Annotated in this window: 51 protein-coding genes and 2 pseudogenes (1 of these 53 only partly in view); 20 read left to right on the top strand and 33 right to left on the bottom strand. The window is 72.4% G+C overall.

The genetic code is table 11. The features are described 5' to 3' along the window. From AB0G63_RS07235 to AB0G63_RS07245, 3 genes are all read left to right on the top strand, one after another. On the top strand, positions 1-380 hold the 3' portion of the coding sequence (locus tag AB0G63_RS07235; RefSeq protein WP_360745583.1) for a GntR family transcriptional regulator. Its footprint begins 322 nt before the window's first position; the window shows 380 of its 702 coding nt (coding positions 323-702); its start codon lies off the left edge, out of view; it ends in the stop codon at positions 378-380. Further along, positions 377-2818: a dolichyl-phosphate beta-glucosyltransferase gene (locus AB0G63_RS07240; RefSeq protein ID WP_360745586.1), complete on the top strand. Its 2442-nt coding sequence runs from the start codon at positions 377-379 to the stop codon at positions 2816-2818. Before AB0G63_RS07235 ends, AB0G63_RS07240 begins: the two co-directional genes overlap by 4 nt. A 90-nt stretch (positions 2819-2908) precedes the next feature. After that, a complete protein-coding gene (locus AB0G63_RS07245; RefSeq protein WP_360745589.1) occupies positions 2909-3559 on the top strand; it encodes a hypothetical protein in 651 nt (216 codons plus the stop codon). A 71-nt stretch (positions 3560-3630) separates the two neighbouring features. Here the strand turns inward: AB0G63_RS07245 and AB0G63_RS07250 are convergent, their stop codons facing one another. The 4 genes from AB0G63_RS07250 to AB0G63_RS07265 form a co-directional block, all read right to left on the bottom strand. Next, the gene (locus AB0G63_RS07250; RefSeq protein WP_360745592.1) at positions 3631-4086 is read right to left on the bottom strand and encodes a hypothetical protein; all 456 of its coding nucleotides are present in this window, start codon (positions 4084-4086) and stop codon (positions 3631-3633) included. Next, a complete protein-coding gene (locus tag AB0G63_RS07255) occupies positions 4083-4349 on the bottom strand; it encodes a hypothetical protein (protein WP_360745595.1) in 267 nt (88 codons plus the stop codon). The genes AB0G63_RS07250 and AB0G63_RS07255 overlap by 4 nt, the downstream gene beginning before the upstream one ends. 123 nt (positions 4350-4472) lie before the next feature. Continuing rightward, positions 4473-5321: a hypothetical protein gene (locus AB0G63_RS07260; protein WP_360745598.1), complete on the bottom strand. Its 849-nt coding sequence runs from the start codon at positions 5319-5321 to the stop codon at positions 4473-4475. A 140-nt stretch (positions 5322-5461) separates the two neighbouring features. Continuing rightward, the gene (locus AB0G63_RS07265) at positions 5462-5851 is read right to left on the bottom strand and encodes a hypothetical protein (RefSeq protein WP_360745601.1); all 390 of its coding nucleotides are present in this window, start codon (positions 5849-5851) and stop codon (positions 5462-5464) included. A 124-nt stretch (positions 5852-5975) separates the two neighbouring features. Here AB0G63_RS07265 and AB0G63_RS07270 point away from each other — a divergent pair, with 124 nt between their 5' ends. Together AB0G63_RS07270 and AB0G63_RS07275 are read left to right on the top strand one after the other, a co-directional pair. Then, entirely contained in the window at positions 5976-6812 is an 837-nt protein-coding gene (locus tag AB0G63_RS07270; RefSeq protein ID WP_360745757.1) for a Scr1 family TA system antitoxin-like transcriptional regulator, read from the top strand. Continuing rightward, positions 6809-7000 (top strand): DUF397 domain-containing protein, encoded by a 192-nt coding sequence (locus tag AB0G63_RS07275; protein ID WP_360745604.1) that lies wholly within the window; start codon positions 6809-6811, stop codon positions 6998-7000. Before AB0G63_RS07270 ends, AB0G63_RS07275 begins: the two co-directional genes overlap by 4 nt. Here AB0G63_RS07275 and AB0G63_RS07280 read toward each other — a convergent pair. After that, the gene (locus tag AB0G63_RS07280) at positions 6981-7826 is read right to left on the bottom strand and encodes a hypothetical protein (RefSeq protein WP_360745607.1); all 846 of its coding nucleotides are present in this window, start codon (positions 7824-7826) and stop codon (positions 6981-6983) included. The genes AB0G63_RS07275 and AB0G63_RS07280 overlap by 20 nt on opposite strands. 99 nt (positions 7827-7925) lie before the next feature. Further along, a complete protein-coding gene (locus AB0G63_RS07285) occupies positions 7926-8438 on the bottom strand; it encodes a hypothetical protein (protein ID WP_360745610.1) in 513 nt (170 codons plus the stop codon). Positions 8439-8507: 69 nt separating this feature from the next. Between AB0G63_RS07285 and AB0G63_RS07290 the strand changes: the two genes are divergently transcribed. Further along, entirely contained in the window at positions 8508-8993 is a 486-nt protein-coding gene (locus AB0G63_RS07290; protein WP_360745613.1) for a TetR/AcrR family transcriptional regulator, read from the top strand. Position 8994: 1 nt separating this feature from the next. Then, positions 8995-9360 (top strand): hypothetical protein, encoded by a 366-nt coding sequence (locus tag AB0G63_RS07295; protein ID WP_360745616.1) that lies wholly within the window; start codon positions 8995-8997, stop codon positions 9358-9360. A 53-nt stretch (positions 9361-9413) separates the two neighbouring features. On the opposite strand, the gene AB0G63_RS07300 is transcribed toward AB0G63_RS07295, so the two are convergent. Continuing rightward, positions 9414-10145, bottom strand: a complete 732-nt coding sequence (locus AB0G63_RS07300) for an alpha/beta hydrolase (RefSeq protein WP_360745760.1) — start codon at positions 10143-10145, stop codon at positions 9414-9416. Between the two features lie 361 nt (positions 10146-10506). Continuing rightward, complete coding sequence (locus tag AB0G63_RS07305; protein WP_360745619.1) at positions 10507-10866, bottom strand: hypothetical protein; 360 nt, start codon at positions 10864-10866, stop codon at positions 10507-10509. Between the two features lie 241 nt (positions 10867-11107). Here AB0G63_RS07305 and AB0G63_RS07310 point away from each other — a divergent pair, with 241 nt between their 5' ends. Further along, positions 11108-12142: a GNAT family N-acetyltransferase gene (locus AB0G63_RS07310; protein WP_360745763.1), complete on the top strand. Its 1035-nt coding sequence runs from the start codon at positions 11108-11110 to the stop codon at positions 12140-12142. A 20-nt stretch (positions 12143-12162) separates the two neighbouring features. Here AB0G63_RS07310 and AB0G63_RS07315 read toward each other — a convergent pair whose 3' ends face one another. From AB0G63_RS07315 to AB0G63_RS07325, 3 genes and pseudogenes are all read right to left on the bottom strand, one after another. After that, complete coding sequence (locus tag AB0G63_RS07315; RefSeq protein WP_360745622.1) at positions 12163-12915, bottom strand: RloB family protein; 753 nt, start codon at positions 12913-12915, stop codon at positions 12163-12165. Further along, positions 12915-14214, bottom strand: a pseudogene (locus AB0G63_RS07320) (AAA family ATPase). The gene AB0G63_RS07315 and the pseudogene AB0G63_RS07320 overlap by 1 nt, the downstream one beginning before the upstream one ends. Positions 14215-14342: 128 nt before the next feature. Continuing rightward, a complete protein-coding gene (locus AB0G63_RS07325; protein ID WP_360745625.1) occupies positions 14343-15626 on the bottom strand; it encodes an adenylosuccinate synthase in 1284 nt (427 codons plus the stop codon). Between the two features lie 196 nt (positions 15627-15822). Here AB0G63_RS07325 and AB0G63_RS07330 point away from each other — a divergent pair, with 196 nt between their 5' ends. Next, positions 15823-16665, top strand: a complete 843-nt coding sequence (locus tag AB0G63_RS07330) for a diacylglycerol kinase (RefSeq protein WP_360745628.1) — start codon at positions 15823-15825, stop codon at positions 16663-16665. On the opposite strand, the gene AB0G63_RS07335 is transcribed toward AB0G63_RS07330, so the two are convergent. After that, on the bottom strand, positions 16640-17254 hold the full coding sequence (locus AB0G63_RS07335) for a Uma2 family endonuclease (protein WP_360745631.1): 615 nt from the start codon (positions 17252-17254) through the stop codon (positions 16640-16642). The genes AB0G63_RS07330 and AB0G63_RS07335 overlap by 26 nt on opposite strands. 76 nt (positions 17255-17330) lie before the next feature. Next, a complete protein-coding gene (locus AB0G63_RS07340) occupies positions 17331-17864 on the bottom strand; it encodes a MarR family transcriptional regulator (RefSeq protein ID WP_360745634.1) in 534 nt (177 codons plus the stop codon). 73 nt (positions 17865-17937) lie between these two features. Here AB0G63_RS07340 and AB0G63_RS07345 point away from each other — a divergent pair, with 73 nt between their 5' ends. Both AB0G63_RS07345 and AB0G63_RS07350 read left to right on the top strand, forming a co-directional pair. Beyond that, positions 17938-18831 (top strand): ABC transporter ATP-binding protein, encoded by an 894-nt coding sequence (locus AB0G63_RS07345; protein ID WP_360745637.1) that lies wholly within the window; start codon positions 17938-17940, stop codon positions 18829-18831. Continuing rightward, complete coding sequence (locus AB0G63_RS07350; RefSeq protein WP_360745639.1) at positions 18828-20432, top strand: ABC transporter permease; 1605 nt, start codon at positions 18828-18830, stop codon at positions 20430-20432. The genes AB0G63_RS07345 and AB0G63_RS07350 overlap by 4 nt, the downstream gene beginning before the upstream one ends. 118 nt (positions 20433-20550) lie before the next feature. On the opposite strand, the gene AB0G63_RS07355 is transcribed toward AB0G63_RS07350, so the two are convergent. The 13 genes from AB0G63_RS07355 to AB0G63_RS07415 form a co-directional block, all read right to left on the bottom strand. Continuing rightward, positions 20551-21756, bottom strand: a complete 1206-nt coding sequence (locus AB0G63_RS07355) for a cytochrome P450 (RefSeq protein ID WP_360745642.1) — start codon at positions 21754-21756, stop codon at positions 20551-20553. Positions 21757-21822: 66 nt separating this feature from the next. Beyond that, on the bottom strand, positions 21823-22488 hold the full coding sequence (locus tag AB0G63_RS07360) for a response regulator transcription factor (RefSeq protein WP_360745645.1): 666 nt from the start codon (positions 22486-22488) through the stop codon (positions 21823-21825). Then, positions 22485-23822, bottom strand: coding sequence for a histidine kinase (locus AB0G63_RS07365; protein WP_360745766.1), 1338 nt, complete (start codon positions 23820-23822; stop codon positions 22485-22487). The genes AB0G63_RS07360 and AB0G63_RS07365 overlap by 4 nt, the downstream gene beginning before the upstream one ends. 169 nt (positions 23823-23991) lie before the next feature. Then, positions 23992-24861: an alpha/beta hydrolase gene (locus AB0G63_RS07370; RefSeq protein ID WP_360745648.1), complete on the bottom strand. Its 870-nt coding sequence runs from the start codon at positions 24859-24861 to the stop codon at positions 23992-23994. 281 nt (positions 24862-25142) lie between these two features. Next, a complete protein-coding gene (gene kynU, locus AB0G63_RS07375) occupies positions 25143-26372 on the bottom strand; it encodes a kynureninase (protein ID WP_360745651.1) in 1230 nt (409 codons plus the stop codon). Further along, the gene (locus AB0G63_RS07380) at positions 26365-27195 is read right to left on the bottom strand and encodes a tryptophan 2,3-dioxygenase family protein (RefSeq protein ID WP_360745654.1); all 831 of its coding nucleotides are present in this window, start codon (positions 27193-27195) and stop codon (positions 26365-26367) included. The genes kynU and AB0G63_RS07380 overlap by 8 nt, the downstream gene beginning before the upstream one ends. Before the next feature lie 151 nt (positions 27196-27346). Next, a complete protein-coding gene (locus AB0G63_RS07385) occupies positions 27347-27760 on the bottom strand; it encodes a DUF3151 domain-containing protein (protein WP_360745656.1) in 414 nt (137 codons plus the stop codon). 1224 nt (positions 27761-28984) lie between these two features. Then, positions 28985-30007 (bottom strand): class II fructose-bisphosphate aldolase, encoded by a 1023-nt coding sequence (gene fbaA / locus AB0G63_RS07390; protein ID WP_360745659.1) that lies wholly within the window; start codon positions 30005-30007, stop codon positions 28985-28987. Between the two features lie 167 nt (positions 30008-30174). After that, positions 30175-30723 carry an orotate phosphoribosyltransferase gene (gene pyrE, locus AB0G63_RS07395; protein WP_360745662.1) on the bottom strand — a complete coding sequence of 183 codons (549 nt, stop codon included), beginning with the start codon at positions 30721-30723 and terminating at the stop codon, positions 30175-30177. A 10-nt stretch (positions 30724-30733) separates the two neighbouring features. Beyond that, positions 30734-31522, bottom strand: a complete 789-nt coding sequence (locus tag AB0G63_RS07400; RefSeq protein ID WP_360745665.1) for an aldose 1-epimerase — start codon at positions 31520-31522, stop codon at positions 30734-30736. A 41-nt stretch (positions 31523-31563) separates the two neighbouring features. After that, positions 31564-32355, bottom strand: coding sequence for an SRPBCC domain-containing protein (locus AB0G63_RS07405; RefSeq protein ID WP_360745668.1), 792 nt, complete (start codon positions 32353-32355; stop codon positions 31564-31566). A gap of 73 nt (positions 32356-32428) precedes the next feature. Next, complete coding sequence (locus AB0G63_RS07410) at positions 32429-33133, bottom strand: response regulator transcription factor (RefSeq protein WP_360745671.1); 705 nt, start codon at positions 33131-33133, stop codon at positions 32429-32431. Then, a complete protein-coding gene (locus tag AB0G63_RS07415) occupies positions 33130-34284 on the bottom strand; it encodes a sensor histidine kinase (RefSeq protein WP_360745674.1) in 1155 nt (384 codons plus the stop codon). Before AB0G63_RS07415 ends, AB0G63_RS07410 begins: the two co-directional genes overlap by 4 nt. A gap of 214 nt (positions 34285-34498) precedes the next feature. Between AB0G63_RS07415 and AB0G63_RS07420 the strand changes: the two genes are divergently transcribed. After that, entirely contained in the window at positions 34499-35041 is a 543-nt protein-coding gene (locus tag AB0G63_RS07420) for a peptidoglycan-binding domain-containing protein (RefSeq protein WP_360745677.1), read from the top strand. A gap of 106 nt (positions 35042-35147) precedes the next feature. Here AB0G63_RS07420 and AB0G63_RS07425 read toward each other — a convergent pair whose 3' ends face one another. Next, positions 35148-36845 carry a polyamine aminopropyltransferase gene (locus AB0G63_RS07425; protein ID WP_360745680.1) on the bottom strand — a complete coding sequence of 566 codons (1698 nt, stop codon included), beginning with the start codon at positions 36843-36845 and terminating at the stop codon, positions 35148-35150. Positions 36846-36955: 110 nt separating this feature from the next. Further along, positions 36956-37513, bottom strand: coding sequence for a DUF2617 family protein (locus AB0G63_RS07430; protein ID WP_360745683.1), 558 nt, complete (start codon positions 37511-37513; stop codon positions 36956-36958). Between the two features lie 450 nt (positions 37514-37963). Between AB0G63_RS07430 and AB0G63_RS07435 the strand changes: the two genes are divergently transcribed. Further along, entirely contained in the window at positions 37964-38506 is a 543-nt protein-coding gene (locus tag AB0G63_RS07435) for a YbjN domain-containing protein (protein WP_360745686.1), read from the top strand. 18 nt (positions 38507-38524) lie between these two features. Here AB0G63_RS07435 and AB0G63_RS07440 read toward each other — a convergent pair whose 3' ends face one another. Continuing rightward, a complete protein-coding gene (locus AB0G63_RS07440; protein ID WP_360745769.1) occupies positions 38525-39646 on the bottom strand; it encodes a hypothetical protein in 1122 nt (373 codons plus the stop codon). 212 nt (positions 39647-39858) lie between these two features. On the opposite strand from AB0G63_RS07440, the gene AB0G63_RS07445 reads away from it, so the two are divergent. Next, on the top strand, positions 39859-40413 hold the full coding sequence (locus AB0G63_RS07445) for a Uma2 family endonuclease (protein WP_360745689.1): 555 nt from the start codon (positions 39859-39861) through the stop codon (positions 40411-40413). On the opposite strand, the gene AB0G63_RS07450 is transcribed toward AB0G63_RS07445, so the two are convergent. Continuing rightward, complete coding sequence (locus tag AB0G63_RS07450) at positions 40410-41600, bottom strand: pyridoxal phosphate-dependent aminotransferase (protein ID WP_360745692.1); 1191 nt, start codon at positions 41598-41600, stop codon at positions 40410-40412. The two genes, AB0G63_RS07445 and AB0G63_RS07450, sit on opposite strands and share 4 nt — an antisense overlap. A gap of 205 nt (positions 41601-41805) precedes the next feature. Between AB0G63_RS07450 and AB0G63_RS07455 the strand changes: the two genes are divergently transcribed. Next, positions 41806-42156, top strand: a complete 351-nt coding sequence (locus AB0G63_RS07455; protein ID WP_360745695.1) for a hypothetical protein — start codon at positions 41806-41808, stop codon at positions 42154-42156. Positions 42157-42194: 38 nt separating this feature from the next. On the opposite strand, the gene AB0G63_RS07460 is transcribed toward AB0G63_RS07455, so the two are convergent. Both AB0G63_RS07460 and AB0G63_RS07465 read right to left on the bottom strand, forming a co-directional pair. Beyond that, the gene (locus AB0G63_RS07460; RefSeq protein ID WP_360745698.1) at positions 42195-42833 is read right to left on the bottom strand and encodes a response regulator transcription factor; all 639 of its coding nucleotides are present in this window, start codon (positions 42831-42833) and stop codon (positions 42195-42197) included. Next, positions 42830-44044 carry a sensor histidine kinase gene (locus AB0G63_RS07465; protein ID WP_360745701.1) on the bottom strand — a complete coding sequence of 405 codons (1215 nt, stop codon included), beginning with the start codon at positions 44042-44044 and terminating at the stop codon, positions 42830-42832. Before AB0G63_RS07465 ends, AB0G63_RS07460 begins: the two co-directional genes overlap by 4 nt. A 172-nt stretch (positions 44045-44216) precedes the next feature. On the opposite strand from AB0G63_RS07465, the gene AB0G63_RS07470 reads away from it, so the two are divergent. The 4 genes and pseudogenes from AB0G63_RS07470 to AB0G63_RS07485 all read left to right on the top strand — a co-directional run. Further along, positions 44217-45305: an ABC transporter permease gene (locus AB0G63_RS07470; RefSeq protein ID WP_360745704.1), complete on the top strand. Its 1089-nt coding sequence runs from the start codon at positions 44217-44219 to the stop codon at positions 45303-45305. Further along, positions 45302-45985 (top strand): ABC transporter ATP-binding protein, encoded by a 684-nt coding sequence (locus AB0G63_RS07475; protein WP_360745707.1) that lies wholly within the window; start codon positions 45302-45304, stop codon positions 45983-45985. The genes AB0G63_RS07470 and AB0G63_RS07475 overlap by 4 nt, the downstream gene beginning before the upstream one ends. 261 nt (positions 45986-46246) lie before the next feature. Beyond that, on the top strand, positions 46247-46537 hold the full coding sequence (locus tag AB0G63_RS07480; protein WP_360745710.1) for a hypothetical protein: 291 nt from the start codon (positions 46247-46249) through the stop codon (positions 46535-46537). Positions 46538-47014: 477 nt separating this feature from the next. Continuing rightward, positions 47015-47221, top strand: a pseudogene (locus AB0G63_RS07485) (IS200/IS605 family accessory protein TnpB-related protein); the annotation flags it as partial. A 6-nt stretch (positions 47222-47227) separates the two neighbouring features. Here the strand turns inward: AB0G63_RS07485 and clpB are convergent. Next, entirely contained in the window at positions 47228-49837 is a 2610-nt protein-coding gene (gene clpB / locus AB0G63_RS07490) for an ATP-dependent chaperone ClpB (RefSeq protein WP_360745713.1), read from the bottom strand. Positions 49838-49964: 127 nt separating this feature from the next. Between clpB and AB0G63_RS07495 the strand changes: the two genes are divergently transcribed. Further along, a complete protein-coding gene (locus tag AB0G63_RS07495; protein WP_360745716.1) occupies positions 49965-50387 on the top strand; it encodes a TIGR03618 family F420-dependent PPOX class oxidoreductase in 423 nt (140 codons plus the stop codon). Positions 50388-50523 lie beyond the last annotated feature (136 nt).

The raw sequence follows: 50523 nt of genomic DNA on the forward strand, positions 1-50523 counted from the left end.
AACGGTTCCGGCGCACCGACGCCCCGCGTGCCGCGGCCGCCCTCGCGGGCGTGCGGCGCCGCGCCGAGGAGGCCCGGCGGGCCGCGCTGGCCGGTGACCTGACCGTACTGATCGGCTACGACCTGCGCTTCTGGCGCGAACTGGGCACCCTCTTCGGCAACCCCTACCTCTCCGACTTCCTGCACCGGCTGCGCGTGCAGTCCTGGGTGTGCGCGGTGCAGCACCTGCGCCGGCTGGCCGACCTGCGCGGTGTGCTGTGGCACCGGCACACCGACCTGGTCGACTCCCTGGCGCAGCGCGACACCACGACCGCCCGCGGCATCGTCCAGGCGTACGACGCCCACGCACTGGACCTCATCGAGCGGCTGGCCGCCCGGTGAGCGGGCCGGCCGAGGTCGTCGACCTCTCCGTGATCATCCCCGCCTACAACGAGGAGCGCCGGCTCGGACCGACGCTCGACGCCGTCACCCGCTACCTGAGCCAGAACGAGGGCCGCTGGGGCACCTGGGAGGTCGTCGTCGCCGACGACGGCTCCAGCGACGGGACCGGGGACCTGGTCACCGAGCGCGAGGACCCCCGCGTCCGGCTGGTCGCCGGCCCCCGCAACCGCGGCAAGGGCAGCGCCCTGCGCCTGGGCGTCGCCGCCTCCCGCGGCCGGCGCGTGCTGGTCACGGACGCCGACCTGGCGGCGCCGATCGAGGAGCTGGAGAAGCTCGACAAGGCGCTGTGCGAGGGCAACTCGGCGGCGATCGGCTCCCGTTCGGTGCCCGGCGCGACCATCGAGGACCGCCAGCACCGGCTGCGCGAACTGCTCGGCCGCGCCGGCAACGTACTCATACGCCGGACAGCCGTGCCCGGCATACGGGACACCCAGTGCGGCTTCAAGCTGTTCGAGGGCGACCTGGCCCGCGAGGCGTTCGCCGACTCCCGGCTCAACGGCTGGGGCATCGACGTCGAAGTGCTGCGCCACTTCCACCGCGCCGGCCGGCAGATCGCCGAGGTCCCCGTCCGCTGGTCCCACCAGCCCGGCTCGAAGGTGCGCTCCCTCGACTACCTCCGCGTCCTGGCCGAACTGACCCTGCTGCGCGCCCGCGCCGTGCGCCCGGCCGACGTGCTGGCCGTGACCCTGTTCCTGCTGATGTCGGCGGCCCTGTACTCGGGCCGGCTGACCGACCCGGGCCACCGCTACCTCCCCGACTCCCTCCAGGACCAGAACCAGTGGGAGTGGTTCTTCGCGGTCACCGCCGACAACGTCGCCCATCTGCGCAACCCGCTCTTCACCGACCTCCAGGGCTTCCCCGACGGCGTGAACCTCATGGCCAACACGGTCATGCTGGGCCTGTCCGTGCCGTTCGCCCCGCTGACCCTGCTCGCGGGGCCGGCGGTCTCGCTGAGCGTCGCCATGGCGCTGGGCCTGGCCGCCACGGCCGCCGCCTGGTACTGGCTGATCGTGAAACGCGTCGTACGACGCCGCGCCGCGGCCTTCACCGGCGCGGCCCTCGCCGCGTTCGCGCCGCCCATGGTCAGCCACGCCAACGCGCACCCCAACTTCGTGATCCTGTTCATGATCCCGCTGATCGTCGACCGCGCCCTGCGCCTGTGCGCGGGCACCCGGGTCGTGCGGGACGGGATCGTGCTCGGGCTGATGGCGGCCTATCAGGTCTTCCTCGGCGAGGAGCCACTGCTGCTCGCGTCGATCGGCATGGTCCTGTTCGCGGGCGCCTACGGGGTCGCACGGCGGGACGTCACCAGAGCCGCCTGGCGGCCCCTGCTGAAGGGCCTGGGGATCGGCGCGGCCGTCTGCCTGCCGCTCGTCGCCCTCCCCCTGGCCTGGCAGTTCGCCGGCCCGCAGAGCTACCAGAGCGTGCTGCACGGCGACAACGCGGGCAACAGCCCCCTCGCCCTGCTGTCGTTCGCGGAACGCTCCCTGATCTGGGGCGACGCGGCACGCGCGAACGCCCTCTCGCTCAACCCGACCGAGCAGAACGCCTTCTACGGCTGGCCGCTGGTCGCCGTCGCCCTCGCGATCGTCGTACGGCTGTGGGAGCAGGCGCTGGTCAAGGCGCTGGCGTTCACGGCGGTGGCCGCCGCGGTGCTCTCACTGGGGCCGAAGTTCCGCATCCCGATGACGGACCAGGTCTACCCGGGCCCCTGGGCGCTGCTCGCCCACAAGCCGCTCTTCGAGTCGGTCATCGAGGGCCGGGTCGCGATGATCTGCGCGCCGGTGCTCGGCATGCTGCTCGCGCTCGCGGTGGACAAGCTGGCGGCCACGCGCAGCCCGGGCACGCAGTACATCGGCCTGCTCGGCGTCTGCCTCGCCCTGCTGCCGCTGATCCCGGCCCCGCTGAAGGCGGTCGACCGGGCCGGGACGCCGGCCTTCTTCACCGACGGGGCGTGGAAGCGTTACGTCGGCGACGGCGAGTCGCTGGTCACCGTGCCGCTCCCCGACCCCGGCAACGCGGAGGCGCTGCACTGGCAGACCGAGGCCGGCCTCGGTTTCCGGCTCCCCGGCGGCTACTTCAACGGCCCCTACGGCGACGACCGCATCGGCATCTACGGGGCGGTGCCGCGCTACACCTCCAACATGCTGCGCGAGGTCCGCTACACGGGCGTGGTCCCGGCCATCGGCAAGAACTGGCGGGCGCAGGCCCGCCGGGACTTCGCCTTCTGGAAAGCGGGCGTGCTGGTGGTCGCCCCGCAGCAGCACGACGGCGCCCTGCGCAAGGCCGTCACCGAACTCGTGGGCCGGGAGGGTAAGTGGGTCGACGGCGTGTGGGTATGGGACCTGCACGACGCGCATCCGCGCGAGGCGGGCTGACCCGAACGAAGGGGCTCACCCCGGCCCGCACCGACTACCCTGCGATGACCACCCTGCTGCTGTCCGAGCTCGTTGTCTGAGGAGCCCTCTTTGGCCTGTGACCTGTGGCTGGTACCGCTCGTCGACGTGTTGTGCCACACGCCCGACAACCCGTTCGCCGAGGAACTCGCGCAATACAACAAAGCGCTCGCCGAGGCCGGGCTGCCGCCGGTGCCGGTCTACCAGTACATGCCGGGGCTGTCCGGCGAGGTCGCCCCGGTGGCCGGCTTCGACTACGACGCGCTGCACTTCCTGCGCCGCGTCTACCTCCTCCAGGTGTGCGGGCTCCCGCTGACGCCGGTCGACGCCCTGGGCGGCGACTACGAGCAGCTGCTGGAGATGTTCGAGTCGACGGCGCAGCAGTCGCACCTGGTCTGGCACTACGACCACGCGGGCGCGTACGTCCCCGTCGACTTCCCCGCCCCGCTGTCCAACGACGACCTGCTGGCGAACGGCGGCCCGCTGGGCTCCTCCCAGGCGCTGCTGCGGGAGCTGGAGTTCGTGGCCCCGGCGATCGGCATCGACCCGGCCAACCCGCCGGCCGCCCCGGCGCCCCCGGCGGCCCCCACGGACCTGGAGGAACCGGCCGTACCCGCCCCGTACGACCCCAGCCCCTTCGCCCGCGAACGCCACGTCTGGCTGGGCCTGCACGCGGCGGCGACCCGGTCCCTGGCCCAGGGCTCGATGATCGTCTTCAGCTGAACCGGCCGCCCGACGCGGGGAGAGTGCCGGGTCGGCACCCTCCCCGGGCGGCCTGCTCAGTACTGCTCGACTCAGTACTGCTCGACGATGCGGATGGTGCGCACGCCCGTGCCGCGGTAGCGGGTGGGTGTCCTGGTCAGGACGGGACGTCCGCGCGGCCACTCGACGGTGGGCAGGGCCAGGTGCAGCACATGAGCACCGCTCCAGTCCGCCTCGTCCTTGCCCGCCTGTTCCTCGTCCCCGGCGGACGCCGTCCGCAGGCGCTTGCCCACGGCGGTCGCCGCCGCGAAGTCGAGCCCCTCGATGTTGACGGACGGCAGCGCGCCGAGGTGCTCCGCGACGCCTGCCCGCTCACGCTCGGCGGCGGCCAGGCTGAGCGCCGGGATGTAGACGCGCAGCGCGGGATCCTTCTCGGCCTCGACGACGAGCCGGGAGGCCATGCTGTTGCCCGCACCGAGTGCCAGTGCGGCGGTGTCGTCGAAGATGACGGCCCGCGGCAGCGGATACCGTTGCTCCTTCTCCGTCACTGGACCTCCCCGATCCGCCCGGCCGTCAGGTCGGCCCACAGCTGCTCGCCGGCCTTCTCGTCCTCCTCGGTGTAGGGCCTGCCGAGGAAGTGCTCCTCGACGTACGCCTTGGTCTCCTCGTACCGCCTGCGCAGCTCTCCCTTGGTGGGCGTCGCCCCGGCCAGCTCCGCCACCAGGTCCCGCATGCTCATTCCGCGTTCCCGCGCCAGCTCCTGGAGACGGTCCCGGACGGCGGGGTCGACCTTGATCGTGGTGTCAGCCATGAGCAAAGTATACCGGCGGTATACCGTCTCCGGGCGTTCGAGTGTGACGGTCATCAGCACTCCTTTTCTGCCGGTTCCTCCGAAGGGCCCGACCGGCGGAACGCCGGCCGGGAGCTTGTGTGCCTACGCGGGCGCCGGCTGCCCCCGCAGCAGGGCGCGGGCCAGCGCGCCGCCGCGCCGTGCGGCCTCCCGGTAGGCGGAGGGGCCGGGCCTGCGGACCTCGGCCGCCACGACCTCGACCGCCGTGACCGGCGCCGTCGTCGACGCGGCCGGCCCGGCCGGGCGCTTGCGGCGCAGCCGGTTCTCCACGATCGCGGCGGCCGAGTACAGCCGCGACGGCAGACCGTCCGTCAGCGCGGCCCGCACCTGCGCGCTGCTCGCCCCCGCGTCCCACCACTCCTCCACCAGCGGCGCGAGCCGCAGCGCGTCGGCCGCGCCGAGGGTGAGCCGGGGCTCGGCCCGCCCGAGCGAGCCGAGCAACTTCGCGGCGAGCGCGGTGCGTTCGCCGATCGCGGCTGCGGCGTCCGCAGCATCCGCCGGCGGCGGCGGAGGCGGGGAGGGAGGTTCTTGTTCCCCGGTCTTTTCTCCCGAAGGGAGCGGGCCCGAGGGCTCGCCGTCCGCCACGCCGGAGGCCAGGTTTTGGACTTCTTCCTCTTCACCCGCGGGTGGCTCATCCTCGTACGGCGTGTCGAACACCTCATATACGGTGAAGAGTTGGCCGTTCTCCCGGCTCTTCCGCACCACCCGCCGCAGATACCGGGATTCCTCCAGCTCATGCAGCGCAGCGGCGATCCGTGCCCGGCCTTCCTTGCGCTGCCCGGCGAGCGTGCGGATGGTGACCCGGGCCTCGTTCGGGAGGCTCAATAGGTACGTCAGTACGCCGACCGCGCACCAGGAGATGCTGCGATCGCGCAGAAGAGCGTTGGAGAAGACGGAAAAGGCGCGCGTGGGCGTCGTACGATGAATGCGCATCGGGAGGTTCAGCTCCTGGTGTCGAGCCCCCGGGTGTTGGCGCACCGCGGGGGCGTTTCTTTGCTGCCGTGACTCTATGGGCACGCAGAGCGACGAGCGCAAGCCGGAACGGGCTTTTACCAGGCGGAACTTCCCGTCTTTCACTCCGGCGAGTGAAGCGCGGTCCGCAGGAGCAGGGTGTGGACAAGCCGATCGCACCCGGAGGGCCGATAACGCCAACTCAGCGGCCAGGTATCCCCATCCAGCGCGGGAACCGGGATGTACGAGATGTGGTGCGGGCCCGCGGTCAGCCGCGTGACGCCGTCCGGCCAGACGCGGTGGGAGGTACTGCCGACCGGCACGAGGAAGTAGACCGCCCGGCGCCCGTTCGCCTCCTCCACCACGGGACCGGGGTCACCGCCGGTCATCAGCGCGAGCCGGTCTGCCAGGGCGCGGCCTTCGTCGCCGTCGACCCGTACCGCGTCGAACTGAACTCCGGCCTTGCGGAGTTGGATGCCCCTCGCCGGGATCCAGGCACTTTCCGTGTTCATAGGGAGAGTTTCGGCAGGCGCGGCTAGTTTCTTCATGACTCTGCGTCGCCGGTCAACCACGTTCGGACACCGACGGCGGCGAGTCATGACCGGTTGGGTTCGGTTGAGTCCGGGGGTGACCGCGATGGCGCGGGCCGAGAACAAGACGGAGGCGGGCGGCACGGCACATCTCGTCGCCGCCCTGGCGAAGGCGTTGCGCGAGCAACAGGATCTTTCGCAGGAGCAGTTGGGCCGGATGATCGGCTACACGGCATCGGCGGTCAGCGCGATGGAGACGTGCGCACAGCCCGCGAGCGACCAGATGCTGGCGAAGCTGGAGGAGACGATCGGGGGCGGGTTGGGGGTGTTCGAGAAGGCACGTACCTTGATGCGGCTGGACAAATACCCGGCGCAGTTCAAGAACTACGTGCTGCTGGAGCAGCGCGCGCTGACGCTCTCGACGTACGTGACCTTCGTGGTCCACGGGCTGTTCCAAACCGAGGACTACGCCCGCGCGCTGATCGGCGGCGGCTATCCGCCCCTCAAGGACGAGCGCGTCGAGGAACTGGTGGAAGGCCGACTGGCGCGGCGGGCTCTGTTCGACCGAGAACCTACGGCGCTGATCGAATTAGTCGTCGAGGAGTCGGCGTTGCGCCGTCCCATCGGCAGCCGAGCCGTCATGCACGGGCAGTTGCTGCACCTGGCCGAGTGCGCCAAGCGTCGCAATGTCACGCTCCAGGTGCTGCCGATGGACTGCGGGACACATGGTGAACACTTCGGCTGTCGAGGCGACATGACCCTGGTGGAGACTCCCCAACACGAGCACCTCGCCTACCTGGAACCCCAGGACGAGAGCGTCCTCGTCAGCGATCCCGCAAAGGTGACGACATACTCCCAGCGCTATGCGAAGATCCGATCACAGGCCTTGGGCCCTCGTGAATCGCTGGGCCTCATCGAGCGGTTGGCAGGAGAAATCCAGTGACCAGCACCCTCCGGTGGTTCAAGTCCAGCCACAGCAGCGACAGCGGCGGAGAGTGCGTCGAAGTCGCCGTCTGCCCCCGTGCCGTCCACGTCCGTGACTCCAAGAACACCGACGGCCCACACCTCACCGTCTCCGGTGAGGCCTGGGCCGCCTTCCTCCACCGTCCGCTCAGCCGGCGTCGACCTTGACGTAGTCGCCGGTGGACGTCTTCGCGCCGGTCGTTGCGGTGCCGGCGAACTGGTAGCGGAAGTAGCCGCTCTTGGTGGCCTTCACGGTCGTGGACAGGGCGCCGCCGCTGCCGGACATCACCGTCTTGACGGTCGTGTACGTGGTGCTGCCGACCGGGCGGAACTGCAGTGTCACCGACTGGTCCGCGTAGCCCTCGTACCTGCCGGTGGCCCAGCGGGCCCGGGTCAGTGCGCCCTTGACGGTGAGCGTCTTGCCCTTGACCACGGGCTCCGGGGAGGCGTCGGCGGTGAGCCTCGCGGCGCGCTTGATCTGGAGGGTGCCGAGGTTGCCCCAGATGTCATAGCCGTAGCCGTAGCTGACGTGGCCGTCGGAGTCGTCGCTGTCCTCGTCGACGTGGCTGTAGAATCCGCCCGCTTTCCAGGTGGTGGCGTCGGCGGACGCGTGAAGGCTGTCCCAGGGGTCGACGGTGATCGTCTCCGTGCACGCCTCGGTCACCGTGGTGTCCGTCGTGGCAGTGGTGGTGCAGGTCGGCGCGGCATCGGGGTCGATGCTGTTCGTCATGTCGCTGAGCTTGCCGCGGTAGAGCAGCACGCCGACGAAGGTCGTCTTGTAGTCGATCACCAGGTCGGACGGCCGGGTCAGCGTGTACGTCACCGGCACCTTCACGGCGGCGGTCGTACCGACCACGATTGCCTTGCCCTTGTTCACCGTGACGTCGGAGAAGACCAGGTCCGGGCTGGTGGTGGCGGCCGAGGCGAGCGGCGCGGTGAGGCCGGTCAGAGCCAGGGCACCGGACAGGGCGGCGCCTATGGCGAGCTTTCGCATGTGTTCCCCCACCTTCGGCAGCGAGCCCCTGGGCGAGTGCGCTCCAGAACAAGAGTCCGCTGGTGAGAGTGAGCCTAGGGGGTGCCGGGTGTTGCCGTGTCAGGGGGATGCGGAGGAAGTGGGTTCCGCGGTGGCCCGCTCCATGACCTGCTCGTGCCAGGCCACCCCCACGCTCTTCGGGACCTTGGCCGTCAGGCCCCCTTCCTTGGTGAAGGCGAGCGCCCCGCTGTAGGCACCGCCGCCGCATCCGTCGGACTGATGGGTGAGCTTCTTCTCGGCTGAGGCGTCGACGAGAGGCTTGCCGGCGCCTGGGCGGGTGATCCGCAGGCGCACCGTGCCGATGTCGGGGCCCACGTCGTCCGGCAGATTGAGATTGACCTTGCTGATGTCCTCATCGGGCAGCCGTCCCTTGACGCACTTGCCCTGCGCGCACAGTTCCACGGAGGCTCCGGCGAGATCACCGTAGCCTTCGTGCACGACGAACACGCCGACACCGCCGACGACGCCCACACCGGCGCACGGCTGGGACGAGCCACAGGCGGAAACCGCCATGAGCAGCGTGGAGACGCCGACAAGAACGTGCGGCCTCGTCACCCGGGTCACCCTCACCATTCCTCGATCCTCCCATTTAAGAACGCTCGTTCTTGACCGATCGTTCTTCAATCGCATACGGTCATGGGCATGGGACGACCACGCGCCTTCGACACCGACCAGGCCGTCAACGCCGCGGCCGCCCTCTTCGCCACGCACGGCTACGAGGGGACCTCGGTGGACGACCTGGTCACCGCCACCGGCATCCACCGAGGAAGTCTCTACAAGGTCTTCGGCTCCAAGCGGGGCCTGCACCTGACCGCCCTCCGCAACCACCTCGACCAGGAGATCCGCCCGACCACCGCCGCCATCGCCGCCCTCACCGACCCCGCGCAGGCACTGGCGGCAGCCATCGCCTCGTACGACGGCGGCCCGGCCGCCGGACTTCTCCTCCTCGCCGCCGCCGAACGCGCCGCCCACGACCCGGAGGTCGCGGCGCTGGTGGCGGAAGGCGTCACCGCGCTGGAGGACGCCCTGCGCCCCTCCCACGGTGACGCCGCCCCCCAACTCGCCTCCACCGTCCTCGGTACCCGCCTGCGGCTGCGCGCCCAGCCGACCGCCCCCAAGGAGCACTGACATGGCCCTGATCTCCATCGACCGTGAACGCGGCCTGCTGACCGCCGAGTTCCAGGGCCTCGACAAGCTCTGGACTCTCAAGAGCCGCCTGGAAATCCCCCTCGCCCACGTGCGTGGCGCCACCCACGACCCCGGCATCGCCCGCGAACCGAAGGGCATCCGCGTCGGTGGCACCTACTTCCCCGGTCTGATCACCGCCGGCCGCTTCCGGCACAACGGTGAACGCATCTTCTGGGACGTGAAGAACCCGGACAAGGCCGTCGTCATCGAACTCTCCGACGCCGAAAGCTACAACCGCCTCGTCATCGAGGTCGACGATCCCCGCGCCACCGTGGCCCTCATCGAACAGTCCATCACCCGCGCCTGAAGCGTGACTTCCGGGTTGGACGACGTTCCCGTCGGCCCTGTCGCCCGGCGGTGTCAGCCGAGGTGCCTGGCGAAGAACCGCAGCGTGCTGTCCGTCTCGAAGGCCGGGACCTCACCGTGCTTGCCGGGGTTGGCGTGCAGCGTCTTCTCGGTCGAGGCGAAGGCGTCGAACAGTGCCAGGCTCCGGGTCCGCGGCACTCGCTCGTCGTCCCACTGCACGAGGAACTCCACCGGGACGCTGATCCGCGCGGCGGTCCCGGCCGACACCTCGGCACCGGCCAGGCCCAGCACCGCCGCCCGGATCCGGGACTCGGCGGCGATGAGCGGGACACCGATCACGCAGCCCAGCGACACACCCCAGTAGCCGACCGGGCCGGTGCCGACATGACCGAGCTTCTGGACCGCGTCGAGGACTGCCCGCCATTCCGGCACGATCTGGCGGACGACGAGCGCCTGGAAGCCGGCGATCAGCGGGGCCAGTTCCGCACCGGCGGCGAGCCGGGCCTCGTACTCGGTCGCGATCCGGGTGAACTCCTCATGTTCCGGCCGGTCACCGTGGGCAGGCGCATCGACCGCCACCACGGCGAACCCGCACTCGGCCACGAAACGGCGCGCACGGTCCACGATGTCAGAGGCCTTCTTGTGCTGACCGCCGCCGGGCCCCATCACGATCAGGGGGCGGGTCCCGTCGGCACCTCTCGGAGTCCACAGCACGCCAGGGATGTCGCCGAGGAGAAAGAGCTGTTCGCGGACGCCGTCGGACGACGTCTCAGAGGTGAAGCGCATGGCCTGGGTCACCGCCCTGTGCTATCCGAGGCCGCCGGTGGAGGAAACGACTGATCGTCGTACGATCGCAGAGCCTGTGCCAGGCTGGTCCTGGTCCGCAACGTGGTGATGAGCTCCCCGAGCAGCTGGTCCGTCGCCGCCCACAGACAGCATGCCCAGCCGCCCCACATCTCCTCGAGCAGGATGATTCGCTGGCCGCCCGCGGCTCCGGCGAACCGGTGAGTCGTGCTGTTGGCGGTGCTCGGCAGGCGTTCGAGTGGACGTGGCGGTTCTCGTCTGCGGTCGGCCGGTCCCAGATCTGGGTCAGGACGAACTCGGAGAAGCTCCGGGCGTGTGGCAGCCAGCTGTCAGGGTCGAGGTCCTAGAACGACACCAGGACCTCCGGGTCCGCGGAGCCGTCGAGCCGCACGGCCCAGTAGCAGACACCCTGGTTCTCGATCATGAACGGCAGGAGCCCCTGCGAGGCGACCGGGTCGGGGCGGTCCGGTTCCTCGTCTTCCGGACGGCCGAGCTCTTCGACCCGGTAAGGACGGTCGTCGTTGCTGTGACGCCGCAGGATCTCCGCCGCCGAGGCGAGCGAGTACCACTCCCGCACCGACGCGGGCAGGGTGATGTCGCGCCTGCTCTCCAGCTCGTCGAGCGCGGCGACCGCCGCGGCTGACACAGCGGCCGAGCGGCGGCCGGCCAACTGGAGGGCTCGCTGGTGGTACTGGAGGTCCACGGTTTCCTGACACAGGGAGCTGGGCCAGCCGGTACACCGTACCGGCCGGCCAGCCCGTCAGATCCCCGGATCCCCGGGAAAGCGCGCTCAGCGGGCGCCGGTCCTCCAGCGCCTTCACGTACTGCTGTGAATTGCACCCGTACAGCCTCATGCTGTGACCGGACGGGTTCTCGCGTTGGCTGAGGGGAGTTGCCGAGTGGTTCGGTTACATGCACCTGTTCTGCGCACTCAGAGGCTGGTGATGGAGCCGATCCGCCGCCAGGACAGCAACGATCTCTTCGAGGCTGTGGTCAGTCAGGACAGCGTCATGCGGTGGCTGGCGACCGGCCGGGCGGACAGCCGGTCCGCGGCCGAGTCCATGTGCGACGATCACGTCGCGCACTGGGCAAGGCACGGCTACGGCGACTTCGCGGTCCGGGACGCGGCAACCCACGCCTTCCTCGGACGGGTGGGACTGCGCAACCGGGCCCGGTACGGGACCGACCTCGGCTTCGCCGTACATCCACGTGCGCAGGGCCGCGGCATCGCGAGGGAGGCAGGCCGTGCCTGCTTGGACCTGGCGTTTCGTCGGCTCGCGCTCCCGGCCGTCTTCGCGTTCGTCCTGCCCGGCAACGCGGCCTCGATCGCAGTGCTGCGCCGCCTGGGTGCTCAGGAGGCAGGGACCGTCCAGTCCAGCGGCCTGCACTGTCTGCGGTACCGGTTCGACCCCACCGCCGGCCCGGCAGCGACGGAGCATGCGTTGGGCGACGGTGATGGCGGTGATGCAGAGCTCCGACTGCGCTATGCGCCCGGCCCAGGCGATCGGGAGGACGACGTCGCACTCCGCAGCGGTCTGCCCGACCCCTTCGAAGTCAGCGGGCTCGGTCTGGTCCGGGCGGACAAGGAACACACCCTCACGGCCGTCTGTGAGGGTCGGCCGGTGGCTTCTCTGGGATGGTTGCTGCGGGACATGGCGTTCGATGGGACACCGCGCCGTGTCGCCGGGCTGGGCAGTGTGCTGGTGCACCCTGCCCATCGGGGCCGGGGCATTGCCAGGACCATGCTCAGCGTCGCGGTCGAACACGCACGGGCCGCCGGGGCCGAAACGGTGATGCTGCTGTGCCGCCCAGAGCTGGTCCCGCTCTACACGCAGCTCGGATGGCGCCAGGTGTCTGCGCCGGTCAGCTTCCGGCAGCCTGTCGGTACCCGGCTGTGCCCCCTGACCACCATGACGTACGACCTGGCCGAGCTGCCTCGGCCCAGCGTGGGCGTAGACCTACTGGGTCTGCCCTTTTGACGCACTGGGCAGGAGGTTCACTAGTAGCCGCTGAGGAGCAATCCCTCCTCCACGAAGCGCCAGACGTCCGTGTACGGGTCCCAGGCGTTCGGGTGAGGTGTGGAGTGACCGTCGTTGATCTTCTGAGCGTGCTTTCTGGCCGTTCGGTACCGGCTGAGGTCGTCCTCGGTGACGGGGGTCAGCACCTGCTCCTCACGGACGTGCCTCGACTGTTGCTCGGTGACCGTCCGCACGCCGCGCCCGTACGTCGCCGCGAAGCCGGGGCGGGAGCGCAGCCGGCTGTTGGCGTCGCCGCAGACGCCGCCGAATGTGGCGGTGTAGTTGGTGTAGTGGAGCAGCCTCCACAGTTCGAAGCACGGGTGCGAGTAGACGACGTGGACGCCCTCCTTCTCCGCGAGACTCAGGGCTTCACGGATGCCCTGGTGGTCGTCGCGGTCGAAGAGGACCCACACCTGGGGCCAGTTCCAGTCCTTGTCGCGCCTGAGTCCTGCATCCTTGGCCTCGCGCTCGACCTTGCGCAGAGTGCGGACGGCTTCCTCGACCATCCGTAAGGGCTTGCGGTGCTTGCCTTCAGCGTTGGGGTTCGCGATGTGGTGCTGGACCGTCCGGCCCGCATCGGCCCACGTGCCGTTCCGGACGATGATGTCGATGTACTCGGGCTCGGTCACCTCGCCCTCGGTGTAGACGTACACCTGGCGCGCCCTGCCGACCCTGCCTTTCGCGCCGCCGCCCTTCCTGCGGGAGACGCTGTCCCCTCCCCGTGCCCTTGCCATCAGAGCCCTTCCGTCCCCGTCCGTACGTCGTCGTCCGCCGGGCCGGTGCCCAGCGCGGCCGTCTCCTCCGTGCGCAGCAGCCGCCGCCCGACCTGCCCCTCCGACACCCTTGGAACGGCGCCGAAGGATCCCGCGAGGTAGGAGGACATCAGGTCCTCCTCGGCCGTCGGTTCCCAGTCGGCGACCGAGGTCAGGGTCGTGGCGCCGCGCTCGTCCTTCTCGGTGAGCCAGATCTGGCCCGGGTGCAGCAGCCGTCCGCCGGCGGGTGTTCGCAGGAGGGAGAGATCGTGGGCGGTGAAGACGAGTTGCGCGCCCCTGCGGTTGAGCCAGGGAGCCTGGAAGAGGCGTACGACCTCGGCGGCGAAGCGCGAGTGGAGGCTGGCGTCGAGCTCGTCGACGAGGAGGACCGCCCCGGTGTCGAGGGCGAGCAGCAGCGGGCCGATCAGCGCGAACCAGGAGCGGGTCCCCCAGGACTCCGCCTCCCAGTCGAGCACGGTCCGTTCTCCGTCGCCCTCGTGGACGAGCCGTACCACGGGCCTTCCGGAGGACGTCTGCTCGACCTCCACCCCGGCGATGCCCAGATCCGCGACCTTCAGGAGCTCTTCGGCCCGGCGTCGGAAGTCGGCGTCACGCAGCAGCCGCAGGGCCGTGTAGTGCTCGCGCTCGGTCCGCTCGGTCTCGGGGGTGGCGTCCCAGAAGTTGTTCTTGAACCAGTCGAAGACGGGGGTGAGCTGTTCGTGCCCGTCGTTCGCGGCGCGGGTCAGGAGCAGGGCGTTGCGGCGGGTGGTACGGGCCGGGCGGGCGCGGTCACGCAGCCGGTCACCGGGAAAGTCGAATTCCTTTTCGCGGCTGGCGTCCCGCTCGAACCACACCTGGCGGCGGCCCTTGGGATAGGCGTAGAGCCACTCGGCCTCCACGGCGCTGCCCGAGTTCGAAGCCGTACGTCCAGCGCACCCGATCGGCGAGGACGAAGTCCGCCTCGTACAGAGAGGTCTCGGCGGCGGCCTTGGGGTCCAGGGCGAATTCTTCGCGGGGGATGCCGTCGTAGGAGGTCCAGTCGGCGTAGGACCGGAGCACGCAGCGGCGCATGTTCCGCAGTGCGGCGATCAGGTTCGACTTGCCGGAGGCGTTGGCGCCGAAGACGCCGAGGACGGTGTGGACGGGGAGCCGACGGCCGTCGGAGAGTTCTGTGTCACACGCGGTGGCCCGTTCGTTCTCGTCGTCCTCGGGTGCGACGAACGACAGTTCCTGCTCGTCGCGCAGGGACCGGAAGTTGGCCACCCGGAATCTCAGCAGCATCCCGCTTCCTTCACGACGGACACAGTGGTCGCCCTGCCATCCCGCTCGGCGCGGAGAGAAGCGGGATGGCCGGTCGGTTCACCGTACCGGCCATCCCCTCAGATCCCCGGGTCCCCGGGAAGGCGCGCTCAGAGGAACGAGTTGATCTCGATCGTCTCGTCGCGGCCCGGGCCCACGCCGATCGCGGAGATCGGGGCGCCGGACATCTCCTCCAGCGCCTTGACGTACGCCTGGGCGTTCTTCGGCAGGTCGGCGAAGGTCTTCGCCTTGCTGATGTCCTCGGACCAGCCCGGCAGCATCTCGTAGACCGGCTTCGCGTGGTGGAAGTCGGACTGCGAGTACGGCAGCTCCTCGACGCGCTTGCCGTCGATCTCGTACGCCACGCAGACCGGGATCTGCTCCCAGCCGGTGAGGACGTCGAGCTTGGTGAGGAAGAAGTCGGTCAGGCCGTTGACCCGGGTGGCGTAGCGGGCGATCACCGCGTCGAACCAGCCGCAGCGGCGGTCGCGGCCCGTCGTGACGCCCCGCTCGCCGCCGATGCGGCGCAGTGCGGCGCCGTCGTCGTCGAAGAGTTCGGTGGGGAAGGGGCCGGCGCCGACGCGGGTCGTGTACGCCTTGAGGATGCCGATGACCCGGCTGATCTTCGTCGGGCCCACGCCGGCGCCGGTGCAGGCGCCGCCCGCGGTCGGGTTGGACGACGTGACGAAGGGGTACGTGCCGTGGTCGATGTCGAGGAGGGTGCCCTGACCGCCCTCGAACAGCACGACCTTGTCCTCCTCCAGCGCCTGGTTCAGGACCAGGACGGTGTCGGCGACGTACGGCGCGAGCTTCTCGGCGTAGCCGAGCAGTTCCTCGACCACCTGGCCGACGGCGATCGCGCGCCGGTTGTAGAGCTTGGTGAGGATCTGGTTCTTGACGTCGAGGGCCGCCTCCACCTTCTGGGTGAGGATCGACTCGTCGTACAGGTCCTGGACCCTGATGCCCACGCGGTTGATCTTGTCGGCGTAGGTCGGGCCGATGCCGCGGCCGGTGGTGCCGATCTTGCGCTTGCCGAGGAAGCGTTCCGTCACCTTGTCGACCGTCACGTTGTACGGCGTGATGACATGCGCGTTTCCGCTGATCAGGAGCTTGGACGTGTCGACGCCGCGCTCGTTCAGACCGCTCAGCTCGGAGAGCAGGACCGACGGGTCGACGACGACGCCGTTTCCGATGACCGGCGTACAGCCGGGAGACAGGATTCCGGAAGGGAGGAGGTGCAGTGCGTACTTCTGGTCGCCGACGACGACCGTGTGGCCGGCGTTGTTGCCGCCCTGGTATCGCACTACGTAGTCCACCGAGCCACCGAGCAGGTCGGTCGCCTTTCCCTTGCCTTCGTCACCCCACTGAGCACCGAGCAGCACAAGTGCGGGCACGCGCGTACACCCCTTCCGGGCGGGGCATGTCCAAGGTCGGGGGCGTGGGCGTAAGGTTCACCGCCGCGTACCACCGCGACCGCCGTGGTCGCACAACCGTCGGACCGGATGCCCCGGAATAGACGAAGCCCCTGGCGCAATAGCGCAAGGGGCTCTTGCACAAAGATGCTACCCGAGGAAGCGAGGCAGGACCGAGGTGGCGACTTCAGCGACTTCCGATCAGCTGCTGGTGGTCATCGATCCGGTCGCCCGGCGGACCGACGGAGAGTCGGTCCGTATCGCGAAAGACGTGCTCAGCGCGGGTGCGTCGACGAAGCTGTGCCTTCCGGAGGGCCCCGAGGAGTTCGCCCGGGCGCTGCTGCGCAGGGGCTCGCGGCGGCCGGTGGTGGTGGGTGACGACCGTGCGCTGATGCGGGCGGTGGCGGTGCTGCACCGGCAGCGGGAGCTGGCCGGGTGTGTGCTGTCGGTGGTGCCGGTGGGCGGCGCGCTCTCCGTGACGCGTTCCCTGGGCGTGCCGACGGGGGCGGTGGCGGCGGCGCGGGCGGTGCTGGACGGGGCGGAGCGGCGGCTTGACCTGCTGGTCGACGACAGCGACGGGGTGGTGCTGGGCGCGCTGCGGATCCCGCCGGTGCTGCGGCAGCCGCCCGCCGCGGTCGCCGGGCACCCCTGGCTGCGGACCTGCCAGTCCCTGGTGCGGACCCTGGTGCCGGCCCGCCCGGCCCGCGAGGCGCCCCTCCCGGCGCCGCGGGCCGCCCGGCTGCGGGTGGAGGTCGACGGGGTGACGCTGGTGGACCTGGACCAGCCGCTGGAGGCGGTGTCGGTGACGCCGGGCTGCACCGGGGTGGCCGAGGTGGAGGTGCGGCCGCTGTCGGTGGGCGCGGAGGCCTCGCCGCTGCGGTCGGAGGGCCGCACGGTGACCGTGTCCGGCGTGGACTTCCGCTACCGGGCGGACGCGGCGGTGGCGGGCCCGGTGCGCCGGCGGACGTGGACGGTGTGGGAGGGCGCCTGGCGCCTCACGCTGCCGGGGCCGGCGGCGTAGCGGGGGGCTCGAAGCCGGCGGTGTCGAGGAGGCAGTCGAAGGGCTGCGGAAGGGGCAGCTTCTCACCGAACGGCTTGGTGCAGCGGGACTCGTAGCCCTTGGCGGACGGGGTCGAGAAGACGGTGGCCTGCTTCTCCTGCATGTCGAGCAGCAGGTAGACGGGGATGCCCGCCCTTCCGTAGACGAGGACCTTGTCGGTGAGGTCGTCGTCCCGGGTGGACGGAGAGGTCAGCTCGGCGACGAACGACAGGCCCTCGCCGTCGAGGTGGCTGCCCGTCGTCTCGAAGGTCCGCTCGTGGGCGGCGTGGATGTCGGGGCCGTACGCTCGCTCGTCGCCCGGGAAGACGTACAGGAACGGCGACCGATCGACGACATGGCCTTGCGGAAGGTGTGGCTCCAACTGCTTGCACACCAGCTCCATCACACGGCGGTAGTACCCCTTCGACCACGGCGACAAGACGATGTTCCCCCTGATGATCTCGGCCTTGTAGCCGTCGGGCACGACCAGCTCGTCGAGGGCGTCGAGAAGCTCCTCGAAACTGTGGGGCTCGGTGCCGCTTATCGTCGGTCGCTCAGTCATCAAGGTCATGATGCGCCCTCCCTCTGCCGCAGACCAGCCGGAACTCAGAGTAGCCGATCGGTCACAAAGAAATGAAATCGCCTCGTCACTCTCCGTACAGCTTCTCGCGGTGGACGCGCCAGCGTTCCATCATCTCGGCGATGTCCTGCCCGACGAACTCGAAGAACGCGAGCGTCTCGGCCAGCCGGCGGCCCGCCGGGGTCTCCGCGCCGAGGCTGGCCACCCCCTCGCGCATGGCGTCCTCCCAGCGCTTGATGATCGCCTCACGGTTGGTGAGCGCCTGGTACCACTGGTCGCTGTGCACCCGGTACCGCTCCCGCCGGGAACCGGGCTCCCGCTCGCGGGAGAGCATGTGGACCTGCGCCAGGTAGCGCACCGCCCCGGACACCGCCGCGGGGCTGATCTGCAGCTGCTCGCCGAGTTCGGCGGAGGTCAGGGCGCCGTCGTCGGAGGCGAGCAGCGCGGCGAAGACCCGGGCGGGCATGCGCGGCAGCCCGGCCTCCACCAGCTGCGCCGCGAAGTGCTCGACAAAACGAGAGACCCCTTCCGGGTCTCGCTCCGCCGCGTCGGGGGTCGCGTTCGGGATCGCGTCAGGGGCCGCCTTCGTGTCGTCCGTCATCCTCTTAGCTTACCGGGCATTCAGACCATTCTGTATCTTCACAAATTTCTGAAAGAAGCGTATGTTCTGAAGCATGACGAAGGCCATCACCGTCTCCGGACTGCACAAGTCGTTCGGCAAGACCCACGCCCTGGACGGGCTCGACCTGGAAGTGGCGACCGGAGAGGTCCACGGGTTCCTCGGCCCGAACGGCGCCGGCAAGTCCACCACCATCCGCATCCTGCTCGGCCTGCTGCGCGCCGACTCCGGCGCCGCGCAGGTGCTGGGCCGCGACCCGTGGCGGGACGCGGTGGAGGTGCACCGCCGCATCGCGTACGTCCCCGGTGACGTGACCCTGTGGCGCAACCTCTCCGGCGGTGAGGTCATCGACCTCTACGGCCGGCTGCGCGGGGGGCTGGACGCGCGGCGGCGCGCCGAGCTGATCGAGCGCTTCGAGCTGGACCCCACGAAGAAGGGCCGCGCCTACTCCAAGGGCAACCGGCAGAAGGTCGCCCTGGTCGCCGCCTTCGCCTCGGACGTCGACCTGCTCGTCCTGGACGAGCCGACGTCCGGCCTCGACCCGCTGATGGAGGAGGTCTTCCAGAGCTGCGTCCGGGAGGAGCGCGAGCGCGGCCGGACCGTCCTGTTGTCGTCGCACATCCTCAGCGAGGTCGAGGAACTCTGCGACCGGGTGAGCATCATCCGCAAGGGCAGCACCGTGGAGAGCGGTTCGCTCGCCGAGCTGCGCCACCTCACCCGCACCAGCGTGACCGCCGAACTCGCGGGCCCGCCCAACGGGCTGGCGCACCTGCCCGGCGTGCACGACCTCGACGTCCAGGGCCGCCGGGTCCGCCTCCAGGTCGACAGCGACAAACTGGACGGCGTGCTCAAGCAGTTGAGCGAGTCGGGTGTGCGGTCCCTGACCTCGACCCCGCCCACGCTGGAAGAGCTGTTCCTGCGGCACTACCAGGACGAGGTGTCCCGATGACCACTCTCGCGGTACGGGCGCCGGGCGGCGGCTCCCGCCAGCTGGCGGGCACCGGCACTCTGTTGCGCTTCGCGCTGCGCCGCGACCGGGTGATGATCCCGGCCTGGGTCGCGGTCAACGCGATGATGATCCTCTCCATGCCGAACACCCTGAAGGGCCTGTACGGCACCGCGGCCGAACGCGCCGACCTGGTCCGCCAGGTGACGACCAACGCCTCCTTCCGCTCGCTGACCGGCCCGGTCTTCGACACCTCCATCGGCGCGCTGACTGCATGGCGCTCCGGCGCCTACGCGGGCCTGCTCGCCGCGGCGACCAGCCTGCTCGTCGTCGTACGGCACACCCGGGACGAGGAGGAGAGCGGGCGCCAGGAGCTGATCGCGTCGGGGATGGTGGGCCGGCGGGCCCCGCTGACGGCGTCCCTGCTCGCGGCGGCCGTCGCGAACGGCGTCCTGGCGCTGCTGGTCGCGGGCGGTCTCGCCGGCCAGGGAGCCTCCGGCGCCCTCGCGTTCGGCCTCGGGCTGGCGGGCGTCGGCATGGTCTTCGCGACCTTCGCGGCGATCGTCGCCCAGCTGACGGAGAGCGCGCGGCTCGCGCGCGGCCTGACCTCGGCGGCCCTGGGCACGGCCTTCGTGCTGCGCGCGGCGGGCGACTCGGCGACCGACGACGGCTCGTCGGTGCTGACGTGGCTGTCGCCGCTGGGCTGGCTGGAGAACCTGCGGTCCTTCGCCGATGAACGGTGGTGGGTGCTGCTGCTGTTCGTGGCGGCGGCCGCCGTGCAGGCCGTGGTCGCCTACGAACTGGCCGGCCGCCGCGACATCGGCATGAGCTTCCTGCCGACCCGGCCGGGACCGGCGCAGGGCAAGATGGGCACGGCCGCCGCCCTCGCCTGGCGGCTCCAGCGCGGCAGCCTGCTGGGCTGGGGCATCGCCTTCTTCCTCGCCGGGGTCGTCTACGGCGGGCTGACGGACGGTGTGGCCGACCTCATCGGCGACAACCAGGGCGCCCGCGACATCTTCGAGCGCATGGGCGGCCAGTCCGGGCTGACGGACGCGTTCCTGGCGTCGATGATCGGGATGCTGGGGCTGGTCGCGTCCCTGTACATCGTCGCCTCCGTGCTGCGCCTGAACAGCGAGGAGACGTCCGGCCGGGCGGAACCCATCCTGGCGAACGCCGTGGGCCGGCTGCGCTGGGCCACCGGCCACCTGCTCGTCGCCTTCGGCGGCTCCGCCCTGATCATGCTGATCGCCGGGCTCGGCTTCATCGCCGGCTACGGCAAGGAGGCCGGACCGATCCTCGGGGCCTGCCTCGTGCAGCTCCCGGCGGTGTGGGTGATCGGCGGACTGGCGGCCCTGCTGTACGGGGTGCTGCCGCGGGCCGCGATGGCGGCCTGGGGCGTCGCGGGCGCGGTCCTGCTGATCGGCTGGGTCGGCCCGGCGCTGGACGCGCCGCAGGCGGTGCTGAACCTGTCCCCCTTCGGCCACCTGCCGAAGCTGCCGGGGGCCGGGATGGAGTGGCCGCCGGTACTGATCCTGCTCGCCCTCGCGGCGGCCCTGCTGGGAGCGGGCCTGGCGGGACTGCGCCGCCGCGACATGACCTCCTGAACCGCCCCGGGGCCCGGGGCGGTTCAGGACGCCCCGGGGCCCGGGGTCTGCCCGGCCGCTGTACCGCTGGTGCCTCCCGGTGTCACGTGTGACGCCGGGAGGCACAAGTCGTATGCCGTCAGGCGACTTCCACTTGCAGGGCCTTGAGGCCCCGGATGACGAAGTTGGGTTTGCGTTCCGGTTCCGCCGCCAGGGTCAGGGTCGGGGCCCGTTCCAGCAGGGCCCGCATCGATGCCGCCAGCTCGATGCGGGCCAGCGGCGCGCCGATGCAGTAGTGGATCCCCGCGCTGAAGGAGATGTGCGGGTTGTCCCGGCGGGTGATGTCCAGCGTCTCCGGCGCGGCGAAGACCTCCGGATCGTGGTTGGCGGAGCCGAAGAGCATGGCGATCTCCGCACCCCGCGGGATCGTCGTGCCGTCGATCTCGATGTCGTCCAGGACCCAGCGCTCGAACAGCTGGAGCGGGGTGTCGAAGCGCATCAGCTCCTCGACGGCCGACGGGACGAGGGAGTGGTCCGCGCGCAGCGCCGCCAGCTGGCCGGGGTCGCGCAGCAGCGCCCACCAGCCGTTGACCGTGGCGTTCACCGTGGCCTCGTGACCGGCGTTCAGCAGCAGCACCGCGGTCGAGATCATCTCCTGTTCCGTCAGCCGGTCGCCCTCGTCGTGCGCCGCGATCAGCCCGGAGACCAGGTCGTCGCCGGGCTGCCTGCGGCGCTCGGCGATCAGTTCCCGGAGGTAGTCGGAGAACTCGACCGACGCCCGCACCGCCCGGCGGGCCGTCTCCTCGGACGGGTTCAGCTCGTACATCCCGCAGATGTCCGCCGACCAGGGCCGCAGCAGCGCCCGGTCCGCCTCCGGGATGCCCAGCATCTGCGCGATCACCGCCACCGGCAGCGGCTCCGCCACGTCCGTCAGCAGGTCGCCGCCGCCCGCCGCCACCAGGCCGGACACCAGCTCGCCGGCCAGCCGCTCGACGTACGGGCGCAGCGACTCCACCGTCCGCGGGGTGAACGCCTTCGACACCAGCCGCCGGATCCGGGTGTGGTCCGGCGGCTCCAGGTCGAGCATGCCGTGGTCGTTGAGCACGTGGAACGGCTCGTGCTCCGGCGGGGGCGGGGTGCGGCCGAACTCCTCGTGCGTGAAGCGGTGCAGGTAGGTCCGGCCCAGGCGCCGGTCCCGCAACAGCGCCGAGACGTCCGCGTGGTGCGGCACCAGCCACTGGTCGGTGGGCTCGTAGTAGTGCACGCGGCCCCGGGCGCGCAGTTCGGCGTAGGCGGGGTAGGGATCGGCGACGAACGCCGGGTCCCACGGGTCGAAGGCTGCCATACGGCGACGCTAACCCGGCCGCCCCGCGCTGACCAGAGGTGCCCGGACAGCCGCACCGGGACCCGTTCAGCCCGGCGTGACCAGCCTCGCCTCGTACGCGAACACCGCCGCCTGCGTACGGTCCCTGAGGCCCAGTTTCACCAGGATGCGGCTGACGTGCGTCTTGATCGTCGACTCGGCGACCACCAGCCGCCCGGCGATCTCCGCGTTGGACAGCCCCTGCGCGATGAGCACCAGCACCTCCGTCTCCCGTTCCGTCAGGTCGCCGTAGGCCGCGTGCGCGGACGACAACGGCCGCGGAGCCTCGGACAGCTTCGAGAACTCCGTGATCAGCCGCCTGGTCACCGACGGCGCGAGCAGCGCCTCGCCGGACGCCACCACCCGTACGCCTTCCGCGAGTTGACGGGCCGAGGCGTCCTTGAGGAGGAAGCCCGACGCGCCCGCCCGCAGCGCCTGGTACACGTACTCGTCCAGGTCGAAGGTGGTCAGCACCAGCACCTTCGCCGCGCCGTCCGCGGCCACGATCTCCCGCGTCGCCTCGATGCCGTTCATCTCGGGCATGCGGATGTCCATCAGCACCACGTCCGGGGCCAGTTCGCGCACCCGGGCCACCGCCTCGCGCCCGTTGACGGCCTCGCCGACGACCTCGATGTCCGGCATCGCGTTCAGCAGCACCGAGAAGCCCTCGCGCACCATCATCTGGTCGTCCGCGACCAGGACACGGATGGTCATGCCCGGTCTCCGGTGAACTGGGCGACCGGCAGGAACACCGTCACCTCGTAGCCTCCGTCGTCCGACGGGCCCGCGGTCATCTCGCCGTCCAGCATGGAGACCCGCTCGCGCATGCCGGTGACGCCGTGTCCCGCGCCGGGCGAGGGCTTGACCAGCGACGGCTCGGGCGGCGGACCGTTGACCACGCGCAGACCCAGGCCGCCCAGCACGTAGCCGATCTCCACCCGGGCGCCCGCACCGGGCGCGTGGCGCAGGACGTTGCTCAGCGCCTCCTGCACGATGCGGTACGCCGACAGTTCCACGCCCTGCGGCAGTTCGCGCACCGCGCCGGTGACCGTCTTCTCGACGTTCAGACCCGCGCCGCGCACATTGGCGAGCAGCGCGTCCAGGTCGGCGAGGGTGGGCTGCGGGGCGTCCGGGGCCTGGTAGTCCTCGGCGCGGACCACGCCCAGGACGCGGCGCAGTTCGGCCAGCGCCGCCACCGCGTTCTCCCGGATCGTCGCGAACGCCTTCTCCAGCTCCGGCGGCGGGTTCTCCACCCGGTACGGGGCGGCCTCCGCCTGGATGGCGACGACCGACATGTGGTGGGCGACCACGTCGTGCAGCTCCCGGGCGATGGTCGTGCGCTCCTCCAGCAGCGTACGGCGGGAGCGCTCGTGCTCGGTCACCGTCTGCTGGGCGGTCACCTCCCGCGCGGCCTGCCGGCGCACCTGGAGGACGGCGACGGCCAGCAGCACCAGCGCGGAGACGACCAGCAGCGGTCCGGTGGCCGACGTGTAGGGCGAGCCGAACAGGGCCTCGGCGCCGAATCCGTACGCCGCGGTCACCAGCCACATCCACGCCGCCGTGCGCGGCCTGGTGCGCAGCGCCACGACCGTCAGCACGACCAGGTGGCAGACGATGCTGCCCGGCTGCCACGGCCAGCCGCCCCCGCCGCTGACGAACAGGTCGGAGAGCGGGGCGGCGGCGAGCGAGCACCAGAACGCGCCGACCGGCCGCAGCAGCGTCAGCAGGACCGGGCCCAGCGTCAGCACGGCCCCCAGCAGCGCGCCGAGGCCGTTCCCGACGTCCGCCGAGACCATGGCGACGGCCGCCCCCAGGAGTCCGACGGCCACCACCAGGGCGTGCGGCGTCCAGACCGCGTACTCCCGCCGGATGCGCGCGGGCAGCCGCCCGGTCAGCGGGCCGTCGACGGCCATGGGGGGCAGCGGGCGATAGGCGAAGGCGTCGTGGAACAGGTCCTGCCGCAGCCCGCGCAGGGCGTCCGCGGCCAGCCGGAACTCCGCAGTGCGGGGCCCGCCCGCGCCCGGAGCCGGCGTCGGCTGCGTCTGCATCGGTGTCGTCTCGGTCACGCCGCACACGGTAGGCGGGGACGGCAACCGCCGTCGTCCCCTGGGAGAAGGGTCCTGCCCCGTCCTCCTCAGGTACTACGGGAGGTCAACGCCGTAGGCGCCGAGGACCGCTGGGCGCCCGCCGGCGACCGGGCTCCCGTCGGCGACCGCGTCACCACGCCAGCTGGGCGATCTCCTCCGCCACCACCGCGCAGGCGTCCGCCGCCGGGTCGATCAGCGGGAAGTGGCCGACGTCCTCGAGGAGCGTGAGGCCCACCACCTCGCCGGCCTTCGCCGCCGCGTCCGCGTAGGACTCGGCGACCGCCTGCGGCACGTCGACGTCGGTGCGGCCCTGGACCAGCGTGGTCGCGATGCCGGTGGGCAGCAGCAGCGCCGGATCGGCGTACGGGCGGCGCTCGGCGAACGCGTCGTCGCCGCCCAGGAACTGGCGCACGGCACCGCCGCACACGTCCAGCTTGTCGGCGACCTCGAAGTCGGCGATCGGGGCGAGGGCGACCACGCCGCGCAGCGGCGCGGGACGGTCGGTGCGCCAGGGCGCGTCGTCGGGCAGCAGGTGCCGCGCCGCGGCCCACAGGGCGAGGTGCCCGCCGGCCGAGTGGCCGGTGACCACCGTGCGCCGCGGGTCGGCCTGCGGCAGCGCCTCGCGTACGAGCCCGGGCAGCGCGTCCAGCGCCGCCGCCACGTCGTCGAACGTCTCGGGCCACCGCCCGGCCGCGGAGCCGCCGCCCGCCTCGCCCCTGCGGTACTCGACGCTGGCCACCGCGAAGCCGCGGCGGGCCAGGAAGGCCGCGAACGGGGAGATGTGCCGGCGGTCGTACGGCGCCCGCCAGGCACCGCCGTGCACCACGGCGACCAGCGGGGCGGGAGAGCCGGGGACCTGCTCGCGGCGCGGGGCGTAGAAGTCGATCACCTGATCGGGGTGGTCACCGTACGCGGCGGTGGCGTCGGGATCGACCGCCGGGTGCGAGAAGGCCGACTCCTCTTCCGCGGCGGCACGGGATGCTGCGGACGCGTCCGGCATGCTCCAACCTCTCAGCGACGATGGGGTGCCCCCAGGCCTGCGGCGCTGGGGAAGGTTTTGACGGACCAGGTGAGGTTCGGCCGTTGGCGGGGACGGTATCAGGCCGGTGACATGGGCGGACACCGGGATGTGACGCCCGGTCAGGGATGCACGGTTCTGTCCCGTCCCGTCCCGTCCGCCGCCGAACGGCCTCCGGGGCCGATCCGGACGCGGACGCGTCAGAACCGGCGCCGGCCCGGACCGGCCGGACTCCGACGAGCCCGGACCGGCCCCGTCGGCCGCTACCCCAGCACCTCTCCCAGCACCCGGGCCGCCCGCTCCACGTCCCCGAACCCGACGTACAGCGGCGTGAAGCCGAAACGCAGCACGTCCGGGTGCCGGAAGTCGCCCACCACCCCGCGCTCCACCAGCCGCTTCATCACGTCACCGGCGATGGGGGCACCTCCCGCTCGAGCGAAGTCGAGAGTGGGGGAACAGCGCAGCGCGACCTGGCTGCCGCGCTCCTCGTGGCGCACCGGCGTCAGGGACTCCACCCGGCCCGGCGCGACGTACTCCGCCACGCACCGCAGGAAGAAGTCGGTCAGCGCGAGGGACTTGGCCCGCACCGCCTCCACCCGCACCCCGTCCCAGACCTCCAGCGCCGCCTCCAGGGCGAGCATGGACAGGATGTCGGGGGTGCCGACGCGGCCGCGCACGGCGCCGGGGGCCGGCGCGTACTCCGGCCGCATGCCGAAGGGCTCCGCGTGGGAGTTCCAGCCGGGCAGCGGCGAGTCGAAGCGGTCCTGCAACTCGCGGCGCACATACAGGTAGGCGGGCGAACCCGGGCCGCCGTTGAGGTACTTGTACGTGCAGCCGACCGCCAGGTCGACGCCGTGCTCGTCGAGCCCCACCGGCAGCGCGCCCGCGCTGTGGCACAGGTCCCAGACCGCGACGGCGCCCGCCGCGTGCACCGCCGCCGTCAGCGCCGGCAGGTCGTGCAGCCGCCCGGTGCGGTAGTCGACGTGGTTGAGCAGCACGGCGGCCGTACGGTCGGACAGCGCCGCCGGCACGTCCGCGGGCGCCACCGGACGGAGCGTGCGCCCGGTCAGGCGCGCCACCGAACCGGCGATGTAGCCGTCCGTGGGGAAGGTCGTCGCGTCGACGAGGATCTCGTCCCGGCCCTCACCGGCCAGCCGCACCGCCCCCACCAGGGCCTTGAAGACGTTCACGCTGGTCGAGTCGCCGACGACGAGCTGCCCCGGCGCCGCCCCGACCAGCGGGGCGATCCGGTCGCCGATCCGTTCCGGCGCCGTCCACCAGCCGCTCTCCTCCCAGGACCGGATGCGCAGCTCGCCCCACTGCCGCCGCACGACGTCGTCCAGCCGCCCGGGGACGGTCACCGGCAGCGCGCCGAGCGAGTTGCCGTCCAGGTAGACGGTGTCGCCGGCGTCCTCGAGCACGAACCGCTCGCGCAGCGAGGCCAGTTCGTCGGCGGCGTCCAACTCCGCCGCCCGCGAGATGAGTTCAGACATGGGACCGCGCCGTCCACAGCTCGGGGAAGACGTTCTTCTGCGCACGCTTCTCCAGCCAGGCGACCCCGGCCGAGCCGCCCGTGCCGGGCTTCGCGCCCATCGCGCGGCGGGTGGCGACCAGATGGTCGTTGCGCCAGCGCCACACCAGCTCCGCCACGTCGGACAACGCCTCGCCCAGCCGGGCGAGTTCGTCGCTCTCGTCGCCCGCGTAGACCGCGGCCCAGACGGCCTCCACGGCGTCGGACGGCTCGTAGCGCAGGGAGACGTCGCGGTCCAGCACCGCGCCGGGGATCGGGTGGCCGCGCCGGGCGAGCAGCCGCAGCACCTCGTCGTAGAGGCTCGGCTCGTGCAGCGCCTTCTCCAGTTCGGCGTGGACGCGGGGCGCGCCGCGGTGCGGAACCAGCATGGACGCGGACTTCTCGCCGAGCAGGAACTCCATCCGGCGGTACATCGCCGACTGGAAGCCGGACCCCTCGCCCAGGGCGCCGCGGTAGGAGTTGAACTGGGCGGGCGTGAGCTGCCCGAGCGGCTTCCAGGAGGCGTTCAGCGCCTCCAGCTCGCGCACGGACCGCTTCAGCGCGGCGATCGCGGTCGGTACGTCGCCGGCGCGCAGGGCGCGGGCCGCGGTCTCCCACTCGTGGACGATGACGGTGAACCACAGCTCCATGACCTGGGTCGTGACCAGGAAGACCATCTCTCCGGGATCGTCGGAGAGGGGGTGCTGGAGGTGGGTGAGCACGTCCGCCTTGACGTAGTCCTCGTACGGCGTCGTACCTGCGAAGTCGAGATGCGGGGTCTCGGGCGCGTGGGCCTCGTGTGACATCGCTGTCTCCTGTTGTTGCTCCGGGTAGCGGTCCGCCCCTGCCGTTACCGACACGGGGGCCCCGGTCCCCGCCGGGCATCTTCTTCGATGGTCCGCCGAAAAGGCAAGGCCCGCCTGAGCACGTCAGGCGGGCCGGGCGCGGGCCGGACGGTCAGCCCAGGGTCTGGGCGGCCGCCGGTGAGGAGTCCTTCAGGAACTGGGTGCAGCGCTCGTACTCCTCCTGCTCGCCGATCGCCTGCGCGGCGCGGGCGAGGGCGTGCAGGGCACGCAGGAAGCCGCGGTTCGGCTCGTGCTCCCAGGGCACCGGCCCGTGCCCCTTCCAGCCGGCCCGGCGCAGCGCGTCCAGGCCCCGGTGGTAGCCCGTGCGGGCGTACGCGTACGACTCCACGACGCTGCCCCGCTCGAACGCCGCGTCGGCCAGCTGGGCCCAGGCCAGCGACGACGTCGGGTACTTGGCGGCGACGTCGGCGGGCGCGGCGCCGCTCGCCAGCAGCTCTCGCGGCTCCGGGTCGTCGGGGAGGCGGGTCGGGGGCGGACCCCCGAGAAGGTTCTCGTGAATGGCCATGCCCCCAGTCTGCGCCATCCGCTCCCGGCGCGGCCGGGCACCCACCACGCTCGCCGCGGGTGCCCGCGCACCCGGCCCTCCGCCGACGGAGCAGTGACGGACCCGTCCGGCACGACGGCGCTCTGGCGCTCCGGCGCTCCGGCGCTCTGGCGCTCCGACGCTCCGACGCTCCGGCGCTCCGACGCTCCGGCGGCAGCGGCCTACAGCGGCAGCGGCGCTCCGGCGGCAGCGGCCTACGGTCGCGAGACCACCGCCGATTCCGCCGACGACACGGCGGGATCGGCGATCTGTCCGGCCGCGCGGACGGCCACACTTCGGACGCACCCGCAGACAGACGGCTGCCGGCGAACAGCCGACACCGCCCGCCAGGCCCACCAGCGGCGCCCACGACCTCCCGGGGTGAGGCCGGCACCGCGGTGGGCCGACCGGCAGGCACCGCCCGGCCACGTGGAAGCCGGACGCCGTGCGCGGGCGCCGGGCTCTCGGCCGAGTACCGCCGACGGCACGGCGGCCCCAGCATCCGTCCGGCCGCGCGGACGGCCTTCCTTCGGCCGGACCGCAGGCGGACGGCCGCCGGCGGACAGCCGACACCGCCCGCCGGGTCCACCCGCGGCGCCCACGGCCGCCGCGGTGAGGCCGGCCCCCTGGTGAAGCCGGCCGGGCAACGGCCACCGCCTGGGCAGCCGGGAGCCCGGCGCCGTGGGTGGGCGCCGGGCCAGGTAGCGCCGACAAGCACCGCGGCCCCTGCGACCAGTCCGGCCACGCGGACGGCCGCCGGTCGGACGGACCGCGGACGAACGCCCGCCGACGGACCGCGGACGAACGCCCGCCGACGGACCCAGACGAACGCCCGCCGACGGACAGCCGACGCGTCCGCCAGGTCCGCCCGCGGCGCCCACGAGCCCCCGGTGAGGTCGCGACCCCCGGTGAGGCCGGCCGGACAACAGCCACCGCCCGGGCACGCGGGAGCCCCCCGCCGTGGGCGGGCGCCCGGCTCCCGGCCAGGTACCGCCGGCGAGCACCGCGGCTCCTGCGATCCGTCCAGCCGCGTGGACGGCCGCGCTTCGGACGGACCGCGGACGGACGGCCGCCGGCGGACAGCCCCACACCACCCGCCGGGTCCACCCGCGGCGCCCACGCCCCTCCCCCGGTGAGGCCGTCCGGGCGTGCAGGAGCCCGGCGCCGTGGACGGGCGCCGGGCTCCCGGGGAGGTACTACGAGCGGTTACTTGATCTTGGTGCCGGTGGAGCGCAGGTTGGCGCAGGCCTCGACGACGCGCGCCGCCATGCCGGCCTCGGCCAGCTTGCCCCAGGTGCGCGGGTCGTAGGTCTTCTTGGAGCCGACCTCGCCGTCGACCTTCAGGACGCCGTCGTAGTTGCGGAAGATGTGGTCCACGACCGGGCGCGTGAAGGCGTACTGGGTGTCCGTGTCGATGTTCATCTTCACGACGCCGTTCTCCAGCGCGGTCGCGATCTCCTGCTCGGTGGAGCCGGAGCCGCCGTGGAAGACGAAGTCGAACGGCGACGCCTTGCCGAACTTGGCGGCGACGCCGTCCGCCAGCTCCTTCAGCAGCTCCGGACGCAGCACCACGTTGCCCGGCTTGTACACGCCGTGCACGTTGCCGAAGGAGGCGGCCAGCAGGTAGCGGCCCTTCTCGCCCAGGCCCAGCGCCTCGGCGGTGCGGATCGCGTCGTCGACGGTGGTGTAGAGGGAGTCGTTGATCTCGTGGGAGACGCCGTCCTCCTCGCCGCCGGTCGGGGTGATCTCGACCTCGAGGATGATCTTCGCGGCGCGGGCGCGCTCCAGCAGTTCCTGGGCGATGGCCAGGTTGTCGGCGAGGGTCTCCGCGGAGCCGTCCCACATGTGGGACTGGAACAGCGGGTTCTGGCCGGCCCTGACCCGCTCCTCGGAGATCGCCAGCAGCGGACGCACGTACCCGTCGAGCTTGTCCTTGGGGCAGTGGTCGGTGTGCAGGGCCACCGTGACGTCGTACTTCTTGGCGACGATGTGCGCGAACTCGGCCAGGGCCACCGCGCCGGTGACCATGTCCTTGCTGTGCTGGCCGCCCAGGAACTCGGCGCCACCCGTGGAGATCTGGATGATGCCGTCGCTCTCCGCCTCCGCGAAACCGCGCAGGGCCGCGTGCAGGGTCTGGGAGGAGGTCACGTTGATGGCCGGGTAGGCGAACTTGCCTGCCTTCGCCCGGTCCAGCATCTCGTTGTAGACCTCGGGAGTTGCGATGGGCATGTGTCCGCTCCTTGACTGTGCGGGTTGCGTTCTGCGTACTACGGCCCTGACCTAGACCTAGGGGGTGACGTCGTCGTCGTCCCCATCTTTCCAGACATGAGCCGGTGATCCAGCCCCGGACGCCGGGCGCACCGGCCGGGCGCCACCGGGCGGGGCCGGTCCAGCCGTCAGTCCAGCCCCAGCTCGTTCTTGGAGTAGGCGAAGAGGTACGGGACGCCCGCGCCCTCCTGGATCTTCTCCGCGGCGCCGGTCGCCCGGTCGACGATCGTGGCGACGGCGACGACCTCGGCGCCCGCCTCACGCACCGCCTCGACCGCGGCCAGCGGGGAGCCGCCGGTGGTGGAGGTGTCCTCCACGACGAGGACCCGGCGGCCCGCGATGTCCGGGCCCTCCACGCGCCGCTGCAGACCGTGCGCCTTGGCCGCCTTGCGGACCACGAAGGCGTCCAGCCGCCTGCCGCGCGCGGCGGCCGCGTGCAGCATGGCGCCCGCGACCGGGTCGGCGCCCATGGTCAGGCCGCCCACCGCGTCGAAGTCGAGGTCCGCGGTCAGGTCCAGCAGCACCTGGCCGACCAGCGGGGCGGCCTCGCCGTCGAGGGTGACGCGGCGCAGGTCGACGTAGTAGTCGGCCTCCAGCCCCGACGACAGGGTCACCTTGCCGTGCACCACGGCCTTGTCCTTGATCTGCTGCAACAGCGCGGCTCTCACATCGCTCATGCCGGCCAGCTTAAGCGGGCCGCCAGGTCCAGGTGGTGGCGGCTTCCAGCGGCTGGAGCGGGGTGACCAGGCGGGGCAGGGTGTTCAGCCCGTTCGGCGGGCCGGTCTGCGGCTCGACGCAGACGGCGGCCTCCTGCTCGTCGTAGAGCACGACCCATTCCTCCCGGCTGGTCACCCTCAGCTCCAGCCGGCCGGGCCAGGTGAGGGTGACGTTGACGCCGCCGGGCATCCCGAAGCAGTCGTCCCACGGGCCCGGGCGCGGGTCGACGCGGTTGCCGGTGGGCAGGTGGTCGGGGCCGCGCTCCTCCTGCCAGGCGGGCGTGAAGCCGATGCGCACGTCCGCGCCGTCCAGGCTGCGGTTGAACCACGGGTGCCAGCCGATCTGGGCCGGGAAGGACGACTCGTACGTCTCGACGGACATGGTCAGCGTCAGGGCGTCGGGGGCGAGGGCGATCACCTGGGTGACGCGGCCGGGGTAGGGCCACGGCTCGGTCAGGTCGTAGGTGAGGACGGCTTCGTCCTCCGTGACGCGGGCGGTGCGCCAGGCGCCGTCGCGTGCGGTGCCGTGGATGGCGTTCGGCGGGGCGTTGAGCGGCATCTGGTGGACGGTGGCGCCGTCCCGGAACCGGCCGTCCCTGATCCGGCCGCACCAGGGGACCATCGGGAAACAGCCGTAGCGCTCGCCCTGGCGGAGCAGTTCCGTCCCGCCCACGCGCAGTCCCCCGACCCGGCCGCCGTTGGCCGGCTGCACGGTCACCTCCGCGTCGCCCGCGGTCAGCGTGATGTCGTCGTTGCTCACGACCACGACCCTACTGGGGTGATCGCGCCCCCGTAGGCGTCTCAGTGACGCCTGCGCAGCGCCCGGCCCAGCACGATGGCCGACGCCAGCACGACGGCCGCCGCGGGGGCCGCCCAGCGCAGGGCCGAGCCCTCGGTGACGGTCTGCGGGGCGGGCACGGGGGCGTAGCGGCCGCGGGGCGGCGCGTGGTCGACCTCCTCCGCGCTGCGGCCGATCATCGTCCGGCGGGCGTGGGCCGCCTCGGCGGGAGGCTCGGCGGCGTCGGCGAAGTCCTCGGACACGTCCGGCACGTCCGAGGCGGGCAGGGGGCGGTCCGCGTCCGTGTCCCCGGCCTCGTTCTCCTCGCCGTCCTCGTCGGGGGCGAGGGAGGGCGGCGGGACCTCGACGTCGAAGACGGACGGCCGCGGCTCCTCCTCCGCCGCGGCCAGGTTCTCCGCGAAACGGTTCAGCAGCCGGGTCACGGCGGCGGCGACCGACTCGGCCGGCAGTTCCGTGACGCGGCCGTCCGCGGCGGCCGTCCCCTCGAAGGACAGCGTCGAGCCGTCGTCCGCGTCCCGGACGCGGAGGGTGAGGGCGAGCTTGACCGAGCCGGTGCCGCGGCTCTCGGTTGCCTCGCCCTCGGCGGCGTAGGAACCGTCGTCCCGCGCGGTGACGCGCACGGAGCCGCGGTAGGTGACGGAGTGGCTGCCGACGCGCACCTTCAGCCGCCCGGCGACGAGCTCGCTGCCGGCGTCCTGCTGGAGCCCGGGAACCGCCCGGGCCACCTGCGCGGGATCAGCGAGGGCGTCCCTCAGCCGCTGGGCCGGAACCGGAACGAACACCTCATGCTCCATGGAAGCGGAGCCTACCCAGGAGGCCGGATCCTGCACCCCCGTCGAGCGAAAACGACCGCCCTCCAGGAGACCTCTAGGAGGCGCTCCCCGGCGTCACCAGACCCGTCTCGTAGGCCACGACGACCGCCTGCGCCCTGCTGGCCAGGCCCAGCTTGGTCATCGTGCGGTTGAGGTGGGTCTTGACCGTGGCCTCGCTGATGAACAGCCGGTCGGCGGCCTCCGCGTTGGTCAGGCCCCGGGCGACGAGCCGGAGCACCTCCTGTTCGCGCGCCGTGAGGGCGGCCAGGCCGGGCGTCGCCGCGCCGGGCGGGCCGTCGGCCGTGCGGGTGAACGCCTCCACCAGGCGCCGGGTGACGGCGGGGGCGAACAGGGCGTCGCCGCCGTGCACCGCGTTCACCGCCGCGAGGAGGCGTTCGGGCCCGGCGTCCTTCAGCAGGAAGCCGGAGGCGCCGGCGCGCAGGGCGCCGTAGACGTAGTCGTCGAGGTCGAAGGTGGTCAGGACGAGGACGCGCGGGGCCGGGTCGGACGCCTCGGCGAGGATGCGCCGGGTCGCCTCGATGCCGTTCGTGCCGGGCATGCGGATGTCCATCAGCACCACGTCGGGGCGGGTGTTCGCGGCCAGCGCGACCGCCTCCGCGCCGTCGGCGGCCTCGCCCACGACCTCCATGCCGGGGGCCGCGCGCAGCAGGGCGACCAGTCCGCTGCGCACCAGGAACTGGTCGTCGACGACGAGCACCCTGATCGGGCGGGCCTCGTCACCGGTCAAGGAGTCGGTCATTCCGCGACGGCGTCCCCACGGCGTGCGGTGCGTGCCGGCGTCGGCAGGGTCAGGTGCACGCCGAATCCCCCCTCGCTGCGCGGGCCGACGACGATCGTCCCGCCGTAGAGCTTGGCCCGCTCCCGCATCCCGATCAAGCCGTGGCCGCCCTGCTCGTTCGATGTGGCCGGATCCACCCCCCTCCCGTCGTCGGTGACCGACACCGTCACCTCGCCCGAGCGGTAGGCGAGTTCGACGCCGGCCCGGGCGCCGGGCGCGTGCTTGAGGACGTTGGTCAGGGCCTCCTGGACCACGCGGTAGAGGCAGAGCTGCACGCCGGGGGGCAGCGGCCGCGGCTCGCCCGTGACGCGGAGGTCCACCGGGACGCCGCCCGCGCGCACCCGGTCCACCATGTCGGCCAGCTGGTCCAGGCCGGGGGCGGGCCCGCGGTCGGCGCCCTGGACGCCGTCGGCGCGCAACAGGCCCAGCATGCGGCGCAATTCGGCCAGTGCCTCGCCGCTCGCGCCCTCGATGGTGTCGAGGGCCTCGCGCGCGGTGCGGGCGTCGGAGGTGAAGACGAAGCGGGCCAGGCCCGCCTGGACGTTGATGACGGCCATGTGGTGGGCGACGACGTCGTGCAGTTCGCGGGCGATGCGCACCCGCTCCTCGGCGACCTCGCGGCGGGCCCGTTCGGCCTGTTCGGCGCGCAGGTGCCGGGTCAGTTCGGCCGATCTGCGGGCGAGGTAGCCGAAGCGCCACAGCACCAGGGGCCAGGCGATGGCCTGGGCCACGACGGACGCCATGGAGCTGCCGTCGGTCACCAGCCCGGCGTAGATCCAGAGGCCGGCCATCAGCGCGGCGCAGGCCGCGGTGGTGCGGGTGGGGCGCAGGGACGCCACGGTGTAGAGGGCGAGCATGGGGCCGAAGGAGCCGACCACGGGCCAGTAACCGAGGGAGACGTAGCCGGCCATCACCGCGTGGACGAAGAGGCAGAGGGCCAGCGGGGCCCTGGTACGCCAGACGAGAGGCAGGTTGGCCAGGGCGATGAGCGTCCAGGCGAGCGGGTCGAGCGCGTCCCACCCCTGGGCGACGGCCTCCCTGCCGAGCAGGACGGCCACGGTGGTCAGGGCCGTGGCGATCAGGCCGTCGGCCACGAGGGGGCGGATCCGCATTGCCGCAGGGTAGCCGCGGGGTGCGGACGGGGCGTCAGTCTGCCGGGGTACCGCGGAAGTTGTAGGAACCGCGCGGTTACCGCGGGAGTTGGCCCGCGGATCCACCTTCGGCGGGATTCGGCCGGGGACCGCGGGCCCGTAGCTTCTCGGTGTGGGTCGCAAGGGGGGTGACCAACGGGGGAGCCCCGCCTTACGGCCGGAAGGGACATCTGACATGGCACTGCGTACGAAGGTCGTCTCGGTCGCCGTCGTCGCGGCCGTGGGCGGGGCTCTCGCCCTCACCGCCTCGCCGGCGTCGGCCAGCATCGCCCAGGGCTACGTCTCCGGAGCGGGCAACACGATGAACGACTGGGGCGACGAGGGCACCCTCTCCGCCTCCAGCCACTCGCACAGCAACGCCACCGCGCTGGTGCAGCAGATCCTGTGGGCCGAGGGCGTCAAGGAGCAGAACGGCACGGCGTTCGACTGGTCCGACATCGACGGGAAGTACGGCCCCAACACGACCTACGCGGTCAAGCAGCTCCAGAAGATGTTCAACCGCGACTTCGGGGCGGGTCTGACCGTGGACGGCAAGGCGGGCCCGAAGACGCTCGGCTTCGCCGACGTCTTCCTCGCCGACTGGGGCGACGGCACCGTCTCCTACGCCGGCGACAAGCACTCCGTGACGTTCAAGCGCAGCGGCGGCAAGTACCTGCTGAAGCTGAACAACAGCCGCGGCTGGAAGGTCGCCTCGTACAACACGCTGAACGTCGTCTGACCCACGACGGGGGGAGCGTGGGCGGTCCGTCCCTGTCCGGGGGGAGGGACGGACCGCCCACGCGCGCCGTCCTCGCTCGCGTGCCGACCTCACGCGCGCGTGCCGCTCAGTACGCGTACCGGGGGTGCACCAGCGTCGACGGGCGCAGGCCGCCGACCCGGGTGCGGGCCGCCGCCCGCGCGTCCGCCGCCAGGCGTGCGGGGGTGAGGGTGCGCGGGCGCGGGGCGCCGGGATCCAGGCCGAGCCGCGGTACCGTGCGGGCGGCCAGCACGAAGCCCCAGTCGCCCGGGGCGCGGGAGGCGCCGGTGGAGCGGTCCGGGGTGGAGCCGTCAGGGCCCGTGGAGCGGTCGGAGCCCGCGGAGCCGCCGGGGCCCGAGGTGAGGCCGGGGTCGGGGCCGACGACGCGGTAGGCGGCGGTGCGCAGTCCGGCGGCGCGGACCGTGGCGTCCACCGTCCAGAACACGCGCGGCCGGGTGGCGACCGGGCCGGCGTGGACCACCAGGCGGCCGCCGGGCGCGAGCACGCGGCGGGCCAGCCCGTAGAACTCCTGCGAGTACAGCTTGGTGCTCGCCGTGATGTCCGGGTCGGGCAGGTCGCAGATCACCACGTCGTACGCCGCCCGGGGCGCGCCGCGCAGGCGGCGGAAGGCGTCCGCGGTGCGCGCGTGCACGCGCGGATCGTCGTAGACGTGGCCGTTGAGGGCCGACAGGGCCGGGTCGTGGCGGGCCAGCCGCACGACGGCGGCGTCGGGTTCGACGACGTCCACCCGGCGCACGCCCGGATGGCGCAGCACCTCGCGCGCGGCCAGTCCGTCGCCGCCGCCGAGGACGAGCACGCGCGCGTGGGGGCCGTTCATCGCGGGGTGGACCAGTGCCTCGTGGTAGCGCCGCTCTTCGCGGCCGCCGGCACGCAGCCGGCCGTCGAGGAAGAGGGCGAGGGGGCGGCCGCGGGTGCCGCCGGTGAGGACGAGCTCCTGGCTGCCGGTCCGCAGGGCCACCCGCACGTCGTCGCCGTACACCGCGTGCCGGGCGGCGGTCTCGAAGTCGCCGACGAGTACGGCCGCGGAGGCGAGGACGCCCAGCACGGCGACGTTGGCGGCCAGCAGCAGCCGGCGGGCGCGGCGGCTGAGGTCGCCGCGGAACAGACCGAGGACCAGGGCGCCGCCGGCGACGGCGTTGACCGTGCCGGTGATCAGGGCGCCGGTCAGCTGGCCCAGCAGCGGCAGCAGCAGGAACGGAAAGGCCAGGCCGCCGACGAGGGCGCCGACGTAGTCGGCGGCGAACAGGTCGGCGACCGCGCCGCCCGGGTCCTGCCGCCGGATGCGCTGGATCAGCTCCATCAGCAGCGGGACCTCGGCGCCGATCAGCAGGCCGATGGTGAGGGAGAAGGCGACCAGGAGGCAGCGGGGTCCGCTCGCCCACAGCCCGCCCCAGGCACCGGTCCAGGCGAAGACGGCGTACAGCGCCATCGCGCTGCAGCCGCCGACGAGCGCGAGCACGGCCTCGATCGCGCCGAAGCCGGCCGCGGCGTGCCGGCGCAGTCTCTTCGCCGCGAGCGAGCCGACGCCCATCGCAAAGACCATGACCGACAGCACGACGGACGCCTGGGTGACCGAGTCCCCGGTCAGGTACGAGGCGAGGGCGACGAGTTCGAGTTCGTACACGAGCCCGCAGGCCGCGCAGACGAAGGCGCACGCCAGGACCAGGAACCGTCCCGTCCGCGGCGGGACGGGCAGCCGCGCCGGCGCCGCCCAGGGGAGCGGCAGCGGGCGGCGGGGCGGGGCCGGGGCGTGCTGTTCGATCACGACTGCGACGTTACGTCACGGAGCGGTCACGTTTTGTCACCCACACGTGTGGAACCACCGTCCGCCGGGATTCACACGTTCGCGTCAGCCCTTCGCGTCAGCCCTTCGCGTCAGGCCCAGGACGGGCTGCGGTCGGCGCGGCGGGCGGCGAGCCGGGCGGCCGGTGTCGGCACCCCGACCCGGGTCCGGGTCGCCACCAGTTGCCCGTCCTGCGGATAGGCGTGCCAGGTCCGCCAGTGCACCTGCCCCTCGTGGTGGTGGGCGAGCATCGCGGTGAACGCGTGCGGACTGCCCGGGAAGACGCCGGCGAGGCCGTGCGGGTGGTCGGAGACCAGGGCGAGCAACTCCTGGGCGCGGCCCGCGAAGGAGCCGGGCGAGAGAACCTCGACCCGGGCGGCGAACTCGTACTCCCAGTCGTCGACGCGCTTGGCGACGCCCAGCGGCAGCGGAGTGCTGCTGCCCGCGATGCAGGCGACCGTCTCCGAGCAGGTGCCCCGCGCCTCCTCCAGGAGCACCTGGTGCGACGCGCCGAGCAGCCGCAACTGCAGCTTGGCGCCCGTGAGTTCGAGATCGAGTGTGGCCAGCGCCGGAAGCGGCTCGCGCCCCAGGGCCCAGGCGAGGTCGGCCGCGGACGTGTCGGTGTAGGCGGTGTTCAGGGTCGTGAGCATGGATCGGCTCCGCAAGCACGCAAACAAGGAGGTCTGGGTCCGGCGCACGCCGGCCGGCACCGGAAGACCGGACCGGCCGGCCCGGTCGGGACGTCGGGAGGATGTGCACGGGACGTCCGAGGGCCGCGTTGGTGTTTTAGAGGGAATCACGAACTGTGGCGCCGCCACAGCGTTTTTACCCAACTTCGTGGCGTTTCCATCCCTGAGAGGGCTGCACAGCTCAACTGTTCAACCATGGCGCGCGCCGGAGCGCGCGAGGAGCGCGCCCGCGGACCCCGCGCGGCGGCCCGAGCGCCGGGGGCCCGAGCGCCGGGCCCGGCAACCTTGCCCGCTGGGCGGCGCCGCCCGCCAGGCAAGGTTGCCGGTCACGTGCCAAGAGAGAGAGGGTGGGCAGTACGTCTGGTCTCAGCGACGACCGGACGAGCCAGACGACCGCAGGAGTGTCCAAGTATGTCCATCGACCCGTCCTCGATTCCGAACTTCGGGGGCCAGCCCGAGCCGCAGAACCAGGGACCGGCGGGCCCCGTCATCCCGGATCAGGACCTCGTGAAGCAGCTCCTCGACCAGATGGAGCTCAAGTACGTCGTCGACGAAGAGGGTGACCTCGCCGCTCCGTGGGAGCAGTTCCGCACGTACTTCATGTTCCGCGGCGAGGGCGACCAGCAGGTCTTCTCGGTGCGGACGTTCTACGACCGGCCGCACGGCATCGAGGAGAAGGCCCAGCTGCTGGAGTCCATCGACGACTGGAACCGCCGGACCCTTTGGCCCAAGGTCTACAGCCACACCCACGACGACGGCACCGTCCGCCTGATCGGCGAGGCGCAGATGCTGATCGGCACCGGCGTCAGCCTGGAGCACTTCGTCTCCTCCACGGTCAGCTGGGTGCGGGCCGCCATCGAGTTCGACCGGTGGCTCGTGGAGCAGCTCGGCCTCGAGCAGGAGATCGACGACGCGGACGAGCCCGGGGACGAGCCCGGGGACGACGCGGAGTAGTCCTCCCGCCACCTAGCCCTACAGGGGCACCCGGGCCAGTACCACCAGGTACGCCCCGTAGCCGAACGAGAGCCCGGCCAGGGCGCCGACCACCACGGTCGCGTGCCACGGCCGGGCTCTCGCCGTGCGGGCCAGGGCCCGGGCGAGCGGCAGCAGCAGCGGGAAGGCCGGCAGCAGGAAGCGGGGCTTGGACTCGAAGAAGCCCGAGCCGCCGAACGCGATCAGCAGCAGGACGCCTGCGTACACCAGCAGCGGCAGCGGGGCGCGGTCGGCCAGCAGGAGGGCGTACAGCACGGCCGCCGCCGCGACGGTCAGCAGCGCCACGGGGAAGACGAAGCGGTCGCCGTGCAGCAGCAGGTGCCGCACGAACCGCAGCGAGCCGCGCCCCAGGTCGAAACGGGAGCCCCACAGCCGCTGGATGCGGAAGTAGCCGCCGGGCACGTCGCCCGTGCGCAGGCCGGCCCACAGCACGTACGCCGTCCAGCCGAGCGGCGCGAGCGCGGCGCCCGTCCACAGCCTGTGGACGGATCTCCCGCGCCGCCGCCACGCCTCGTGCCCCGCGGCGGCCAGCACCGCCGCCGCGACCGCCAGTCCGTTGGGCCTCGACAGCCCGGCGAGGGCGGCCAGCGCCCCCGCCCACACCCAGCGCCCGGTGAGCACCGCGTACAGCGACCAGGCGGCGAACGCGGTGAGCACGGGTTCGGTGTACGCCATCGTCAGCACCACCGAGTGCGGCAGCAGGCCCCACAGCAGCACCAGCACGGTGGCCGGCGTCCGGCCGTACAGCCGGTCGCCGAGCGCGTGGATGCCGCCCGCGGCCACGACCGCCGCCAGCCACGACACCGCCAGCCCGGCCGCGCCCCAGCCGAGCGGGCTGACGGCGGTCACGGCCCGCACGAGCGCCGGGTAGAGCGGGAAGAACGCCAGGTCGCTCTGGACGGTGCCGTCGCCGAAGTACAGGGTGCGGCCGTACCCGTGGGCGGCGATCCCCAGGTACCACGCCGAGTCCCAGGACCGTCCGAGCAGTGCGAGCGGCTGCTGCCCGGTCGCCCGCGCGGCGAGCGCCAGCACGGCGACGCCGAGCAGCCGGGCGGCGGCGAACAGGCCGACGGCACCGGCCAGCGCCGCCGCCGTCGGCAGGTGGGCGCGGCCCCGGGCGCCGGGCCGGGCGACGGACGGGCGGGCGAGCGTGCTGGCGTGGGTCACACCGGCACAGTGCAGCCCGCCCGCGAGCCCCGCGACCGGTGTGCGTCCGGCCGGGTACGCCCCCGCCCGCCCGGCACGGCGACGTGACGGCCCCGGGCCGCGCCCCTCTCCGTCGTATCGTGACCGCACACGGGGAGGAGCCGTCCATGAGCGTCGACGCGATCGTGCACACCGAGTTCCCCAAGGGATACACGGTCCTGTTCGGGGCCGACGGCAAGGTGATCATGACTCCGCGGAGTTTCGAGCACTCCAGCACGATCAAGTCGATGCAGTACGACACGATCGTCTCGCTCGGACGCCACGCAAAGATCACCTCCGACGTCTGCATCGACTTCCCCGCCGACGAGAACTCGGCCCCCGATCTGGCGATCCTTCGCGAGGACGCCCGCCGGGAGGGCAAGCGCTACGGCTTCGAGGACGTCCTGCTGATCTCGGAGGTCGTCTCGACCTCCTCCGCGCGCCAGGACTACGACGGCTGCACCGCGAAGTACGGCCGCTACGGCATCCCCGTCTACCTGGTCGTGGACCCCTACGCCCAGGAAGTCGTCGTCCACACGCAGCCGACCACCACCGGTAACATCGCGGCGCACACCCACAGGTACGGCACGGGCAAGCTCCCCATCCCGCTGGCCGACGGCCGCACCTTCACCCTCGACCTCGACGAGCTCCCGCGCCCGGAGCCCGAGACGGACGCCCGCTAACCTCCGAGGCCCATGAGTCGCTCCACGGCTTCTTCGAGAACCTCGGTGCGTTTGCAGAACGCGAAGCGGACGAACGGGGCTCCCGCCTCGCGGTGGTCGTAGAAGACGGCGTTGGGGATGGCGACGACACCGGCCCGCTCCGGCAGGGCGCGGCAGAAGGCGAAGCCGTCCTTCTCGCCGAGGGGACGGATGTCGGTGGTGATGAAGTAGGTCCCGGCGGGCCTGAACACCTGGAACCCGGCCTTGGTCAGCCCGGCCGCCAGCAGGTCCCGCTTGGCGAGCAGGTCCGCGCGGAACGCGGCGAAGTAGGCGTCCGGCAGCGCCAGCGCCTCGGCGACGGCGTACTGGAACGGCCCGGAGGCGACGTAGGTCAGGAACTGCTTGGCCGAGCGGACGGCGGCGACCAGGCCGGGGGCCGCGGTCACCCAGCCGACCTTCCAGCCGGTGAAGGAGAAGGTCTTGCCGGCCGATCCGATGGTCACCGTCCGCTCCCGCATGCCGGGGAAACCGGCCAGCGGCAGGTGTTCGGCGTCGTCGAAGACCAGGTGCTCGTAGACCTCGTCGGTCACCACGAGGAGGTCCCGCTCGACGGCCAGCTCGGCGATCGCGGCGAGTTCCTCGCGGGTGAGGACGGTGCCGGTGGGGTTGTGCGGGGTGTTGATCAGCAGCAGGCGGGTGCGGCCGGTGACGGCGGCGCGCAGTTCGTCCAGGTCCAGCCGGAAGCTTCCCTCGTGCGGGTGCAGGGTGACCGGCACGCGGGTGCCGCCCGCCATCGCGATGCAGGCGGCGTAGGAGTCGTAGTACGGCTCGAGGGCGATCACCTCGTCGCCGGGCTCCAGGAGGGCGAGCAGCGAGGCGGCGATGGCCTCCGTGGCGCCCGCCGTGACCAGGACCTCGGTGTCGGGGTCGTAGGCCAGCCCGTACCGCCGCTGCTGGTGGGCGGCGACGGCGGCGCGCAGCTCGGGGACGCCCGGGCCGGGCGGGTACTGGTTGCCGCGGCCGTCGCGCAGCGCCCGTACGGCCGCCTCGCGGATCTCCTCGGGGCCGTCCGTGTCGGGGAAGCCCTGGCCCAGGTTGATGGCCCCGGTCCGCAGGGCGAGCGCCGACATCTCGGCGAAGATCGTCGTCCCGAACTCGGCGAGCCGGCGGTTGAGCGGCGGGCGGGTGGTGGAGGTCATGCCGGTCATCGTGCGCCGAAGCCGCGGATTTCCTCAACCTGCCGTCTCCTCCGGGCGAGCCGCGGCGGGGCCCCGGCCCGGCGCGGATCACCGGGCACCCGGCGCGGATCACCGAGCACCTGACGCCCGCCGCCGAGCACTTGGCGTGAATCGCCAACGACAGAACCGCCGTTCACCGGCAGCCTGGACACAGACCAGCGAAGGGGGAAACACCATGCTCATCCGACGCTCACTCGCCGTCGCCGCCGTCGCGGCCGCGCTCGGCACCGGGCTCGCCGCCACCCCGGCCGCCGCCGGGGACAGCGCCGCCGGCCCCGGCGGCGGCGACGTCTCCGCCGCCGCGTGGACCCGGACCACCTCACTCGGGGGTCCGATCAGGACGTGCTACAAGGCCAGTTGCGACGTGGTCATCCAGACCTACTCCGGTGAGTCGCTGTACTGGGACCACAGCGCCCGCAATCCGGCCGGAAACCTCTGGTACTACGTCCGGTACACGGCCGGCAACGGCACCCCGCACGACTTCTACGGCTGGATCTATTGCGGCAACGTCACCGCTCCCTGCTGAACCCGCGCCACCGCTCCGGGCGTCCGTGCGAGCTCGGGTCAGCGGCGGATGAGGCCGAGGTCGGTGGCGGTGGCGACGGCGGCGGTGCGTGAGTCGACGTCGAGCTTGGCGTAGATGCGGGCCAGGTGGGACTTGACCGTTCCCTCGGTCAGGTGGAGGCGGTCGCCGATGGCCTGGTTGGAAAGGCCGTCGGCGACCAGGGCGAGGACTTCGGTCTCCCGCCGGGTCAGGGCGGCGCCCGGCGCGCGCAGCCGGTTCATCAGCCGGTCGGCGACCGTGGGCGCCAACGTGGTGCGTCCGGCTGCCGCGGTGCGTACGGCGGCGGCCAGGTCCTCGGGCGAGGCGTCCTTGAGGAGGTAGCCGGTGGCGCCGGCCTCGATGGCGGGCAGGGTGTCGGCGTCGGAGTCGTAGGTGGTGACGATCAGCACCCGGGGGGCTCCCGGCCGGGCGGTGATCCGGGCGGTGGCCTCGGCCCCGCCCATGCCCTTCCCGAACTGCAGATCCATCAGCACGACGTCGATGTCGCCCTCGGCGGCGCGGGTGACGGCGTCCTCGGCGGTGGCGGCTTCGGCCATGACGACGAGGCCGGGTTCGGTCTCCAGCACGGCGCGCAGCCCGGCCCGTACCACGGGGTGGTCGTCGGCCAGGAGCAGGCGGATGGGGGCGCTGTCGGTCACGGGCGGACCTCGGTCTCGGCCGGCGGGGCGAGGGGCAGCCGGGCGGCCAGGGCGGTGCCGTGGCCGGGGGCGGATTCGATGGTGAGGGTACCTCCGAGGGCCTGGACACGGGCGCGCATGGCGGCCAGTCCGAACCCGCCGGCCTCGGGGTCGGGAGCGGGCAGGCGGGCAGGGTCGAAGCCCCGGCCGTCGTCGACGACGTCGAGGGCGACATGGTCACCGACGTAGCGGAGGGTCACGTCCGCGGTGGTGGCCTCGGCGTGGTGAACGGTGTTGGCCAGGGCGGACTGGGCGATGCGCAGCAGCGCGACCTCGTGGGCGGTGGTGAGCGGGGCGGGGTCGCCGGTGAGGTGGAAGCGCGCGGTGAGCCGGTGCCGGGCGGACGTGGTGGTGCACAGTCGTTCCAGGGCGCCGGCCAGGGTGGTGCCTTCCAGCGTGGGCGGGGTGAGGGCCGCGACGAAGCGGCGGGCCTCGGCGAGGTTGTCGACGGCGGCCTGCCGTGCCTGGTCGACGTAGCGGGCTGCGTTCTGCGGCGCCTCGGGCAGTGCTCGTTCGGCGGCGCACAGCAGCAGTTGGATGCTGGACAGGCCCTGGGCGAGGGTGTCGTGGATCTCGCGGGCCAGGCGGTCGCGTTCGGCCAGTACGCCGGCGGTGTGCTGGGCGGCGGCCAGGTCGGCGCGGGTGGCGGTGAGCTCCTCGATCAGCCGGCGGCGGTCTTCGCTCTCCCGGTACAGGGCCTGGTACCCCCACACCACCGCGACCGCCACGGCGGCGCCGAGCGCGGGGCCGATGGCCATGGCGGGGCTGAAGGAGTGCTGGTGGGCCGCGAAGCCCGCGACGGCCGCGGCGGCGGTGGCGGCCACGGCCGCCAGTCCGGCGCGGCGGGGCAGCAGGTGCAGCTGGAGGAAGTACAGCGGGAAGGCCACCCACACGGCGTCGGGAGAAAGCGCGAGCACCGTCAGCCAGCAGATGCCCACGGCGGCCAGCCACAGCGCGGCGGCCCGCCGCGAGCCGCCGACGCCCGGCAGCGTGGGTCCGACCGCGTACACCAGGCCGCACGCCGCCGACGCGGCGACGATCCACCCGGCGTGGGGCCGGCCGTCGGCCACGGCCCGTCCGGCGGCCAGCGCGAGCAGGCCGATGATCAGCAGGTGCAGGCACCAGGCCAGGGCCCGGGTGGTCGGGGTCAGGGCGGGGGCGGCGGTGTTCACAGTGCGTCCCAGGTTACGAAGGCCGGCCACTGGCGGCCTCCATCGAAAGTTAGCAGCCGTGCGCCGTCTTTCGGCCCGCCAAGTGCGGTCCTGCGCCGGACGCGCGCACAGGGGGCCGGCGGCGACGGTGGAGTCGTACCGATTCCGCCGCCGGAAAGGACAGGCCGAGGCCGTGTTCGTCGCCTGGAGAGACCTGAAGTTCGCCAAGGGGCGCTTCGCCCTGATGGGGACCGTCATCGTGCTGATCACCCTGCTGGTCGGGCTGCTGTCCGGGCTGACGGCCGGACTGGGGCAGCAGAACATCTCCGCGATCACGTCCCTGCCCGCCGACAGGATCGCCTTCCAGGCGCCCACCGGCGGGCAGGACCTGTCGTATTCCAGCTCCACCGTCACCGAGCGGCAGTGGCAGCGGTGGTCCGGGGCGCCCGGCGTCGAGAACGCCGAGCCGCTGGGGATCACCACGACCAGGGCCACCGCCGGGGACCGGAGCACCGGGGTCTCGGTCTTCGGCGTCGAGCCCGGCTCCCGCCTCGCCCCGGCCGGCGACAAGATCACCGACAGCGCGGTGGTGCTGTCCACCGCGGCCGCCGCCGGCCTCGGCGTGCGGGCCGGCGACTCCCTCACCCTGGCAGGCCGGCGGCTGACGGTGGCCGCGGTCGAGGGCGACGCCCACTTCAGCCACACCCCGGTGATCTGGACCGGTCTGGACACCTGGCGGAGGACCGCGCCGCCCGCCGGCGGCGGGCAGGGCCCGTGGGCCACCGTCATCGCACTGAACACCACCTCCGAGGCCGATGTGACCGCCCTCGACCACCAGGCCGGCACAAGAACGGTCACCACCGAGGACTCGCTGTCCGCGATCGGCTCCTACACGTCCGAGAACGGCTCCCTGCAGCTGATGCGCGGCTTCCTGTTCGCCATCTCCGCCCTGGTCATCGGGGCCTTCTTCACCGTCTGGACCATCCAGCGCAGCGGCGACGTAGCCGTCCTCAAGGCGCTGGGCGCCTCCACCGCGGGCCTGCTCGAGGACGCCCTCGGCCAGGCCGTCGTCCTGCTCACCGGCGGCACCCTGATCGGCACCGGCATGGCCGCCGCCCTCGGCGCCCTGGTGTCCGGCAGCGCCGTGCCCTTCCTCCTCACCCCCGCCACGGTGCTGGTCCCGGCCGCCGTGATCGTCCTCCTCGGCGTGCTCGGCGCCGCCCTGTCCATCCGCCGTATCACCTCCGTCGACCCGCTGACCGCCCTGGGGAGCGCCCGATGAGCCTGAGCCTGACCGACGTCACCCTCACCTACCCCGACGGCGACGCCCGCCTGACCGCCCTCGACCACGTCACCCTCGACGTGCCCCAGGGCAGCCTGACCGCCGTGGTCGGCCCCTCCGGCTCCGGCAAGTCCAGCCTCCTCGCCGTCGCCGCCACCCTGATCACCCCCGACACCGGCACCGTCACCGTCGACGGCCGGACCACCACCGGCCTCAGCCGCGGCGAACTCGCCGAACTGCGCCGCCACAAGATCGGCATCGTCTTCCAGCAGCCCAACTTGCTGCCCTCCCTCACCGCCGTCGAACAACTCCAGGTCATGGCCCGGATCGACGGCCGCAAACCCCGCACCGCCCACACCCGGGCGATGGAACTCCTCGACGCCGTCGGTCTCGCCGACCGGGCCGGCCGCCGTCCCCACCAGCTCTCCGGCGGCCAGCGCCAGCGCGTCAACATCGCCCGCGCCCTGATGAACGACCCCACCGTCCTCCTGGTCGACGAACCCACCAGCGCCCTCGACCACGAACGGGGCGCCGCCGTCATCGGCCTCATCACCCGCCTCACCCACCAGCGGGCCACCGCCACCGTCCTGGTCACCCACGACCGCACCCACCTCACCGCCGTCGACCGGATCGCCGAAGTCCAGGACGGACGCCTGCGCATTCCGGCCGCGAACCTCTAGAACGCGCGATCCGCGCGCACCGGCAGCGCACCGATCCGCGAACTGTTCCCGTTCGGCTTCGGCATGGCCTTCGGCATCCTGCTGGACACCTTCCTCATCAGACCGTTCCTCGTGACTGAGCAAGAGCGATTAAGGCGCCGAGGCTCAGAATTCGCTCAACTCTGCTTTGGCCGGCGGCCGGGCCGGGCATCCCCCGGGCACGCACCACGGCGAGGCACCCACGGGGGGCTGCTTCGGGGGAATCGAGAGGACGGTGACGCCATGACCGGCATCATCGTGATCGCCGGGATCGTCTTCGTGGCGGTCCTCGTCAGCGCGGCACGCAGGGGCGGCCGGGTCCGGTCGGTCCGCGGGTCGGGCGGACGCCCGTACGGCGGGGACAGCAGCTGGTGGGCCGGCGGGGGCGACAGCGGCAGCGGCTCGAACGGCGGGCACCACGGGGGCCACCACGGGGGTCACTCCTGCGGTGGCGGCCATTCGTGCGGCGGCGGTTCGTCCTGCGGGGGCGGTTCGTCGTGCGGCGGGGGCGGCGGATGCGGTGGAGGCAGCTGACACGGGGCAGCTGAGCTCCCGCAGGGGGAGCCGCATCCGTCCTGCCCACTCCGTCGCCGGGGTCCTCCGGGAGCCCGGCGACGGACACGGACGGGCCCGTCACCCACCGGGGTGACGGGCCCGAGCCGTGCGGGGGTTGTGGACTGCTGGTGGCTGACTGCGCACAGGTGCCATCTGGCGCGCGTGAGTGAGTGTCCGGGCTGTGGCACGTGCATCCCCCTGGGCGGGAACGGAGGTTCTTCAGTCGAATGTGTGACCTTTGCCGGTGGTGGTCGTTGAGGGTGGTGACGGGCTTTTGGCCGGCGTGGGTGTGAGGGTGATCGGGGGTGGGTGGGTTGCGGGAGTTGGCGGCGCCGTTCGTCGTCCCCGGTCCGTCGGGTGTGGCGGTCCGCGACCGGCTCAAGCACCTGACCGCCGAGGACGAGCGGGTCCTTCGTCTGGTCGGTGACCATCTGGGCACGCTCGCCTCGAGGGACCCGGAGCGATCGTCGTGGGCATCGGACCGGCCAGGCCGGACACGGTGACCGAGGGCGTGAGGGAACCCGCCCCCGCATTCCCGGACCACGCACACGATGCGTGCCACCGGACGCGGAGCGAACGCGGGCGACCAGGACACCCAACACCGTTAGGGATGTCCGCAGTGACCAGGTTTGGGTCCAAGACTCACTCCTGCTCACTGACTAGGAACGGTTACAGCGTCTTGCCGGCCTTCTCACCGGTCGCCGGTCCCACCAGGAGACCGTCGCCGAAGGAGTCGACGCGGACGGTGTCGCCGTCCTTGACCTCGCCGGCCAGGATCTCCTTGGCCAGCCGGTCACCGATGGCGGTCTGGATCAGGCGGCGCAGCGGCCGGGCGCCGTACGCCGGGTCCAGGCCCTCCGTGGCGAGCCAGGACAGGGCCTCGCCGCTGACCTCCAGGGTCAGCCGCCGCTCGGTGAGCCGCTTGGCCAGGCGGTCGATCTGGAGCTTCGCGATGCGCTCCAGCTCCGGCTTGGTCAGCGCCGAGAAGACGACCAGGTCGTCGAGCCGGTTGAGGAACTCCGGCTTGAAGGAGGCCCGCACGACCTCCAGGACCTGCTCCTTCTTCTCCTCCTCCGAGCTGATCGGGTCGACCAGGAACTGGCTGCCCAGGTTCGAGGTCAGCACCAGAATGGCGTTGCGGAAGTCGACCGTGCGGCCCTGACCGTCCGTCAGGCGGCCGTCGTCCAGCACCTGCAGCAGCACGTCGAAGACCTCGGGGTGGGCCTTCTCGACCTCGTCGAGCAGCACGACGGTGTACGGGCGGCGGCGGACCGCCTCGGTGAGCTGGCCGCCCTCCTCGTAGCCGACGTACCCGGGCGGGGCGCCGACCAGCCGGGCCACGCTGTGCTTCTCGCCGTACTCCGACATGTCGATGCGGACCATGGCCCGCTCGTCGTCGAAGAGGAAGTCGGCGAGCGCCTTGGCGAGTTCGGTCTTGCCGACGCCGGTGGGGCCCAGGAAGAGGAACGAGCCGGTCGGGCGGTCGGGGTCGGCGATGCCGGCCCGGGAGCGGCGCACCGCGTCGGACACCGCGCGCACCGCCTCCTCCTGGCCGATCAGGCGCTTGCCCAGCTCCTCCTCCATGCGCAGCAGCTTCTGCGTCTCGCCCTCCAGCAGCCGGCCGGCGGGGATGCCGGTCCAGGCGGCGACGACGTCCGCGATGTCGTCGGAGCCGACCTCCTCCTTGACCATGGTGTCCTTGGCGGCCTCCTCCTCGGCCTGGGAGGCGGCCTGCAGGTCCCGTTCGAGGGTCGGGATCTCGCCGTACAGCAGCTTGGAGGCGGTGTCGAAGTCGCCGTCGCGCTGGGCGCGTTCGGCCTGGCCGCGCAGGTCGTCGAGCCGCTCCTTCAGCTCGCCGACGCGGTTGAGGGACTGCTTCTCCTTCTCCCAGCGGGCGGTCAGGCCGCGCAGCTCCTCCTCCTTGTCGGCGAGGTCGCGGCGCAGCTTCTCCAGGCGCTCGCGCGAGGCCGGGTCGGTCTCCTTGCCGATCGCCAGCTCCTCCATGCGCAACCGGTCGACGGCGCGCTGGAGTTCGTCGATCTCGACGGGCGAGGAGTCGATCTCCATGCGCAGCCGGGAGGCCGCCTCGTCGACGAGGTCGATGGCCTTGTCGGGCAGGAAGCGGGAGGTGATGTACCGGTCGGACAGGGTGGCGGCGGCGACCAGCGCGCTGTCCGCGATCTGCACCTTGTGGTGGGCCTCGTAGCGGCCCTTGAGCCCGCGCAGGATCGCGATGGTGTCCTCGACCGTCGGCTCGGCGACCAGCACCTGCTGGAAGCGGCGCTCCAGCGCCGGGTCCTTCTCGATGCGCTCGCGGTACTCGTCGAGGGTGGTGGCGCCGACCATCCGCAGCTCGCCGCGCGCCAGCATCGGCTTGAGCATGTTGCCGGCGTCCATCGCGGAGTCGCCGCCCGCTCCCGCGCCCACGACGGTGTGCAGCTCGTCGATGAAGGTGATGATCTGCCCGTCGGAGTCCTTGATCTCGGCCAGGACGGCCTTCAGGCGCTCCTCGAACTCACCGCGGTACTTGGCCCCGGCGACCATCGCGCCCAGGTCCAGCGCGACGAGCCGCTTGTCCTTCAGGGACTCGGGCACGTCGCCCTTGACGATCCGCTGGGCGAGCCCCTCGACGACGGCGGTCTTGCCGACGCCGGGCTCGCCGATGAGGACCGGGTTGTTCTTCGTACGGCGCGACAGCACCTGCACCACGCGGCGGATCTCCTGGTCCCGGCCGATCACCGGGTCGAGCTTCCCCTCCCGCGCCGCGGCGGTGAAGTCGGTGCCGAACTTCTCCAGGGCCTTGTACTGGCCCTCCGGGTCTGCGGTGGTCACCCTGCGTCCTCCCCTCGCCTTCTTGAAGGCGTCCGACAGCTTCTTCGCACTGGCCCCCTGGCCGGTGAGCACGTCCCCGGCCGCGCCGCCCTTCGCGGCGATGCCGATGAGCAGGTGCTCGGTGGACAGGTACTCGTCCCCGAGGTCCCTGGCCCGCTCGGACGCGTCCGCGATCACGGCGAGCAGTTCCCGGTTGGGCTGCGGCGGGGCGACGGTGGACCCCGTCACGCTGGGCAGCCCGGCGAGGATCTTCTCCGCGCCGGCCCGCACCGCCGCCTGGTCGGCCTCGACGGCCGCCAGCAGGTCGGTGATGTTCTCGTTCTCCTGCCCCTGGAGCAGAGCCAGCAGCAGGTGGGCGGGTGTGAGGTCGGGGTGCCCCTCCGTCACGGCCCGGTTGCCGGCCGCGTTGATGGCGTCCCGGCTCCGGTTGGTCAGCTCGGCGTCCACGTTCGCTTTCTCCTCCTGGCGTCAGCTGTCGCCACGTCTCCCAGTGCTGACTCGGTCAACGTCTACAAAGTTGAGTCTATTCCACTCAAGGGGGTGTCCGGGAGACCCGAGTGGTTAAGTTCCGGCCATGACCTCGTACCCGCAGGATCCGGGCGCTCCCGACGCGCCGTACCTCAGCTTCTGGCGCGAGCGGCACCTGTGCACGCTGACGACGCCCCGCCCCGACGGCAGCCCGCACGTGGTGCCGGTCTGCGTGACGTACGATCCCGGGGCACGGCTGGCCCGGGTGATCACGAGCGGGACGAGCGCGAAGGTGCGCAATGTACTGGCGGCCGGCCCGGAGGGGGCACGGGTGGCCGTGTGCCAGGTGGACGGGCGGCGCTGGGCGACGCTGGAGGGCCGGGCCTTCGTACGGACCGAGCCGGAGCGGGTCGCGGAGGCGGAGCGGCGTTTCGCCGAGCGCTACGAGCGGGCGCCGAGGCCGAATCCGGCGCGCGTGGTGATCGAGATCGAGCTGACGCGGGCGATGGGGAACGCGGGCCGCGACTGACTGTTTTCGGCCACAAGTCGGCCCCTTCCAAACCCGGCGGTACCGGGAGAAGTGCCGAAAACTGCAGCGGCGTCACCGTGTGACACGGCGATCAGCGCGCGGGTGGCCCGCCTGTACCAGGACGCGGTGGTGGTGA

The organism is Streptomyces sp. NPDC020996 (assembly GCF_040641355.1).
GTDB lineage: Bacteria > Actinomycetota > Actinomycetes > Streptomycetales > Streptomycetaceae > Streptomyces.

Coding starts and splice junctions, on each gene's coding strand:
- AB0G63_RS07255 (WP_360745595.1), bottom strand. CDS start 4,349: ATGGCTGACACCACGATCAAGGTCGACCCCGCCGTCCGGGACCGTCTC.
- AB0G63_RS07260 (WP_360745598.1), bottom strand. CDS start 5,321: ATGCGCATTCATCGTACGACGCCCACGCGCGCCTTTTCCGTCTTCTCC.
- AB0G63_RS07265 (WP_360745601.1), bottom strand. CDS start 5,851: ATGAACACGGAAAGTGCCTGGATCCCGGCGAGGGGCATCCAACTCCGC.
- AB0G63_RS07270 (WP_360745757.1), top strand. CDS start 5,976: ATGGCGCGGGCCGAGAACAAGACGGAGGCGGGCGGCACGGCACATCTC.
- AB0G63_RS07280 (WP_360745607.1), bottom strand. CDS start 7,826: ATGCGAAAGCTCGCCATAGGCGCCGCCCTGTCCGGTGCCCTGGCTCTG.
- AB0G63_RS07285 (WP_360745610.1), bottom strand. CDS start 8,438: ATGGTGAGGGTGACCCGGGTGACGAGGCCGCACGTTCTTGTCGGCGTC.
- AB0G63_RS07290 (WP_360745613.1), top strand. CDS start 8,508: ATGGGACGACCACGCGCCTTCGACACCGACCAGGCCGTCAACGCCGCG.
- AB0G63_RS07295 (WP_360745616.1), top strand. CDS start 8,995: ATGGCCCTGATCTCCATCGACCGTGAACGCGGCCTGCTGACCGCCGAG.
- AB0G63_RS07300 (WP_360745760.1), bottom strand. CDS start 10,145: ATGCGCTTCACCTCTGAGACGTCGTCCGACGGCGTCCGCGAACAGCTC.
- AB0G63_RS07310 (WP_360745763.1), top strand. CDS start 11,108: ATGGAGCCGATCCGCCGCCAGGACAGCAACGATCTCTTCGAGGCTGTG.
- AB0G63_RS07315 (WP_360745622.1), bottom strand. CDS start 12,915: ATGGCAAGGGCACGGGGAGGGGACAGCGTCTCCCGCAGGAAGGGCGGC.
- AB0G63_RS07335 (WP_360745631.1), bottom strand. CDS start 17,254: ATGACCTTGATGACTGAGCGACCGACGATAAGCGGCACCGAGCCCCAC.
- AB0G63_RS07340 (WP_360745634.1), bottom strand. CDS start 17,864: ATGACGGACGACACGAAGGCGGCCCCTGACGCGATCCCGAACGCGACC.
- AB0G63_RS07345 (WP_360745637.1), top strand. CDS start 17,938: ATGACGAAGGCCATCACCGTCTCCGGACTGCACAAGTCGTTCGGCAAG.
- AB0G63_RS07350 (WP_360745639.1), top strand. CDS start 18,828: ATGACCACTCTCGCGGTACGGGCGCCGGGCGGCGGCTCCCGCCAGCTG.
- AB0G63_RS07355 (WP_360745642.1), bottom strand. CDS start 21,756: ATGGCAGCCTTCGACCCGTGGGACCCGGCGTTCGTCGCCGATCCCTAC.
- AB0G63_RS07360 (WP_360745645.1), bottom strand. CDS start 22,488: ATGACCATCCGTGTCCTGGTCGCGGACGACCAGATGATGGTGCGCGAG.
- AB0G63_RS07365 (WP_360745766.1), bottom strand. CDS start 23,822: ATGCAGACGCAGCCGACGCCGGCTCCGGGCGCGGGCGGGCCCCGCACT.
- AB0G63_RS07370 (WP_360745648.1), bottom strand. CDS start 24,861: ATGCCGGACGCGTCCGCAGCATCCCGTGCCGCCGCGGAAGAGGAGTCG.
- kynU (WP_360745651.1), bottom strand. CDS start 26,372: ATGTCTGAACTCATCTCGCGGGCGGCGGAGTTGGACGCCGCCGACGAA.
- AB0G63_RS07380 (WP_360745654.1), bottom strand. CDS start 27,195: ATGTCACACGAGGCCCACGCGCCCGAGACCCCGCATCTCGACTTCGCA.
- AB0G63_RS07385 (WP_360745656.1), bottom strand. CDS start 27,760: ATGGCCATTCACGAGAACCTTCTCGGGGGTCCGCCCCCGACCCGCCTC.
- fbaA (WP_360745659.1), bottom strand. CDS start 30,007: ATGCCCATCGCAACTCCCGAGGTCTACAACGAGATGCTGGACCGGGCG.
- pyrE (WP_360745662.1), bottom strand. CDS start 30,723: ATGAGCGATGTGAGAGCCGCGCTGTTGCAGCAGATCAAGGACAAGGCC.
- AB0G63_RS07405 (WP_360745668.1), bottom strand. CDS start 32,355: ATGGAGCATGAGGTGTTCGTTCCGGTTCCGGCCCAGCGGCTGAGGGAC.
- AB0G63_RS07410 (WP_360745671.1), bottom strand. CDS start 33,133: ATGACCGACTCCTTGACCGGTGACGAGGCCCGCCCGATCAGGGTGCTC.
- AB0G63_RS07415 (WP_360745674.1), bottom strand. CDS start 34,284: ATGCGGATCCGCCCCCTCGTGGCCGACGGCCTGATCGCCACGGCCCTG.
- AB0G63_RS07420 (WP_360745677.1), top strand. CDS start 34,499: ATGGCACTGCGTACGAAGGTCGTCTCGGTCGCCGTCGTCGCGGCCGTG.
- AB0G63_RS07430 (WP_360745683.1), bottom strand. CDS start 37,513: ATGCTCACGACCCTGAACACCGCCTACACCGACACGTCCGCGGCCGAC.
- AB0G63_RS07435 (WP_360745686.1), top strand. CDS start 37,964: ATGTCCATCGACCCGTCCTCGATTCCGAACTTCGGGGGCCAGCCCGAG.
- AB0G63_RS07445 (WP_360745689.1), top strand. CDS start 39,859: ATGAGCGTCGACGCGATCGTGCACACCGAGTTCCCCAAGGGATACACG.
- AB0G63_RS07450 (WP_360745692.1), bottom strand. CDS start 41,600: ATGACCGGCATGACCTCCACCACCCGCCCGCCGCTCAACCGCCGGCTC.
- AB0G63_RS07455 (WP_360745695.1), top strand. CDS start 41,806: ATGCTCATCCGACGCTCACTCGCCGTCGCCGCCGTCGCGGCCGCGCTC.
- AB0G63_RS07475 (WP_360745707.1), top strand. CDS start 45,302: ATGAGCCTGAGCCTGACCGACGTCACCCTCACCTACCCCGACGGCGAC.
- AB0G63_RS07480 (WP_360745710.1), top strand. CDS start 46,247: ATGACCGGCATCATCGTGATCGCCGGGATCGTCTTCGTGGCGGTCCTC.
- AB0G63_RS07495 (WP_360745716.1), top strand. CDS start 49,965: ATGACCTCGTACCCGCAGGATCCGGGCGCTCCCGACGCGCCGTACCTC.